Raw genomic sequence first — 57671 nt, 5'->3', positions numbered from 1 at the left:
TAGCTGGGTAAGTTTCTCTTTTATCAGAGAGCATGTGATAGCGATAGGGACAGTGACTATCACCAACCCGGCTCCATCGAAAATTTCTGTCGCTCTGCACCAGTCATCTTTATCCAGCACTTTGACCTGATATCCGGATAACGTCAGCATTTGAGCGAATAAACCACCTAGCTTTCCCTCTCCTCCGACCAAGACCACATGACCAAGATCCGGATTCACTTGTTTAAAGCCAACATCCTTCTCATTGAGGTAGGACTCACGCATCAAGCGTCTCAATATATCCTCAATCAGTTGAGGAGAGACATCCATCTTCTGCGCTTCGCCCCGACGCTTAGCCAACATTGACGCTTCACGTTGTGGCGCATAGATAGGAAGACCAGCCCCGTGTTTAACCGCGCCAACCTGAGCGACTAAATCCAATCGTTTCCTTAAGAGGTGGATCAACTGTTGATCGACACCATCTATCAAGCCTCTTAAGTTTTCCAGTTCAGCCGTTGTTTTTTCATTCATCGATCATCTATCCATTACAAAAAAAGTCATGCGATATTGAGAACATATCTACTCAAAGCAGTTATACCCAAGCCACTCAGGCGTTGGCAACCTTAAGCATATCAAATCGAGTTGGTAAAACCGAAGACAATAAGGCCGAACCATCGCGTAATATCTGCTCAGTGGTTTCCCAATCTATGCAGGCATCCGTCACAGATACACCGTAATCGAGCTCGTCCATGGGCTTATTGCTACTCTGATTTCCCTCATTTAGGTGACTCTCTAACATGACGCCTATGATGGATTGATTGCCGTCTGAAATTTGGCCAAACACATCTTCACAGACGCCCTTCTGCTTGCGATGATCCTTTGATGAATTTCCGTGGCTACAATCCACGATTAAACGTGCATTAAGATTTGCACTGTGAAGCTGACGCTCACACTCGGCAACACTTCCAGAATCATAGTTAGGTGTTTTGCCACCGCGTAAGATCACGTGACCGTCAGGATTACCCGCGGTTTGCAACAGGGCAACTTGTCCTTTCTGGTTAATCCCCATGAAACGATGACCACTGGCGGCAGATTCCAAAGCATTAATTGCCACCCCAAGCTTGCCATCTGTGCCATTTTTAAATCCAACCGGCATAGACAAACCCGACGCCATCTCTCTGTGGGTTTGTGATTCAGTGGTACGAGCCCCAATTGCCGACCAGGTAACCAGCTCCGACATGTACTGCGGGCTGATAGGGTCTAAGGCTTCGGTAGCCACCGGCAGGCCAAGCTCGGCTAAGTAGATCATCAACTCTCTGGCCTGACGTAACCCCTTTTCGACGTCGAATGACTCATCCATATCCGGGTCATTAATCATGCCTTTCCAACCAACCGTTGTGCGAGGCTTTTCGAAGTATACGCGCATAAGAATGTAGAACTCATCGCTGAGCTCATCATGAAGCTTCTTGAGTTTAAGTGCGTACTCTTTCGCCGAAGCAATATCATGGATTGAGCAGGGACCGGTGACAATGAGCACGCGGTTATCACGTTTATGGACGATATCGGCAACAGTCTTACGTGCATTTAACACATAATGATAGGCATGTTCAGATAGAGGGAGCTCAAGTTTTAACTCCTGTGGAGTCACTAATACTTTCTCTGAACTGATATGAACATTATTAATTGTATCTTGCTGCATGCTTACCACCTGATGACATATAAAATTTGAGCTTCGCTACATTGCTAACCTGTACTCAACCTTAAACCCGTAAAGGCGTACTGCTACACCATTACACCTTAAAGCTAACTATGCCTGTGGTTTCAGATAAGATCAAGGGCGATCTGCTAACAAGAGGAGAATTCATGGGGTAAAGGGGAAAGTTCCTAGAACCTAGGTTTTAGGTTATACGCGATAGGACTCAAATGAAAATAGCTTCCCGGCTGAAGCCGGTCCTACATAAACTCGCCCCCTTAAAACACAAAAACCCGCCATAAGGCGGGTTATTGTGCGAACACTGCATCTTTTTTTACTGCGTACTACTAAATTACTTAGTAGCTAGCTTCTCACGGATACGTGCAGACTTACCTGAACGCTCACGTAAGTAGTAAAGCTTAGCACGACGAACACGGCCGCGACGCTTAACTTCGATGCTAGAGATGATTGGGCTGTGAATCTGGAACGCACGCTCAACACCTTCACCATTAGAGATCTTACGTACTGTGAATGCAGAGTGAACGCCACGGTTACGCTTAGCGATTACAACGCCTTCGAATGCCTGTAGACGCTCTTTACCGCCTTCTACAACACGTACTTTAACAACTACTGTGTCACCTGCACCAAATTCTGGTACATCTTGCTTCATTTGCTCTTCGTTGAGCATTTTAATGATGTTATTCATGAAATAAACTCCATACTAGAAATAACCGATCGTAACTATCCGCTTGGGTTCGTTTATTCAACAAACTCATTTAACAGCTTCGTTTGTTCGTCAGTCAGAGCTAGATTTTCTAATAAATCTGGTCGTCTTAACAAAGTTCTACCGAGACTCTGTTGTAGACGCCAGCGTCTAATATGTTCGTGGTTGCCACTTAACAACACTGCCGGTACATCTAAGTTATCCAAGGTTTCAGGACGAGTATAGTGGGGACAATCCAATAATCCGTCAGAGAAGGAATCCTGCTCTGCCGAGGCTTTCTTTCCTAGTACACCAGGAACCAGCCGTGATACTGAATCAATCAGAGTCATTGCAGGAAGTTCACCGCCCGAAAGCACGTAATCTCCAATAGACCACTCTTCATCCACTTCAGTTTGAATAATGCGTTCGTCTATACCTTCGTATCGACCGCACACTAAAATCAAACTGTCTGACTTAACTAACTCTTCGACGCCTTGCTGTGTAAGCTTGCGTCCTTGAGGAGATAGATAAATCACCTTCGCACTGTCGCCAGTCGCAGCTTTCGCCGCATGAATAGCATCGCGTAAAGGCTGCACCATCATTAACATGCCAGGGCCACCGCCATAAGGTCGGTCATCCACTGTCTTATGTTTATCATGGGTGAAATCACGAGGATTCCACGTTTGCAACTCCAGCAGGCCATTTTTAACGGCCCGACCCGTTACTCCAAAGTCTGTTACGGCGCGAAACATCTCAGGAAACAGGGTTACTACCCCTAACCGCATATGTTCTACCTCGACTTAAAAGTCCGGATCCCAATCCACTGTGATCTGTTTTTCCGTTAAGTTCACCTCAATGATGAACTGCTCGGTGACAAAGGGGATCATACGTTCCGCTTTGCCGAAGCCATCTTTTGCGTTAGCTTTAACAAGGAGTACATCATTCGATCCTGTTTCCACGATCTCCTGTACTTTCCCCATGTTGTAGCCTTTGGTATTCATCACTTCACAACCGATAAGATCTCGCCAGTAGAATTCATCTTCCGGCAAGGTGTCCATCTGCTCTGGAGTCACCGCTATCTCACAATTAGTGAGCATCTGCGCGTGTTCCCGTGTTTCTACGCCCTCAAGACAAGCGACAACCGCTTTACCTTGAAAACGCCACTGGAGCACTTTAACCTCGCGCCATTCGCCTTGCTCTTTTATCAACCAAGGTGAATAGTCAAAAATACCTTCAACAGAATCGGTATAGGTAGTGATCTTCAACCAACCCTTAATGCCATGACTGGATCCTAATTTCCCCAGCACAACAGGTTCTTGTTTACTACTCATCAATCTATACCTTAACGCTATTAAGCAGCAGCTTTACGAGCGTCTTTGATTAGCTTTGCTACACGATCAGATGTAGCAGCACCAGTAGCAACCCAGTGCTCAACGCGAGCTAGGTCTAAACGTAGAGTTTCTTCCTGGCCACGAGCCATTGGGTTGAAGAAACCAACACGTTCGATGAAACGACCGTCACGAGCGTTACGGCTATCAGCAACTACGATGTTGTAAAATGGACGCTTTTTTGCGCCGCCACGAGCTAAACGAATGGTAACCATGCGTCTTTTATCCTCTAATGATTTGCTTCTTATGAAGCAAAAATAAAAACTGGAACCCCGTGTTCGCGAAGAGTCCCAGATAGAAAGCCGGACGATTTTACCTTACTCGCCAGCGAATGCAACCAAATATACCAATTCTGATTAAAGTCTATCCGATAACATAGAAATGGGCACCAATGGTTTTTAACCTTTTTTGCGGTCACTCAGGTGATATATACGCCTGACACTGACAGCAAATAGAAAGCCCACAGACATCAATATTAGCATCTGTGGGCTCATTAACTTATAAAAAGTGGCGAGTCTAGCGACCCGGCATCTTCATTCCTGGGGGCAACATGCCACCCATGCCACGCATCATCTTCTTCATGCCGCCTTTACCAGACATCTTCTTCATCATCTTCTGCATCTGGCTGAACTGCTTCAATAGACGGTTAACGTCTTGGATCTGAGTGCCGGAACCCTGAGCGATACGGCGCTTACGCGAACCTTTAATCATATCCGGGCGAGCACGCTCACCTTTGGTCATAGAGTTGATGATGGCTTCCATCTGATTCGTCATCTTGCCATTTTGCACTTGAGCTAAGGCTTCGGGAGGCAGTTGTCCAACTCCGGGAAGCTTCTCAATCATACCCATCATGCCGCCCATGTTCTTCATCTGCTGAAGTTGCTCACGGAAATCTTCAAGGTCGAAACTGCCACCTTTCTTCACTTTGGAAGCCAGCTTCATCGCCTTGTCTTTATCGACGCCGCGTTCAACCTCTTCAATCAGTGACAGTACGTCACCCATACCTAAGATACGTGATGCAATACGATCCGGGTGGAATGGCTCCAGAGCGTCGGTTTTCTCGCCCACACCTAAGAACTTAATCGGTTTACCGGTAATATGACGAATAGATAAAGCGGCACCGCCTCGAGCATCACCATCGACCTTGGTCAATACGACACCGGTTAATGGTAGCGCTTCATTAAAGGCTTTAGCCGTATTGGCCGCATCTTGACCCGTCATTGCATCGACGACAAAAAGTGTCTCGACAGGATTGACCGCGGCATGAAGCGCCTTGATCTCATCCATCATGCCTTCATCGACATGCAAACGACCTGCAGTATCGACAATTACCACGTCGATAAACTTCAGCTTGGCATGAGTCATGGCCGCATTGACGATATCGATAGGCTTCTGGCTTACATCTGACGGGAAGAATTCGACTTCCACCTCAGCGGCCAATGTTTCAAGCTGTTTAATCGCCGCCGGACGATAAACGTCGGCACTAACAACCAGTACCGATTTTTTATCTCTTTCACGTAGGAACTTAGATAACTTGGCGACACTGGTTGTTTTACCGGCACCTTGCAGACCAGCCATCATAATGACTGCTGGAGGTTGAGCCGATAGATCTAACCCTTCGTTCGCCTCACCCATCGCGTTTTCTAACTCGCTCTGGACTATCTTAATAAATGCCTGACCCGGACTTAAACTTTTTGAAACCTCCAAGCCAACAGCACGTTCTTTTACACCGTTGACGAAAGCTCGTACAACAGGCAAAGCAACATCAGCCTCAAGTAGCGCCATGCGCACTTCTCGTAAGGTATCCTTAACATTATCTTCAGTTAAGCGCCCACGACCACTGATATTTTTCAGCGTTCGTGACAGTCTGTCCGTTAGGTTCTCAAACATTATCGAGTTCTTTACCGTTTAGAATTTACATTGATGGCGCGTATTATATACCCAAGCCATCTTAAGATGCCAGCGTGGGCCCCCGCCTCCCCCCCTTTGTATAAGCAAAATATTCAAAATAAAACTAAATGGGCAATAGGCCAAGAGGAGCACCGATACCGATAAAACTATGTGAGATGTATATGCAAAGCTATGTGAGCTGTATATGTGCAGTGTAAAAGCCCGTCACGGCGCTTAGAAATGTGTAAAACTTAGGCCTAACGCTCAGAAAGAATTAATTTTTGTGCTCAAACCTACTGCACAATTGGTTGCCGCTCGTGTTATTCTAGGAATAAGATTTACATGTGAACTTTTCCTGTTCGATACATTTGACTGTATCGTCAACAATCGGTGCACTGCAAACACAAACGATAGGTTAATACTCAATGGTCATATTTTCCGCTTCAGCCATGTTATTTTACTGCATTGCCTTAGTGCTAGTGGTTAGCCGCCTCTTTCATGCCGACGGCCCTAACCGACGCATTGTTGCCGCCTTTGCAGCGATCGCCGTAGTACTTCATGCCGCTGCACTCTCTCAGGCAACTTTTACCGGCGACGGTCAAAACTTTAGCCTGACCAATGTAATATCTATGGTGAACTGGATTATCGCTTTCACCTTCACGATACTGTTATTCAGACTAAAAATGATAATAGTCGTGCCCGTGATTTATGCCTGTTCAATTATCTCCGTTGCGCTTCTATGGCTTGTTCCACCTGAATATATAACACATTTCGAACTTCATCCGGATGTGCTGTCTCATGTGGTGTTATCACTCATGGCCTACAGCGCCCTGATGATAGCGGCGCTATACGCGATACAGCTTGCCATTATTCAACATAAGTTAAAGAGTAAGAAACTCATCATGAGTCCCTCTATGCCACCTCTGATGACCGTTGAGAAGCAGCTTTATCATTTGGTCATCGTCGGCGTTATTCTATTAAGTCTCTCGCTAGCGACTGGCTTTATTTTCCTCGATGATATGTTTTCAGAAGGAAAAGGACACAAGGCGATACTCTCTATCATCGCCTGGTTTACCTATATAGCCATGCTTGCACAGCAATATTGGGTGGGCTGCAAAATAAGAACCGCCGTGTTCTATACCCTGTCCGGGGCTACCCTGCTATCGCTCGCCTATTTTGGAGCACGAATAGTCAAAGAACTTATTCTTACCTAATGATGGCGTGAGTTAACTTCAAGCTATAGCCCGAGTATGCCTTATTTGTTCAGATATTCAGTAAGTTGAATTTATCCTAACCAATAAGGCTAACTTGACACTTTCCCCGATTAGCTGTAATTACTAGTTTCTTACGCTTACTTTATGTTTTTATAACATGATTTCACCCAACACTGGAGCTCCTTTTTGGACGCGATATCGACAAGCGCACTTCTGCTTATTCTTGTTATATTATTGATTATTTCAGCCTACTTCTCAGGCTCAGAAACCGCCATGATGTCCCTCAATCGCTATCGTCTAAAGCACCTCGCGTCTAAGGGGCATAAGGGTGCAAATCGTGCAATTAGGATGTTAGAGCGACCGGATAGGTTAATTGGGCTTATCTTAATAGGTAACAACCTGGTCAATATTCTAGCTTCCGCTATAGCGACCATCATTGGAATACGATTGTTTGGTGATGTGGGGGTCGCCATTGCCACTGGAGTGTTAACGTTAGTTGTCTTAGTATTTGCCGAAGTCACCCCTAAAACAGTTGCCGCACTTCATCCTGAACGCATCGCCTTCCCATCAAGCTTAATCCTTAAATGGCTGCTGGTAATCCTCTCGCCATTGGTAAAGGCCGTAAACTTAATTACTTCAGACTTCCTTCATCTGCTCGGGATTCATTCAATAAAAGCCTCAGATGCTCTGAGCCAGGAGGAGCTGAGAACCGTCGTTCATGAAGCTGGCGCATTGATCCCCACACGTCACCAGGAGATGCTGCTATCTATTATGGATCTTGAAAAAGTGACAGTTGAAGACATTATGGTGCCGCGTTCAGACCTATACGCCATCAATATCAACGACGAGTTTAAGAGCATTAATAAGCAGGTTATTCAGAGCCCGCATACTCGCGTCTTGTTATACAGAGACAATATCGACGATGCCGTAGGCTTCGTTCACCTTCGTGATGCACTTAGATTACAATCCAAAGAGCAGTTCAGTAAGTCTTCACTACTGCGCGCCGTAAAAGAGCTCTACTTCATCCCTGAGGGCACACCTCTCAACGTGCAGCTGGGTAACTTCCAGCAGAATAAGGAACGTATAGGGCTAGTGGTCGATGAATATGGTGACATTCAGGGCTTAGTGACCCTCGAAGATATCCTCGAGGAGATTGTCGGAGACTTTACGACCTCCATGGTCACCACGCCCAGCGAAGACATCAATCAGCAGCAAGATGGCAGTTTCTTAATTGAAGCGAGCATTAATATTCGAGAGATGAATAAAGAGATGCAATGGAGTTTTCCTATCGATGGTCCTAAAACACTAAACGGCCTTATCGTGGAGTATCTCGAAGAGATCCCAGCACCAAATACTAGCATGCGTATCGCAGGCTATCCTCTGGAAGTCATAGATGTCGCCGACAATAGGGTCAAAACTGTCAGGGTGATGCCGCAGTATTATAAAGCCCCCAAGAAACATGAAATACTCAAGAAACGCTAAAACGGAAATACAGTTCAGTGTTATCAAAAATAAAAAGGCGCCTCAGGCGCCTTTTTACGTTAAGAAGAGATCTCCCGCCCTTAAATACGCTTACACACTTAAGGATTTAAAAATAATACCTTAAGTAAGTTACAAATCACCCACGTGCCGCGCGGCGCTCAGTTTCAAGCACCCGTCGCTTATCAATCGCCATCGGCGTTATCCGCTTATCTAACTGTTTCTCGAACCCAAGCATAAAATACACTTCGGCCATTAAAAAGAACGGCCCGATAAGCAACTGATTCAAGTCATCCACAAATGCAGGCTTTGCCTTCTCATATTGATGACCAATCAGTTGAAACACCCAACCAATAACAAACACGGCTAGCGCTATCCAAACGGCCCCCAGTAGCTGAGCCACAAGATGTGAGGTATACAATACCGGAATGATAAACAAGGTTAACCCTATGGCCAAACGGGCATGCAGCCTGATGTAATAGATGAGAACGCCAATAGTAAAGGCACCAGCAACATTAATGCTGATGGCGGGCTCATCAAGAGCAAAAAACTTCACAGGAATAAGATTTAGCAGCAAGAACAGAGACCAGATAATCAGCGGAATGCCGACAAAATGAGTCCTGATATTCTTCGGGTTCAAATGAACACTCTTATAGGTCGATAACTGCTCTTCGGCGGATTTCATCGCTTCTCCTCTAGCGTTAAGTGTGACGTCAGTCTCATTTCTCACTAACCTAATGCATTTCTGAATTCATTAATAGAGTAAAGATTCAGGGGGAAAACGTTATGGCATCGCTTTAGTCTGAGTTTTCTGACTAATTTGTTGATAGCTATGCCCTAAACAGACATCAATATTGAGTTCAGATAACAAACTAAAAAGATTAATTTGTTTTAGGCATACAAACTCAACTATATTAAAGAAAACAAAATAAAATCAACATATAAGTAACAGATGAACGATACCTATAAACATAGTGAAGTCACAGAGTCAGACACCACCCTAAATGCTATCCTGGATTTAATCGTCGAGGGAACATGGGACTGGAACGGTGAGACAGGCCATGTAACCCGCAGCCCGGGATGGTATCGCATGCTTGGCTATGAGGTAGGGATATTTCTGGAGAATGTGTTTACCTGGGAAAATATTATTCACCCCGATGACTACAAGAGAGTCATGACCCACTTCGAACAATATATAAACGGGCAGTCTACTCAATACCTTATCGAATACCGCTGCAAAAAGTCTGATGGAAGCTACCTATGGATAATCGACCGGGCTAAGATACAGGCTTATAAAGCCGATGGTACCGTCGCCAGAATGATTGGCGCACACCACAATATTCATAATAAAAAGTTAGCTCAAGATGAAGTTAGTAAACTCAATAAGCTCCTTCAGCAAGGTAATATGTCACTGGACAACCTGATAAAGATAAACGCAAAAGAGTTGGAGAAGAAAAACCAGGAACTCGAAGAGAAGATTAAAGAGGTCGCGCTCCTCTCCAATATTGACCCACTCACCTCTATCGCTAACCGAAGAAGCTTTGAAAAAGAGTTACAAAAAGAGGTATTACGCTCAAGAAGATACAATCATCCCCTCTCCTTAACCATTTTTGATATAGATCTATTCAAAAATGTAAACGACACCTATGGGCACAAGAAAGGCGACGATATCCTGCAAAAATTGTGTAAGCTGGTATCCACTAATATCAGAGAACTCGATTTTTTTGCCCGCTGGGGAGGCGAAGAATTTGTCCTCATATTTCCTGAGTTAACACTCAAGCAAGCACTCGTCGTAACCGAGAAGCTCAGAACAACCATCAGCCAGTATGAGATTGAGCCCGATCTCTATATTACCTGTAGTTTCGGAGTCACCGAGTGCAAAGATGAAGACTCAATAGAGGATATATTTCAGCGCATCGATAACTCACTGTATCAAGCCAAAAGCAATGGCCGCAACCGAATCGAGAGCCTGTAAAGACTTGGGTGAGCATAACGATAAGCCTTCCAAGATTAGATTATCACCCCGTCAACCAAAGCACCGAACTTTAATAACCAAAAGACTAGAACTTAAAATACCGCGCGTTAGATATTGGCTTTGGAGTGTTTAGTATGTGCTCTTACGACTTACCCAAATATGGATTTAGAAACGCGCTAACCAGTCCACTTCACAAGCCAACTTTGACCGTTACACCACGACTTTCGAGTATCTGAATACCTTTACCAATATTTCTAGGATCCCGGTCTTGTATTGAGGCCACCGCATTTTTAATGCCCAATTTCACTAATGTAATTGCACATGCTGGCGTTCTACCAACAAATGAACCATTTTCTAAAGTGACATAAGCCGTAACTTCGGACATAGATCCCGAGTAGGCATTTAGCGCTTCCACTTCAGCGTGATTACCGCCAACCTCTTGAGCTCTCCTTCAGAGACAATCTTATTGCCCTTTACAAACACACATCCAACCGGAGGATTTGGCAGACATTGTGGTGAGCCTGATGCGATATATCTAACGCATGAAGCATATATTTTTCAGACATTTAATGCATACTCCTTTGACTGGCATATAATACCCAGCACAATCGCTGGAGGTCTATTGCTGCTGTTATGTTTTAGTCAGCCCCAACAGTAGCAAGATAAAAGCTATAAAAACAAACTGATAAAAAAAAGACTTAATGCAATATAGCAGTCTCCCTTGTGCCTTTTGTATTACGATTGCCCGAAAACCATTTTGAGAGAAGTAATCATAAAAAAATAAAGCAGGTAGAAACAAAATGAATGCCCAGGGGCTTTGGCTAGCTAACGCCTTAATGATAAACGCACAAAAAATGTAATAAGGCAAACCTACGATGCCAATGAACCATATATCTTTCCATGATAATTTGTTCATACTCTACCTAAAACATACCAGCGTATTAGCGTGAATTCCGATCCCCCGCAGACTGTCAACCAATCTAATCGCAGAGCACAAGTTATTCACAATTATTTTAGTAACTTATCAGCAAGGTTCCTGTGAAGCAAAGACCATTTTGTCTGGAGAAACCGAGAACTTAGATAATCGAGAATTGATTTGGCGCGTTATGTAAATACCACTAATATAAAATCGATTATTTTCAACAATATAGAATTATCTGTTTGGGGAAACTCATTTCGAAGAGATAACTTTCTTGTAAATTAGCTAGTGTCGATGCGGCTGCGAGCTTCCAAAACAGGGATGTTTTGGCAGAGCACACATGGATGTGCTTGCAGCGACTCGCAGAAGTGTCTACACACCCCCTCGCTGGAAGCGATAGATGCCAATGAAGGTACGACCTTCAATTAACTACCAAATAACAGTAAAAGAATTGAAATAGTCTTATTCCTAAGACTCAAGAATGACTGTTGCTGTCGCGTAGTGCTTCTCATCGGCAATCGAGAGGTGCCCGCGAACGCCACTAAGAAGGGCGAGCCTTTCAGCCGCCCCACCGCTGAAATTAACCTGAGGGGCACCATTAGCATCATTACTTATTTCGATATGTTGAAACGAGACGCCGCGGCCAATGCCGGTGCCTAAGGCCTTTGCTGCAGCCTCTTTAGCGGCGAAGCGCTTGGCCAGGTAACGTCCGGGCTTTGATGAGGCGACAAATATCGCCATTTCAGATTCCGTCAGCACGCGCTTGGCCAGGCGGCATTTAGCCAGAGCCTCATGATCGCCAGCTTGCGGTACTTTTTGCTCGATACGTTCTATCTCGACGATATCGGTACCTAGACCAACAATCATATATTTCCTTAAAATTAAGAAGTTCCTAGGTACGAGATCCTAGGGCCTAGGAACTCGCATCTAGAACCTAACAACTTATTCGCCTCTGCGACCTTCGTTCATCAGCTGCTTCATATCTTTAACGGCTGTCGCCAGACCATCGATAGCGGCGCGGGCGATAATTGCATGGCCGATGTTAAGCTCATAAAGCTCTGGGATCGCAGCTATCGGCTTAACGTTATGGTAGTGAAGTCCATGGCCGGCATTGACGATTAACCCCTTAGAGTGAGCGTATTTGGCCATTTCGGTGATACGTGACAGCTCTTTAGCCTCTTCGGCTTCATTTTCGGCATCGGCGTAACAGCCTGTGTGGATTTCAATCAGCGGGGCACCAACAGCAACAGCGGCATCAATTTGAGTTTTATCGGCATCGATAAATAGCGATACCTTAACACCGACATCGCTTAGACGACGAATAGCGGCTTCAATCTTGCCCATCTGACCGGCAACATCTAAGCCGCCTTCGGTGGTGAGTTCTTCACGTTTCTCGGGTACCAGACACACGTAAGTAGGTTTAACTTCACAGGCGATATCGAGCATATCATCTGTTACAGCCATCTCAAAATTCATGCGTGTTTTTAATGTTTTGGCCAACAGGTAGATATCACGGTCTATGATGTGACGTCTGTCTTCACGCAGATGAACCGTGATCCCCTCGGCTCCGGCATGTTCAGCAACCGCAGCGGCATGCACAGGATCCGGATACGACGTTCCACGGGCCTGACGTAAGGTCGCGATGTGATCAATATTAACACCCAGTAAAATACGGCTCATGAAAATTCCTCGAAAAATAGGGGATAGGCGACGTTATTCTATATTTACGTCGTCAGAATATTTGTGAAGCTATTGTACTAATGTCGCGGGGAAAAACCAGTGTAAAAACGAGTTATACCAATTGGTATTATGATGTTGGTCGATATTTAAATAGCGCCCTCGACTTCAAAGGTTTATCACCCAAACAGGGGCCTAACATCAGGCGCATCAGGTGTTTGGCCTGTTTAAAATGTGCAGGCAGCAACTTATGCTCATTCAGTGCCAGCAACATCTCTCCGCTATAGTGGGTGGTCTTAGGGCCCAGAGCACTGACAAAACCTTCATCAGGCAACAAACGATAATAGTAATCGGCTTCGATGGCGTCTTGACTGATGTCGACGGTGAGCGTCGGCATCAAGCCTATCTCTTTGAGCAATTCTAACTCAAAGTACCTCAACTGACTCTGGCAGAAACCGGCAGCCATCGCCATTAAGGTTCTGTGGTAGGTAAAGAAGAGTGCCTCACCACCATGATCGACACTGGTGCAGCGTACGAGTAACTCATTGAGATAGAATCCCGAGAAGCTCACCTCGCCACTTAAAGGAATAGCCGGACTCGCAGCTTCAACTTGGGAGAGGTTCTTAAGGCTGGAGCGGCCAGAAAGTTCAAAAATAAGGGGCTGAAAAGGTTGTAAAATACTCTTGATTGAGCTCTTGCCACTCCCTAAACGAGCGACGCAATCGACTCTCCCCTGACCATCGACCAACATATTCACTAATACACTCGAGTCACGAAAGGGACGAGTGTGCAGCACATAACCGCGTAACATTAACCAAGCCCCAACGGTACTGGGTTTAAGAAGATTTTGGCACAAAAAAAATGCCCATCAACCCGGCAATGAATCATTACCGAGTCAAGAGGCATTATTGTGCGAAGAGAGTTACTCCTCGCCATAGCCTAAGCTGCGAAGTGCACGCTCATCATCGGCCCAACCGGACTTAACCTTAACCCACATCTCGAGGAAGACCTTGTTATCGAACAAGACTTCCATATCGACACGAGCGGCAGAGCTAATCTTCTTGATGCGATCGCCCTTGTTGCCGATCACCATACGTTTCTGTGTTTCACGCTCGACAAGAACTAAGGCATTGATCTGATAGACGCCATTTTCCATCATCTTGAACTGCTCAATCTCAACCGTACAATCGTAAGGTAGCTCATCACCTAAGAAGCGCATCAGCTTTTCGCGAACAATTTCAGATGCCATGAACTTCTGTGACCTATCGGTCACATAGTCTTCCGGGAAGAAATGTGGAGACTCAGGCACTGATTCGACTGACATATCTAAGATACGCTGAACATTGGTGCCCTGAGTAGCTGAAATCGGCAGTATTTCATCAAACTCAAACTTCTTCGACAACTCTTCGAGGTAAGGGAAAAGTGCTTCCTTATCTTTGATGTTATCGACCTTGTTGATCGCCAATACTGTCTTACGGCCATCATCACGGCTTTGCAGTTTACGCAACACCATCTCATCGTCGTCGGTCCAGGTCATGCCGTCGACAACAAAGATCACCAGGCTAACTTCGGCTAATGAACTGGCCGCGGCACGGTTCATCAGGCGGTTGATGGCTCGCTTCTCTTCCATGTGCAAGCCTGGCGTATCGATAAACACCACCTGACGTGCGCCATCGGTATGAATACCCATGATGCGATGACGGGTCGTTTGCGGCTTCTTAGAGGTGATACTGATCTTCTGACCAAGTAACTTGTTGAGTAACGTAGATTTACCCACATTTGGTCGACCAACAATCGCTACCATGCCGCAATACGTCACATCGTATTTTGCATCCGATGAGGGATTGTTCATCTGTGCCAACAGTTCATCTAAGCTAGGTTCGCTCTGCTTACCCGCTTCATTGTTTGCTGGCGCGTTTTTCTTGGTCATCTCTTCATTAACTCCAAAGCGTCGGCAGCCGCTAGCTGCTCCGCTTTTCTACGGGAACTTGCAATACCGATAACCGGCTTGCTTAACTCTTCAACATAACACTCCACCGTAAAGGTTTGCGCGTGCGCCTCACCTTTAATGTCTATTACTTTGTAGACCGGAAGTGGTTTTTTAAAACCTTGCAACAACTCCTGCAACAAGGTTTTTGGATCTTTCTGGTTTACAGGCTGGATAATCGCAAGACGAGACTCATACCAACTCAGCACTAAACAGCGACACTTTTCTACACCTGAATCGATGTAGACGGCGCCTATAATGGCTTCTACGGCATCGGCAATGATTGACTCTCGTCGAAACCCACCGCTTTTCAACTCTCCCGGGCCTAAATTCAGGTAATCGCCTAATTTAAACTCGAAACCGATCTCAGCCAGCATTTTTCCACAGACGAGTGTGGCACGCATACGACTCAGATCGCCCTCAGTGGCCTTAGGGAATTGATGAAACAGTGCATCAGAGATGATAATGGACAGTATAGAGTCTCCAAGGAACTCTAGCCTTTCATTATGTTTACTGGACGCACTACGATGCGTTAATGCATGCTCGAGTAGCGATTGATCGTTGAACTCATAACCTAAAGTTCGACATAATCTAGGCATGTTTTTAATCGGTTCCATCTTAAGTAATTCCACCTACGCGCTCAAAACGTACACCCGTTGGGATCCAGCTTGGTAAGAAGTCGGCTGCAGTTCGTTCAAATTCAAAACTAATCCAGATAGCAACCGCTTTACCGACTAGGTTCTCCTCGGGTACGAATCCCCAGAAACGACTATCGGTACTGTTATCGCGGTTGTCTCCCATCATAAAATATTGGCCTTCAGGAACGATGAACTCTCCGACAGGAAGATTGCCTTCACGGAAGTAATATCCCAAAGGATCGGGGCGACTCGGGTTGATCAGAATATCATGACTCAATTCGCCCAATTGTTCAGTGTAACGCAGTAGTGGCGTACCGTTTTGAGCAAACTCCCCCTGATTAACAGACGCTCGGGATACCTGCTTAAGTTCGGGGCAAGTCTCTACGCCCTCACCGCACGCCGGCTGTATATAGAGCTGCTTATTTCGGTAGACAATTCTATCACCAGGTAGACCAACTACTCGCTTGATGTAATCGATTCTTGGGTCGACCGGATACTTAAATACCGTCACATCACCGCGTTCAGGCTTATTAGTCTCAACCAACTGGTTGCGCCACACAGGGTCTTTAAGCCCGTAGCTAAACTTCTCAACTAAGATAAAATCGCCGACTAAGAGTGTTGGCATCATAGAACCCGATGGGATCTGAAAAGGTTCATAAATAAATGAACGTAAAATTAGTACGAATGCGATCACTGGAAAAATAGAACGAGACGTCTCAACGAGTGCAGGTTCACGAGTGATTTTTTCGGCGACTTCTTCACTGATATCAGCGTCCACCGCTTGCGCCATCGCAAGCTTTGCACGACGCTTAGGTGCAAGTAACAATGCGTCGGCCATCCAAACCAGGCCACTACTCAGAGTCACTAATACCAAGATAAGGGAAAAATAGGCTGCCATAGATAATTAACTCCTGCCTTAAAACAAATAATGCTATCTCTAATAGATACGCGGTCAAATAATCGCGTATCACAGACGAATAGGTCAGTTATACGTTAGTAACGAAAGCGCCGCAAACTGCGGCGCCTTTTTTTGCTCACTATTAACAATTCTTAACGAATTAGCCGCTAATCATTGAGCTTAAGCACGGCGAGGAAGGCTTCTTGTGGGACTTCCACATTACCCACCTGCTTCATGCGCTTCTTGCCCTCTTTTTGCTTGTTCAATAGCTTCTTCTTACGAGAAACATCACCACCATAACACTTAGCCGTTACATCTTTACGCATCGCTTTAATCGAAGAGCGCGCGATAATCTGACTGCCGACAGCGGCTTGAACTGCAATATCAAACATCTGACGTGGAATAAGCTCTTTCATCTTATTCACAAGTGCCAGACCTTTAGAGCGGATCAAGCCTTTGTGAATAATCATTGCCAAAGCATCGACTCTGTCACCATTGATGAGAATATCCAGACGCACCATGTCAGCAGGCTCAAAACGGATAAAGTTATACTCAAGAGACGCATAACCACGACTGGTCGACTTAAGGCGGTCGAAGAAGTCCATGACCACTTCAGCCATCGGTAACTCATAGGTCAGGGCCACTTGGTTACCGTGGTAAACCAAGTTTTTCTGCACACCGCGCTTTTCGACACACAGGGTGATCACGTTACCCAGGTACTCCTTAGGCACCAAAATATTGGTCTCTACTATCGGTTCACGCATCTCTTCGATATTGTTTATCGCAGGAAGATCCGATGGGTTATCGACATAGATGGTTTCACCGCTCGTCTTTACAATCTCATAGACAACCGTAGGCGCCGTAGTGATCAAATCCAGATTATATTCACGCTCTAAACGTTCCTGGATGATCTCCATGTGTAGCAGGCCGAGGAAACCGATACGGAAACCAAAGCCCAACGCAGATGACGTTTCAGGCTCAAAGAACAAAGAGGCATCATTCAAGCTAAGCTTGTTCAATGCATCACGGAAGCTCTCATAATCGTCGGTAGAGATAGGAAATAAACCAGCATAAACCTGCGGCTTAACCTTCTTAAAACCAGCAAGCGGTTTATCTGCACCATGCTTAGCATGAGTCAAGGTATCCCCCACTGGGGCGCCGTGGATCTCTTTAATACCAGCAATAATAAAGCCTACTTCACCGGTTTTCAGCTCAGTGGTATCTGTTTGTTTAGGGGTAAAGATACCCACGCGATCGGCGTTATAGTTTTGCCCTGTGGACATAACCTTAAACTTGTCACCTTTTCTCAGTACGCCATTTTTAATTCGTACCAGTGACACAACACCTTGATAGCTATCGAACCAAGAATCGATGATCAGAGCTTGCAGAGGCCCTTCTGGATCACCTTCTGGCGATGGTATTTGTGCGACGATAACTTCAAGCACGTCTTTAATACCGATGCCTGTTTTTGCCGAACAGCGAACTGCATCGGCAGCTTCGATACCGACGATATCTTCAATCTCATCGGCGACACGTTCTGGATCGGCCTGAGGCAGATCGATTTTATTCAAGACAGGAACAACATCCATATCCATCTCTAGCGCGGTATAACAGTTTGCCAGAGTCTGAGCTTCTACGCCCTGTCCGGCATCGACCACCAAGAGCGCACCTTCACAAGCCGCAAGGGAGCGTGATACTTCATAGGAGAAATCGACATGACCAGGAGTATCAATAAAATTCAGCTGGTATGTTTCACCATCTTGAGCTTTATAATCAAGAGTAACACTCTGCGCTTTAATGGTAATCCCGCGTTCACGCTCAATGTCCATTGAGTCTAATACTTGGGCCGCCATCTCACGATCAGAAAGACCACCGCATTCTTGAATCAAACGATCGGAGAGTGTTGATTTGCCGTGGTCGATATGGGCAATAATCGAAAAGTTTCTAATGTGCTTCATGTTATGGATTGATTACTACTCGAAGTTGAATTTTCAAAAGTGCCGAATTGTACCCGATCGGCGGACTAATACCAATCGAATACCCGGATAAAGCTCATTTTTAAGGCTAAAAAGTGGCTTTACAGAAATTAAATGGAGTGACCTAAGTGAGAGAGAATGATCGGTTGACTTAAGGTCTCCATCTGACGGGCTTTCGTTTTCGCTAATCGCCAGAAAAGAAAAGCACCAACTAACGCAAATGGGATCACAAAGAGATCACTGCTAATTACCCCCATTTGATGGGATATCAGCGAAGCAAGCATTGCACCAATAAAGAGACCAAGCAGAGGCATCAGGTAAACCAGCGCAGCCGCTTTCAAAATAACACTCTCGGGCAAGCCAAGCCTGAGTATCTCTCCAGGCTCATAATGAGTATCGGATGGAATTGAAAACTCTTGTACCTTAGGTGAAAACGCCTTTGAAACGGCGGAGGTGCCACATGACTCAGAATTATCACAGTGGTTACAGGCATTCTTGACCTGGACTTCAACCGTCACCCAGCCCTGATTATCACATCGGATCACCTTGGCCATCTCTTCCATCATAGGATTAAACTCCCGAAGACACCGTTACTCAATCGTTATGCTTTTAGCTACGCGAACCAAGGTCTCTGTAGGAACCTTACCCACAGCAACAACTTCAGCATTACCCACTCTCTCTGTCGCTAATGACAATCCATTTCGTGTCACTAACTCCTCGGGCATCTGAGCGTCACCGGCCCTTGCAACATACACCGAAATATTGGCAATCCCATCGCTTAAAGCAATATATTCCACAGCTTCATGACTGCCCATGAGCCTGTGGCTATCTTTAACCAACACCTCAAAACCAGTGGGTAACCATTTAAACTGCCAGTTATCGCCTGCATCGCGTTCAGATTGAGAGACAACGGCCGGCCACTCCTGTTTATAGGCTTCATGGAGAATAGCTGGAACGTCATCGAGCACTAATAGCTCGACCACAAGTATCTGTTCGAGCAGTTGCTTGTCTTGAGTCAGCATGTCATATCGCAGTGGAAGTGATGTTTCCATATCCAACCATACTTGGTACCCGTAACGATAGTCGTCATTGGGAATAATGCGCACTAACTGACTGGGACGACCGGCTAAGCGAGTTCGTCCACCAAGAACGAACTGATAACCCGGCTCTAACGCGGAAAAGTCACCGGCAAATGCTGGCGGAAAGAGCCCTTGTATGCGTTTTGCAGCGACACTGTATGCGGGTTGGTCATGTTCAATAAAGGTAACAGTCTGGCCAACTCTGACTGCATTTTTTGGCGGGCCATTGAGGTGCTCGAGAAAAGCCACTTCTTGGTTTTCAATTTTACCGTGAATATAAACTAATGGCCTTATATGATCAGCTTGAAGCTGTATCAGGGAGATCTTAAACTCTTGCTCACGCAAGGCTTGACTCATATTTTCCAGCCAAGCCTTAGCCGATATCACTTCCTGTGCCATCACAGGGAAATTCAGAAACAACAAACCCAATAGGATAAGACGCAAGCTAACTCCTTACGAGTAAAAATATAGTATTAATGATTCACAGGTATTGAATCTAATTCACTATGGCTATTGTCGTCTATTTGCACCCCATTATTCAATCTTTGTTGCAGCATGTGATCCTGAATATAAGCATTAATGCGCTGACGCTGCTCCATAACCTGATCGTTGGTGAAACTTTGATTCTGCTGAACCGGGCCAGTTTGCAGGCTCACTGGTGTAACACTGCCAACGAGTGGACGAGTGTTAAGCACTGGTAGAGGGGATGCATCGATTGCATTCTCTTGTTGGCTGTAATTTTGAACACCGACAACCGCCACTAAAGCCACGCTTGCAGCGATAGCATACTGACCAAATTGTTTAAACATAGGGATGACATTACTCAGTCCCGTCGTTTTAACTTTTACCTCATTAGGCGTTTCACGCTTAACGGGTGCAATGATTGTGGGTTCATTTTCGATTGCCGCAGCAATGTTAGCAGAAAGGTCTAAGTGTATAGTCTTAGGTAACTCTCCACGCATCGCGTCGCCTATCATATGATAATCACGCCACTGCTCATGTGAATCCTTATCAGCTGCAAGTTCAGCTAACATCTGCTCATCGATTTCACCATCGACGGCAGCGGATACCCATTCCTGACCTAATTTATCCATTTTTCACCTGTATTCATTTAAAGGATGCTACTGCTCCAGCAAAGGCTGAAGCTTTTTATCAATCGCCTCTCGAGCCCTGAAGATCCGAGATCTTACAGTACCGACGGGGCAATCCATGACGTTTGCTATCTCTTCGTAACTCATACCATCGAGCTCTCGCAACGAAATAGCCATCTTTAATTCTTCTGGCAATGTGTCCAAGGTGTCAAAGACAACCTTCTGGATCTCATCCGACAGCATCAAACGCTCCGGAGATGCAAACTCCTTTAAGGCGTCGCTGCCATCATAATATTCGGCTTCCTCTGCATCGATATCATTTGCAGGTGCGCGTCGCCCCTGTGCAACCAAATGATTCTTCGCTGTGTTAACCGCAATTCGGTATAACCAGGTATAAAAAGCACTTTCACCACGAAAATTGGGCAAGGCTCGGTAAGCTTTTATAAAGGCTTCCTGAGCGACATCAGCAACGTCGGCCTGATTACGCACGTAACGTGCAATCAAACTCATGACCTTGTTTTGATACTTCTGCACCAAAAGGTTAAAAGCGTTTTTATCTCCCTGCTGTACACGTTCAACTAATTGTTGATCACTTATTTGTCCACTCATCCGAGCCGACTACTCCTAAATCTAAAATGCTGATTTCTCAGTCGCTCGAATCATATTCACATATGTAGACTAGCTTACTTCCGAAAAGTTCTAAAAAAATTGCATAGAGATGAATTTAATTTCTATTAACCGGTAATCTATCCAAAATTCTTATCTTGGTTTACCATAGTTAACACTCACTGAACAGACTATGATACCTGATGAAACAAGTAGTTGAACACCAATCTGACGTTTTGGTTATCGGCAGCGGTGCTGCAGGACTCACTTTAGCCTTGCATCTTGCTGAAAAATCACAAGTTACATTACTTTCCAAGGGCCCTCTAAGTGAAGGTTCAACTTATTATGCCCAGGGCGGTATAGCCTCAGTCTTCGATGAAGACGATACCGTAGAGTCCCATGTTGCCGACACCTTGGTTGCCGGAGCCGGACTTTGTGATGAGTCGGTGGTTACCTTCACCGCAGAGAATGCCAAACGTTCTATGGAGTGGCTCATACAGTGTGGTGTGGCGTTCGATAAAGAGGAAACCCTCGACGGGGACTCGACGAATGCGCCCTATCATCTTACCCGCGAGGGGGGTCATAGTCACAGACGAATTCTTCATGCTGCCGATGCAACCGGTAAGGAAGTTCAGGTCACACTACAAGATAGAGCCAGAGCACATCCTAACATCCAGGTGCTCGAACGCTATAATGCCATCGACCTTATCACTTCACGCAAGCTAAACAGACCGGGAAACCGTGTACTTGGGGCTTATATCTGGAACCGGGATGCCGAGCAGGTCGAAACCGTTAAGGCACGTTTTGTTGCCCTCGCCACCGGTGGCAGCTCGAAGGTTTATCAATATACATCGAACCCGGATATCGCATCGGGTGATGGTATTGCAATGGCCTGGCGTTCGGGTTGCCGTGTGGCAAACATGGAATTCAATCAATTCCACCCTACCTGCCTTTATCACGCCGATGCCAGAAACTTTCTTCTTACCGAAGCACTTAGGGGCGAAGGCGCCTACCTGCGCCGCCCGGATGGCAGCCGCTTTATGCCGGACTTCGATGAGCGAGCCGAATTGGCACCGAGAGATATTGTCGCCCGCGCGATAGATTATGAGATGAAACGTCTGGGTTCTGATTGTGTTTATCTGGACATCAGCCATAAGCCTGCTGACTTTGTTATCAAGCACTTCCCCACGATCCATAAACGTTGCCTCGAGTTCGGTATCGATATCACCACTGACCCCATTCCTGTCGTACCGGCCGCCCACTATACTTGTGGCGGGATCATGACAGACCTTCATGGTCAAACCGATCTCAATGGACTCTATGCCATTGGTGAGGTGGCTTATACCGGCTTACATGGCGCAAACCGCCTGGCAAGTAACTCGCTATTGGAATGTTTAGTATTTGCCAGGGCTGCCGGTGAAGATATTGAAAGTCAGCTCCATAAAATTCCCATGCCAGGCAGTTTACCCGCCTGGGATGAAAGTCAGGTATCGAACTCAGATGAAGAGGTCGTCATCGCCCATAACTGGCACGAGCTACGCCTGTTTATGTGGGATTACGTCGGAATTGTACGTTCAGACAAACGTCTCGAACGTGCCTTGAGACGTTGCATCATGCTGCAACAAGAGATCCAGGAATATTACAGTAACTTCTGCGTCAGCAATAACCTGTTGGAGCTAAGAAACTTAGTTCAGGTCGCGGAGCTGATCATTCGCTGTGCGATGGAGAGAAAAGAGAGTCGTGGCTTGCATTACAACATCGACCACCCTCAGCAAGTTGAAAACCCGACACCGACAATTCTACAGCCGGATTAACCCACTTCCCGAAGCGTTATAATCTAAAGCCTGTACAGGCTGTTTTATTAGTATTTTTATCCGTGCTTTTTAGTCAGAAGCAGGCGACACAGGTGTCGGTAACTTGTGTCGTCGAGCATATCTGACCAGACAATGATTAACCGCTTCTCACTAACGGTCCGGATATAAAACAGAGAGACAAATGGGGTAACAATCCTCCTACCTGAAAGCTCGAAGGTTTTTCTTTCACCCCTAATCATCTCATCCAAGCTCCCCTCACCTTTTACATTGAGTGAAAACCGGCAACGCCAATGGTTTAGCGACCAAAACTGATAAGAAAAGAACAGAAGTATTAACGTAAAGAGAAGGTATTTAGCGAAAGAGTAATAAAAATTATCGATATCGGGCCAGGCAAGAAAAGAGCTCAGACACACGCTGCAGAAGACGACCAGCGATAATCGCTGATCGAATGAAGCCTTTAAGCTGAAACTATGGAGCCGCTCTGCCACGGACACGAATTACCATTTCGGCAAGCTCGGGGTCGGGGCACTGCTCGTGACCCATAAACCAGGCGAATAACTCCGGGTCTTCACCCTCTAATAAACGAACAAAGATATTTTTATCCTTGGTGGATAACTGCTCATATTGGGATTCAACAAAAGGTTGAAACAGGACATCAAGTTCAAGCATACCTCTACGGCACGCCCATCTTACTCTGGCAATCTTCATCGGTTCAGACACGCAAATGCTCCCTATTTTTTTCGGCTAGTGTACCGCTTGTAAGTCACAGAGTCGATGTTACAGTAATTTAACTTTTGGATCTCTCCCCTCAAAAAGGTCGGTAAAATCGGTTTCTAACAAGCGTTTAACCGCAGGATGCTGGATCATCCGCTCAGCAAACATCACATGATAAACCTCCTTGATATCACTTGTTTCACCTAACAAGTGCATATCATGGGAGAGAATGTCTTGCTTATATATGGAAGGCGCAACGAATATACCTTGCTTGAAATAGCCGAAGGCTTTCATCATGGCGGCATCATCGAACTCACCTAATATATTAACGTTGAGACCGTTTTCATCGAACCAGTGATGTAGTTGTTGCCCCAGGGAGGTGCGTTTACCCGGAATAAGTAACTTCCCCTCCTCCAGACATTCCGGAAATGGCTTGCTGTACTGTTCGGCGGAAAAGAAAGCGATACCGCACTCGCCTAACTTTTTTGACAGTATCTCCGGGTATTTCAACGACTCACCGGCACAGTCAGATAAGATCATATCCAACTTATGCGCGCGCAACCTCTCCATCAAACTTTCATGGGTTGCCTCGAAGCAGGCAAGATGCATAGAGCCGTCACTGGGTACCACCGAGAGTAACACCCGACTCGCCAGGGCTTTCGATAACGCATCGGCAATACCGACTTCAAAAAGAATATTCTCATCTTTTTGATAGTTGAGAATATCCAGCATCTCATAGCTTAGGCTAAACATCTTATCGGTATAGCGAAATACCAGCTCGCCAAGCTCCGTCGGTTCCAATGTTCGGCCTACACGCTTAAATAAGCTTCCCTTCAGACGAGTTTCTAACACCCTAATCTGTCCGGTCACGGTTTGCGGTGCTAAGCATAAAGCCTCGGCAGCTTTCGCCACCGAGCCCTTTTTATGAACCATCCAAAAGTAATATAGATGGTTATAGTTAAGATGAGACATACAAGTACTCTATTTATGCCACTAAGCTACTTAAGCCTCTGACAGTCCATCAGGCTATACATCGCATTATTGAGCATCTCAACATTCTGTATACTGCCCGCTGTGAACGCCTCTGCAAGCCCGGTGACTAAGACATTTCTGTCGGGGATCCTGCCTTCGCAGTAAGTTCGGTTAGCTTCCTGGAAACGCTTACCACTTCGATATTTAAGGGCTCTGGACTCATAGCTATCGGTCTCGATACGTGCCCCTGTCGCATTGGGCTTATACATCAGTGCGCCATCGACTACACCTTCGAGATAGTGCTGACAGGTATCACTCTTAATATCTGTATTGCAGGCATTCAACTGCTCAGCTTGGGCTGTGGAAATAAAACCTAAACACAGGGTAAGTGTTAATAGTATTAATCTCATGCTATCTCTCCTTTCTTGCTTTCTTTAGCGACATCGACTTCGGGCAATACCTTAGCCAACCAGAAGTAACCAATAATCGCCGATGCGAACGACCCCACTAAAATACCCAATCTTGCAAAATCACCGTATGCTTCTGCATCACCAACAAATGCCAGCGAAGAGATAAACATCGACATGGTGAAACCGATACCACACATCAGGGCAACCGGTGCAATATGTTTCCACCCCATCCCCTCAGGTAATACAGCCATTTTTAGCTTGACACCAATATAGCTGAATACAAGCACGCCTAATGGCTTACCCAACAGCAGGCCTAAGGCGATACCGACAGGTACAGGTGATAGCAGGTCGCCGAAACTCATCGGGCTCAAATCGACCCCGGCATTGGCAAACGCAAATATCGGCAAGATGATGAAGGTACTCCACGGGTGCAAGCTATGCTCCAGACTCTCAGAGGGAGAGCTGCCATCTTTTGCCCTCAATGGAATACAGAAGGCAATAATCACACCCGCTAAGGTAGCGTGAACACCCGATTTCAATACCGCTATCCAGAGGATAAGACCTACTACGCCGTAGGGGCCTAAGGCCGTCACTCCTTTCCGGTTAAGTCCGACCAGCCCTAAAATAGCAATACCAGCCACTATCAGACTCAACATAGAAAGATCTGTGCTGTAGAACATGGCGATGATCACCACAACACCTAAATCATCAATAATTGCCAAGGCTAACAAGAAGACCTTAAGTGATACAGGTACGCGGCTCCCCAAGAGGGCCATGACACCTAAAGCGAACGCGATATCTGTTGCAGCAGGAATAGCCCAGCCAGCTTGAGTCACCGGATCACCATAGTTGAATAACAGATAGATGCCCGCCGGGAATACCATGCCTCCAACCGCTGCAAAAGTCGGTAAAGATGCTTGAGCCGCACTCGATAGTGCCCCCTCAAGTAACTCACGCTTAACCTCTAAGCCAATAAGCATGAAGAACAGAGCCATCAGGCCATCGTTGATCCAATGTATCAGAGTCTTGTCGATGTCTAAGCTACCGACGCGTACCTGCATTTCCGTATCCAGGAAGCCTTGATACATTCCTGATAGTGGCGAATTGGCCATAATCATTGCGAGTGCAACTGCAATCATAAGCAGAATGCCACCCGCCGATTCCTGGCTTAAAAAATTCTTAATAGCCCTTTCCATAACTTGCTCCAATAAATCTTAATGATCCGAGTGTATCGTAATACGATAAACGTGAATATTCGATTGCAACAGCTTAAAACATCGGTATTCCCGAGGTATTAAGTGTAACCAGTGAATGAATAGATATCAATGTTCATTTTGCGAACAATTTTAAATTTGCAGTAGAAACAGGAGGGTGTAGATTCGGTAGGAATATTGGTAAAGTTTTTTATTCATATAAAGCAGGTAACGAATATCGATTATTATAACAATCTGATGTTCGTTACCTCTGATTTTTCAGCTAATTAAACGATAAAGTCATTATCGCCTATTAAACAGAAAACGGATATTTTATCGCTTCATGATGCTGATAACCCGACACTTCAAAGTCGTCCATCGTTACCCAGGTCTCCAGATCTTCCAGCGATTTGATATCGGGGTTGATCGACAAGGAAGCGGGCTCGAAAGGCTCTCTCTTGAGCTGAACATCGCGCATCAGTGCTAATTGATCTTCATAAATATGAGCATTAACGATTTTATGATATGCCATCCCGGGCTTCTTTCCGGTAATTTGAGCAATCAGAGCAAGCAAGGTGTATACCTGAACCTGATTGAAATTCAATCCGAGCGGAACATCACAAGAGCGCTGAAAACTATTGAGATAGAGTGTATCTCCAAGCAGCGAAAAGTTATGGGTATGCATACAGGGACGCAGGCATCCCATATGGAACTCGCCCGGATTATAGAAGCTGAGGATCTCCCCGCGATCGTCGACACCGGCTTTGAGATTATCGACAATCTTCTTCAGTTGATCGACGGTGCCGCCATCAGGTTTACTCCACGCCCTACCCTGCACGCCATAAACCCGCCCCATATCATCGACGCCTTTACGATGTGGGTTATTTAACCACACCTGGTTTTCATTAGCGTTGGCATCCCAGGTCTTAGCGCCCAGAGCACGGAAATCGGCCGCATTATCATAACCGCGAATATAGCCGAGCATCTCAGCGATCGCACTCTTCCAAAAACTTTTTCGGGTTGTGATCAGAGGAAATTCATTATTACCGACGTTATAGGTTAGGTCAGCATTGATGACTGTCAGGCATCGTTTACCCGTTCGCTCATTTTCAATCCAAGTGCCTTCATCAATAATTCTGTTACATAGTTCTAAATACTGTTTCATTACAACTTACCCTCTGACGGCGCTTTTCTAAATATAAGACACAAACCCGCTAATTCTAACTCAATCTCGACCACTTTCTAAGACCTAATCCCCTTGGATCAGGTTATGAAATCACTATGGTGATTCTCTCACCTTAAATGAACTATCCTCATGATGAAATCAAGCTAAGGCTAACTTGATCCCCGTGAAAATAAGCAGTACGGCAAATATCTTTTTCAAGATAGGCGTAGGCCAATGAGTCGCAGCTCTGACACCAACTGGCGCCATAGTGACAGAGGTGATGATGATCCCCAAAAGCGCCGGCAGATAGACGTAGCCTAATGTCCCAGGTGGTAGATCTGTCACATTCCATCCAGCCAACACATACCCAACACTACCAAACAGAGCGATAAACACACCCGATGCGGCCGAAAAACCGATAGCATTACGCATCTGAAGGCCACACCAGCTTAAAAATGGAACCAAGAGTATACCGCCACCGATCCCCATCAAGGCGGCAAATGAAGCAATGGCAGCAGAGGCGATAAACAGTGTTGAAGCGGCGGGCATCGGCTTTTCTTCGCCAGCGACCCGTAGCGGAAACACCATCTGAACCGCCATTAAAATCACGAATATGGCAAAAGTCTGTTGCAAGGTATCGGCGCTAATCGCGTGTGAGATAAACCCGGAGCAAGAAGCGCCTATAATCAACCCGGGCAACATAGGTTTAAACAGGGGCCATGGAATATTGCCACGTCGATGGTGCGCAAAAGCCGAAGAACAAGAGGTTAAAATAATCGCGGAAAGAGATGTAGCAATGGCCACATGGGGTAAAACTCCCAGTTCAAATCCAGCCGACGGCAACAGGTAAAGAAGTACAGGCACGGCGATAATCCCCCCACCTATGCCTAACAGACCTGCCATAAAGCCTACAAACGCCCCTAAACCCAGGCAGCTAATAAAAAACCAAATTAAATTATCCACGAATAGACCTTTTAACCTACATTGGTGTACATAAAGACAAGCTAAAAACTAAACCACAAAAGACCAAGTTAACGTCGAGTTAATAGCTTAATTGACAGGCATCGCTCTAGTTAAGAATTGCTCCTAACTCTCGAGATTCGAAATATTCCCTGACCAACTCCCTAACCTCTTGCCCCGAAGTTAGCGTCAGGGCCATCTGAAGCAATTCACTGAGATCGGAATGAGACACCCTTCTAAGCAAATAATTGATCCTGGCTAAACTCCCCTGATTCATACTCAGCTGATCGTATCCCATAGCAACGAGTAAGATCACACCGATAGGCTCACCAGCCAACTCACCACACACACTAACGGGAAGATTATATTGCCAACAATCAAACCGTGCGCGTTTCAGCGCCCTTAATATTCCTGGATGGTAGCAATCATACAGGGTGCTCACTCGAGGGTTATTTCTATCCACCGCCAGCAGGTATTGAGTCAGGTCATTAGAGCCTACAGAAACAAAATCAACCCGTCTTGCCACCTCGGCAAGTTGATACAGGAGGGCGGGTACTTCCAGCATAATCCCAAGTTTGGGTCTTACGATATTCTTATTAACATCACTTTTAAGTTCATTATAAGCTTGCTCAAGATAGGCTATAGCCTGATCGATCTCCTCTAGGTTGCTGACCATAGGAAGCAAGATATGCAGCTGCTCTTTTTCATCTCCAGCCTGTATCATCGCCCTGAGCTGTACAAGAAACAGCTCCGGATGATCTAGGGAGAGTCTTATGCCGCGCCAGCCCAGAAAAGGGTTTTCCTCGTTAATAGGAAAATATGACAAGGGCTTGTCACCGCCAACGTCTAAGGTGCGCATGACAACGGGTCTGTCATTCGCAGCTTCCAGCACCTGTTGATAAACTTTTACCTGCTCAGACTCGCTGGGAAACCTTTGATGTAACATGAAAGGAATTTCGGTGCGATATAGACCGACGCCATCTGCGCCATTGGCGATTTCCGATGCCAAACTACTTAATAAACCGGCATTGAGATACAGGTGAATTCTTTTACCGTCCAGAGTTTCTGCCGGAAGATCTAACTCTTGAGCATATTTGTTCTGCAGGGCTTTTTCGGCCGAGATCAGGTTTCGGTATTCGGCAATCAGTGGCGGTGTTGGTGAAACCAGCAGTTGTCCACGATTGGCATTAATGATGAGTAACTTCTTATCTATACCGGCAGAAAGCACCCCTTCGACGCCGATAATCGCCGGCACACCCAGTGCCCTGGCCAGAATTGCGGCATGAGAGTTGACGCCACCGAGCTCGGTGACAATACCGACTAACTTGTGCCTCGGAAACTCGGCAAGCATCGTAGCGTCGGCTTCTTTGGTAACAAGAATAACTGGCACATCGGGCTCTAGCTCCATCCTCTGAGGCTCAATCAGCAGCCTCAGCACCCGCAATCCCAGATCGCGAATATCGCCCGCACGCTCCTTTAGATAAAGATCCTGCATCTGGGTAAACTGTTCAATGTATCTTAGTGAGACTCGACTCACCGCCGATACGGCACACCAGCCTTCACGAACCTCTTTAATGTATTCGCCACCAAGACTGGCATTATCGAGTAGCTGTTGCAGTGCAGAAAATATGGAAACGACTTCGTTATCTTGCTCCTGATCGAAACGTTGTGACAATGAAGTCAGAGTATCTTTACAAGCTTCAATCGCCGAATTCAACCTCGACTCTTCATGGCCAACATCAGAAGTTCGATTTTGAGGTTGCTCCAGTGCAATCTGACCACCGAGTACCAATGCGTGCGCGATGGCAACACCATTAGCAGCCGATGTACCGGTAAAGTGAAGAAGGTCGGGAGAACACTTCACTTCGGCTTTAATCTTCAGGTGCCTTATCGCCATAGCGAGCTGCGCCGCTAAAGTCATCAGAAAAGCCTCTTCACCTTCATCAAATTGACGAGTATCGGCTTGCTGAACGACTAAAACCCCCAGAACATTTTTTTGATATATTATCGGTACAGCCAGAAAAGCTCTAAAGCTCTCCTCTTCGGCTTCAACAAATTTTTTAAATCTAGGGTGTTGGTTAGCGTCCGCCAGATTGATAGGTTCTTCGCGTTCGGCCACCAAACCAACCAAACCTTCAGAAAGGGGCATTCTTACCTGGCCAACGGCATCAGTATCTAAACCATCAGTTGCTGATAATATGAGTTCCTGCCCCTCTAATAGGTAGATAGAGCAGCATTGAGTCGCCATCGCTGATTTAGTTTGAGAAACGAGTAACTCGAGCGAAGAATGGAGATCTTGAGCCGCCGCAACGGCCTGAGTAATATCTCTTAGTGTTTTAAGCACCGACTTAAACCTCCATATTATTAATATATACCCATTATAGACTTCGCGGATCTATGACTTCATATTCGATGACTAACGTCGTCTGCCTCTCCTGCTATGGTGATGTTCCCTAGTTTGAAATGGGAGTGCCGTAGGAGCGAACTCTTTCATCACCTTTCTATAAACATCTCTTTTAAATGACACAACCTGTCGCACCGGATACCAATAACTCACCCAACGCCAGTCATCAAACTCAGGATGACCACAAGCATTCAAATCAATCGCACTCTCATTACTCTTAAGCTGTAACAAAAACCATTTTTGCTTCTGCCCAATACACACAGGCTTACTATCTTGCCTTATTAAACGTTTGGGTAATCTGTAACGTAACCAAGAGCGGGTAGAAGTTAATATCTGAACATGTTCAGGCCTTAATCCAACCTCTTCATACAACTCTCTAAACATCGCCTCTTCAGGTGTTTCGCCTTCATCGACCCCACCCTGAGGAAATTGCCAGGAATGTTGACCAAATCTTCTAGCCCACATAACCTGCCCAAAGCGATTACAGATAATGATGCCCACATTCGCGCGAAAGCCGTCACTATCAATCACATGGACTCCGTCAATTAACCATTTTAATCCAACGATTGTTTCACAAAGCACGCCCGGCGGCAAATGCCGAATAACACAAGAACCTTGGATAAAAAACTAAAACATCAACTTTTATCAACAGAACTAAAAACCAAAAATCGATTATATCCACAAAATCTGTGGATATCTCTGTTCGAAACTTATTTATAGTGGTTGATATGATATTAATTCAGCAGTTTTTATCGAGTCATACCTTCTAACCAAAACCAATGTTCCCACTAAAAAACAAGAGCTTAACTTCGCAACTTAATTGTTATGGTAAACAACACTAATCACGTGAACACTTTTTAACCAGCAAGTATTGTTTGGATAACTCAGAAAATTATTTCAGCAGGTTATTCACAGGCAAAGTCTGAATTTACGTAAATCAAGAAATATATTGCGTAATTCTCTGTTTGACATCTCATTATTTTCGAGTTAGCACGGGAATAAGTGCAAGTTATCCAACAAATCTGTGGATAACTATAGTGGAAAAGCAGGGGGTAAAAAAATACAAGGAACAAAAATCGCTGAAACATTGAAACTTGAATTACGGTTTATGTTTTTTATCAATAACTTAAACCAAGCTTTTCGTGACCATTATCAACAAAGGAGAATGAGCGTGTTTTTTGACCACTAATTGATATCTCAAAAATCTCAGGTAAAATTGGTTTGATGAAAACGACACCAAAACCTCCCCATAGTATCGAAGAGCTAATGCTGCGAGCCAATAACATGGCAGGCCTGACATTGGGTCAACTCGCCGACTCACACGGTTTATCTACCCCAGTCAATTTGAAAAGAGATAAAGGTTGGGTTGGCCAACTCATCGAACATGAACTCGGCGCCATTGCCGGCTCAAGGCCTGAACAGGACTTCCTGCATCTGGGCATCGAGCTTAAAACGATCCCTGTCGATAGTAAGGGAAAGCCAATGGAAACGACCTACGTGACCGTCGCTCCCTTAGTCGACATTCAAGGCTTAACCTGGGAAAACAGCGTGGTGTGCCATAAACTCCAAACTGTTCTTTGGGTGCCGGTACAAGGTGAAAGGCAGATACCTGTGGCTGACAGGCAAATTGGAACACCGATACTCTGGACACCGAACTCAGATGAGATCGCACTTTTAAAGCAGGACTGGGAAGAGATAATGGAATTTATCTCGCTGGGGCAAGTTCAACAGCTGACCGCAAGACATGGAGAAGTGCTTCAACTTAGACCTAAGGGAGCAAACAGTCGCTCCGTCACACAAAGTATTGCTAAGGATGGCTCTACGACTATGACCAATCCAAGGGGGTTCTATCTGAAAACCCAGTTTACACAGGCTATTCTCGCGCGTTTTTTTGGTTAACCCCCTTCGATATTAGTTGATAGTGTCACCTGAAAAATGCTCGGCGATAACAACCCTGCTCACTGAATAAGACTAATTTATATGTTTTTGACTTACCTCTAAGTAGATAGAAAACTAATAATCACTTCATCTAGCCATCTACATGGCTCACATTTTGTAAATTAAGCTTGTTTATGTATATAACTCACTCTCATTTGACAAAGATCACAAATACTAGTGGAAATCATAGGGGGATTTTCTATAAACTACCGCATCCTGAATAAAGAACGAAGCATTAGGATACCCCTGATACAGTGAAAGCACGTATACAAGCAAAAAAACTAATTTTTGCGATTTTCGCTTGGGGAATTGCCATGGCGGCGTTTGTGTTTTTTCGATATGCACAAGCACCCGAACTTCCACAATGGGCAACCGGCAGTGTAGATCTCGCCACACTAGCTATCTATATGGGATTCATCTTCGGTAGTTTACATTGGATGTCTAACCTGATTGCCGACTTTAGCGCGATAAACCGACTTCCCTATATATTCTCTGTTATCTTCAAAGGCCTATTCCTTCTGCTTGGGGCGACCACTCTTGCTTATATAACCCAATTCCTGAATATGTGGGCTATAGAAAATCACATGGCCACCTTGAGGCAGATGTTAACGGCTCATATACTTTACAGTCCGTCATTTCAGGCACTAATTATATACTTAGTTGTAGTTAGAGTGGGTTTAGCCTTCATCGAACAGATGGCGCTGTTAGTAGGACCTCGTGTATTACTCAATATTGGCCTTGGAAAATACCATAAACCGAGATACGAACAGAGGTTATTCCTCTATCTGGATATGGTTGCCTCAACGACCCATGCAGAATCATTAGGCGACTATCGATTCAGCCGTTTAATACAAGATAGTTTCAGCCTTCTTGCCGATACTGTAACTAATAATGAAGCCGAAATTTATCGTTATATGGGCGATGCAGTCTTAATACATTGGCCGCTCGAAGACGGGATCCTTAAAGATAGAAGTTTCAATATCTACTATGAATTCAGTCAGCAACTCAATTGGCAACGTCAGTATTTCGAAGAGCAATATGGTTTTGTTCCTAAGTTCAAAGCCGCTGCTCATTGTGGTCAAGTCGTCGCCGCCGTAGTCGGAGTTCAGAAACAGGAGATTAGTTTCTTCAGTGACGTACTCAACACATTGGCGAGATTACAAGATCAATGCAACCCTCTCGGGCAGAGAATGCTTATCTCTGGCGCACTGGAATCCAGAATTGAGAAAGATAACAGCCTGTATGTTCTAAACAACTTAGGCCCGATTAAGTTGAAGGGGAAACAACATTCGACTGAAGTCTATGGTGTTTCTCCTAAACGCGGATAAAGCCCTTAGCAAGCGATTGGCATAACGGCTTCCAATCGCTTCTGTTTAAGAGAGAATAAAAAAGCTGTCAGTGATCCAATAATTACTGACAGCAACTTTCTTAGGCTACTCTTCCCTTCCTTCCAACAGATTTTGAATCGCTAAACCTAACGTTCTGAAGGTTAAAATACGGCTGGAGGTCTGTCGCCAAACCAGACCAATATCTCTATATGGGGCATCACCCGGAGGTTGCATGACACTTAACTCTGTGTCATTTAATATGCCGGCATCGATGGCCATCTGTGGCAGAAAAGTAGTACCCAACTTGCTATTTACCATCTGCACTAAAGTATGCAGGCTTGTCGCGGCAAATGGATTAACCTTGGCACTATCACCCAGCTGGCAGGCTGTTATTGCATGACCGGTAATACAATGTTCGGCTTGAAGGAGAAAGATACTCTCGTCAGGGAAAGAGTTGAAGTCTAAAGGCTCATGAAGCTCATCCGCTAACTCTTCATGTACCACAAGTTTAAACGGATCGATGCCGACCTTCATGCTGTGATAACCACTCGTGTCGACGGGAAGAGCCAGAAGCAGTAGATCCAACTCCCCTTTACCTAGGGCATCGAGCAGGCGTTCGGTCGTGTCCTCCTTCAAAAAAAGAGTCAGATCCGGATAACTCTTTTGGCAATGTTTGACAACCCGACTCAATAGAAATGGCGCAATAGTAGGAATACAACCCAGACGGATATCCCCGGTCATCGGCTCTCCCTGGTGCTTCACTAACTCGACGAGATCATCGACATCGGTGAGTAACTTTCTCGACCTTTGAACAACTTCTTCACCAATCGCCGTAAAAATGAAGGACTTATGGTCTCGTTCAATTAACTGGTGCCCTAGCTGCTCTTCCAGATTTTGAATGCCACTAGAGAGTGTCGATTGACTCACATGGCATATTTTTGCAGCCCGATTAAAGTTCTGCTCGTGATGTAAGTTAACCAAATAAAAGAGGTTTTTTAAACTAGGCAAGTGTTTCATAAAATCGATTACCAACAGTAATTGTCATCAAAATATTCTATTCAACTCTACCACAAAATGAGGAGGTTAGGATTCGATTAAGAGTTGATAATGTGATATTTGCCTAAATAAAACAATAAACGACGACTCAATGATGGTGAGGATAAAATTCAACACAGAAGACGGTGCACTGGTATTGGAATGAATGGGGGGCAATAAAAAGCGCTAATGAAACTCGGTTTCATTAGCGCTTTATCACTTCTCTTTACTTCTCATTCTCTAGTAAAAAATCTAGCAAGAAATATAGAAGAGAATATGGGATCAGGCTTTAAACTTTAGATTCAAGATATTGCTTAAGTTCGGCCAAATCTTGATTCGCGTTATCAACAATAGCTTGTAACCAAGTATCGTGCTCGCTTGCCCAGGCAGCATCTTCACCGTGCTGAAGAAGTTGAGCAAATTGTTGAATTCGCTTCAGACCAACAGAACCTGCGGCACCTTTAAACTTATGAGCCTCGGAGCATAAAGTATCTTTGTCTTGAGCTTCCTTAGCATTAACTAAGTTTCCTACATATTCCGGCATTAGCTGCTCAAATAAGACGACACTCTTTAGCAAAGTGCCCGCACCAATAGCACTGCAGTACTGCTCTAGTGTATTAAGATCCAATATTGATTCAATCTCAGCTGTGGCCATATTAAGGCACCTCTCAAAAATTTTGACTGTTTAAAGACTAATTTACCACATAATACCCGCTATAATTGCTGGCGCAACTAATTGAGCAATATGTCAGTGAAAACCATCATTTTTTAACCATCTTTTAACTAATGTTTAATCAAATCTGCTATTTAATTAGCCTAATTGAATACCTTATTCAACTTTTAGCTTAGAAATCAAATAGCTTCCTTGCTCACCCTTGGCTTTCAGATCATTCACAATGGCTACAAGGCCATTCCAGCGAAAGGCACACCAATCGGGAGCAAGTAACATAGGCTTCTTTGCATAGGCTGTTACCCTATGAAAAATAATATCTTTTGGAGTGTGACGGATCATCTCACCAACGCTGTAAGCATACTCTTCCACCGTTAGCAGTTTCATCCTGTCGTTGCGCCATGCTTTTGCCATGGTACTGCCTTCGACAATATGCAGCGGATGCAGCTTTAACCCATCTACGCCTGCCGCCAAAACGGCGTTTAAACTATTCAGGTAATCCTGATGCTCTTCGTCGGGTAGGCCAAGAATAAGATGAGTACAGACCTTAATACCACGTGCGCGAGCTCGCGTGACGGTATCAATATAATCAGCCATGAGATGGCCTCTATTGATACGTTTAAGTGTTTTGTCTTTTGCCGATTGCAGGCCAAGCTCCAACCACACCTCTATGCCTCTGTCTTGATATGATGCCAGTAACTCAATCACATCATCGGAAACACAGTCCGGCCTGGTGCCTACACAAAGTCCTACGATGTCAGGATCTTTAATCGCTTCATCGTATTTAGTTTTCAATACTCGGTATTCATCGTAGGTACTGGTATACGCTTGAAAATAAGCGATATATTTAGAAGATCTTCCTGCAACCCTTTCTCGGCCTTGATCAAGCTGCTCTTGAATTGATAGCTCAGTGCCATGTTCGTGGTTAAAAGAGGCAACATTACAATAGGTACAGCCCCCCTTGCCCAAGGTGCCATCTCTGTTTGGACAGGTAAACTTGGCATCTATGGTTAACTTTCTTAGTCTTTCACCAAATTGATTCTTACAAAAAACACCAAATGTATATACGTACTGATCCAAACCCACAAAGCACTCACTCACACCATTTAATTACACTATTCTAATCTATTTACCATTCGGAAACCTCGAGTCATATCAAAGATTGTGGATTATCTCACCTATACCCGAATAGGAAGAAATAACGTGATCCAGTACTAACTTATAATAAAAACCAAACAAAACTCACTTACAACGCATAACTACTCACACTCTAAATCACAAAAACATTCACTGTACGTGCAAAAAAAATCACTTTCCTAAAAATAAATTAAACATCAAACTTGTTACAACTTCGTAAACTGGCGCGTACCAACTTTCTAAAATTCTTTTTATTCATAACGTTATACAACCAATTTAACAGTTTACGTAAACGTCAACCGCTAAATCTTACGTATTAAACGGCATAAACCACTCAAATTTTATGCAATCTTTTGGTTTGACCTTTTCCCATTCTGGCGGTAATTTGGATCGTTCGGGTGAATATCTATACTAATTAACCCCGAGTAGTATTTAGTTAAAGTTTTAGGGAGTTTTTGTATGAGCTTATATCACCCCAGTTTCGAGCGGGATAATTGCGGTTTTGGTCTGATAGCCCAAATGGACGGTGAACCAAGCCATCGAATAGTAAGAACAGCAATACATGGCCTGGATCGCATGAAGCATCGTGGTGGCATCGCCGCCGATGGGCGTACGGGTGACGGCTGCGGTCTGCTTATGCAACTTCCGATAAAATTCTTCGAAGCCATTGCAGCCGAAAACGATTGGCACCTGAGCCGTAAATTTGCTGTCGGTATGTTTTTCCTCAGCCAGGATGAGCAACTCGCCAATGAAGCTAAACTCTTATTAGAACGAGAATTAGAAAAAGAGACCCTAAGCGTTGCAGGATGGAGAAAGGTACCCGTTAATCCCGATGTACTTGGACCGATAGGAAAGAAGAGTCAGCCACAGATTTTTCAGGTACTCATTAATGCTCCCATTGGCTGGCGAGAGAAAGATCTCGAACGTCGCCTCTATATGGCCAGACGCCGTTTAGAGCAACAACTGCCCCATGATAAAGATTTTTATGTTGCCAGCTTATCTGGACAGGTCATTGTCTATAAAGGCTTAATGATGCCTGTCGACCTCCCCGAATTCTATCTGGATCTTGCCGATATCAGGCTCCAGAGCTCTATCTGTCTTTTCCATCAAAGATTTTCTACCAATACATCACCTAAGTGGCCACTGGCACAACCCTTCAGATATCTGGCCCATAATGGTGAGATAAACACAATTACAGGTAACAGACAGTGGGCACGTGCTCGTGCATATAAGTTTAACGCCCCTCTACTGCCCGATCTGCAGCAAGCCGCTCCTTTCGTAAACGAAACTGGCTCCGACTCCTCATCACTCGATAACATGCTTGAGATGCTGTTGGCCGGCGGCATGGATCTATATCGAGCCATGCGCCTGTTAATACCACCAGCATGGCAGAGTAATCCGGAGATGGATGAAGAGCTCAAAGCCTTCTACGATTTCAACTCCATGCATATGGAGCCTTGGGACGGACCCGCCGGCATCGTGATGACAAACGGCAGGCATGCGGCCTGCGCTGTCGATCGAAATGGTTTGCGCCCATCGCGCTATGTGATCACCAAAGACAGAATACTCACCCTGGCCTCCGAAGTGGGGATCTGGGATTATGCCCCCGATGAAGTCGTTGAGAAGGGTCGTGTTGGCCCCGGTGAGCTTCTGGTACTCGACACCCTGAACGGTCAGCTCTACTCTTCGTTTGAGATTGATAACGATCTCAAGCGCCGTCACCCATACAAAGAGTGGATGGCCAAAAATAGCCGGACGTTAACCCCGGCCGAAGAGATGCCTAATGAGGAGCAGGGAGTATGTGAATTCACCGACGCTCAACTGCTGCAATATCAGAAGCATTTCGGTTACTCACGTGAAGAGCTCGAGCAAGTTATCTGGGTTCTCGCTCAAAAAGGTGAAGAGGCGACAGGCTCCATGGGTGACGACACCCCTATGGCCGTGCTGTCTAAGAAGTCCCGTACCATCTATGACTATTTCAGACAGAAATTTGCCCAGGTCACTAATCCGCCTATCGATCCACTCAGAGAGAAACATGTAATGTCTCTCTCGACCTGTGTCGGGCGCGAGCAGAATCTATTCAATGAGACTACGGGTCATGCATATCGGGTTATGTTTAACTCGCCGGTATTGCTTTTTAGCGACTTCAACCAGTTAATGGCACTGGACTCGACCTACTATCGAGCAAATACAGTAGATCTTAACTACGACTTAGACGAAGGGCTTGAAAATGCGGTTAAACGCATCTGTGATGAAGCGGAAAGACTAGCCCGCACAGGCACGACTCTACTGATATTATCAGACAGAGCCACGGCAGATTCTAAGCAAGTAGTCCCTGCGGCCATGGCCGTTGGTGCGGTTCAACATGTTCTGGTCAATAAGAGCCTGCGCTGCGACACCAACATCATAGTAGAAACGGCTTCGGCTCGTGACCCTCATCATTTTGCTGTGTTATTAGGCTTCGGCGCCACGGCGGTCTACCCCTATTTGGCCTATGAGTCCATCTCGGCTCTCGCTAAACTCAATAATGTCTCACAAACGAGTCATCTATTGCTCAACTTCCGCCATGGTATCGACAAGGGCCTGAGAAAGATCATGTCTAAGATGGGGATCAGCACTGTCGGCTCCTATCGATGCTGTCAACAATTTGAGGCTATCGGTCTGGCGTCGAATGTGGTCGATTTGTGCTTCAATGGCGTAGTAAGCCGTATCGAAGGTGCGAGCTTTGAACTACTCGAACAAGATCAGGTACTGCTTCATAAGCACGCATTCAGGGCGCATCAACCATTGAGCCAGGGTGGTTTACTGAAATATGTTGAGGGTGGTGAATACCACTGCTTTAATCCTGATGTCGTCAACACCCTGCAAGCTTGTCTGAAAGAGAGAGATTATCCGGCCTATAAACGATTTACCGAGCTGGTCGATAACAGACCCGTTGCGACACTACGAGATCTCATCGAGATAAATGGGAAATTGGACGCGGTTGAGCTTGATACCGTCGAGTCAGCCGATACGCTCTATCCCAGATTCGATAGCGCAGCCATGAGTATTGGTGCACTGAGCCCCGAAGCCCATGAAGCCCTGGCTGTAGCCATGAACCGCCTGGGAGGCCGCTCCAATTCAGGCGAAGGCGGAGAAGACCCGGCCCGTTTCAACTCAGAACGAAACTCAGCAATTAAACAAATCGCATCAGGCAGATTCGGCGTTACCGCTCACTATCTGATGAACGCCGAAGTTCTGCAGATTAAGGTGGCACAAGGCGCTAAGCCTGGAGAGGGCGGACAACTTCCCGGACATAAGGTCAGCGTTGAAATTGCAGCGCTGCGTAATGCCCGTCCCGGAGTCACGCTGATTTCGCCGCCTCCACATCATGATATCTATTCGATTGAAGATCTGGCGCAGCTTATCTTCGATCTCAAACAGATTAACCCCAAGGCACTCATCTCGGTCAAACTGGTATCTGAACCGGGGGTCGGCACCATAGCAACCGGTGTAGCCAAGGCTTATGCCGATATGATTACCATCTCAGGTTATGATGGTGGTACAGGTGCCAGCCCGATTACATCGGTTAAATATGCCGGTAGCCCGTGGGAGCTGGGCCTTGCAGAGGTTCATCAATCTCTGGTTAAAAATGGCCTTCGCCATAAGATCCGACTTCAGGTCGATGGCGGATTAAAAACCGGTCAAGACGTGATCAAGGCTGCGCTGTTAGGAGCGGAAAGCTTTGGTTTCGGTACGGTTCCGATGATAGCGCTGGGTTGTAAGTACCTGCGAATTTGTCACCTGAACAACTGTGCAACCGGTGTGGCAACTCAAAATGAAAAGCTTAGAAATGAGCACTATCATGGTCTGCCCGAGCGCGTCATGACCTACTTCGAGTTCGTTGCCGAAGAGATCAGAGAGTGGATGGCCGCACTGGGTGTGACACAATTTGAAGATCTCGTGGGTCGAAGCGAATGGTTAGCGGCACTCGATGGCGATACCCTTAAACAACAGGGACTGGATCTCAGCCCGATCTTATACACTCCGAAAATCCGAGAGGGTTCGGCTCGTACCTGGCAGGAGATAAACCCGCCATCGGATCCTGGCAAATTAAACATCAAGATCCTTGAAAAAACCAGAGAGGCTGTAGAACAGGGGCTCTCTATTGATGCAAGGTTTGATATCAACAACACTGACCGCTCGGTTGGCGCAGCACTTTCAGGCTTTATCGCGAAAACAGTGGGCAAGGAGGGTGCTAAGGCTCCCATCAAGCTGAAGTTTAATGGGAGCGCCGGACAAAGCTTCGGTGTATGGAACAGCCCCGGCCTCGAGCTTACCCTCTGTGGTGATGGCAACGACTATGTCGGTAAAGGCATGTCTGGCGGTAAGATCACCATCCATCCTCCATTGGGCAGCACCTTCCAGAGCGAACGCTCCTCCATTATCGGCAATACCTGCCTCTACGGAGCATCGGGCGGTAAGATGTTCGCAGCCGGCATCGCCGGTGAACGCTTCGGAGTAAGAAACTCGGGAGCAACAGCAGTTGTTGAAGGACTCGGCGACAACGGTTGTGAATATATGACCGGTGGTATTGTCCTCGTTCTGGGTAAAACCGGCGTTAACTTTGGTGCAGGTATGACTGGTGGTTTTGCCTATGTGTTTGACCGATTCGGACGATTCAATCGCCGGGTCAATACTGAACTGGTGGATACTCAGAAGTTAGAGTCCCCCATACATCAGCAGCACCTGAAAGCCTTGATCGAGGAGCATGTTGCCGAAACCGGCAGTGAACACGCCAAGATGCTGTTAACCGATTTTGAATATTGGCTCGACTGCTTCGTATTGGTCAAACCTAAAAGCGTTCCAGTCTCAGATCTACTAAGGCTCGAGCAATCACAACCTGAACTCAAAGTGATAGCGGGGTAAGTACTGATGAGTAATGATTTTCAATTTATAGAAGTCGGTCGTAAAGATCCTGTTAAGCACCCTGCGAAGAAGCGTGCCACGCAGTTTATTGAAATATACCAGCCCTTTGCTCAGACTCAAGTGAATGAACAAGCGGACCGTTGTTTAGATTGTGGTAACCCGTACTGTGAGTGGAAGTGTCCACTACATAACTACATACCAAACTGGTTAAAACTCGCCCAACAGGGTCGCATCTTAGAGGCTGCGGACCTGGTACATGAAACTAACACCCTGCCGGAGATCTGTGGCCGCGTGTGTCCTCAGGACCGCCTCTGCGAAGGCGCCTGTACCCTGAACGATGAATTTGGTGCTGTCACCATAGGTAACGTCGAGAAATATATTACCGATACCGCCATCGCCCAGGGGTGGAAACCAGACCTAAGCCAAGTTACACCGAGAAAAGAGCGTGTCGCTATTGTTGGAGCCGGCCCCGCGGGACTTGGCTGCGCCGACATATTAGCGCGCAACGGTGTCAGCGCAGTCGTGTTCGATAAAAATCCGCAGATAGGTGGACTGCTTACCTATGGCATTCCCTCATTTAAGCTCGACAAGTCGGTGATGGCGACCCGTCGGAGCGTCCTCGAAGGGATGGGAATAGAGTTCAAATTAGGTAGCGCGATAGGTAAAGATCTCCCATTCGATGACTTACTTAATGAGTACGATGCCGTCTTCCTCGGCATGGGGACTTATACCGCAATGAAGGCCCGATTACCCGGCGAAGACGCTCAAGGTGTCTATCAGGCCCTGCCCTACCTCATCGGTAATACTCACCACATCATGGGGACTACAGATGAAGAGTCCCCCTATCTCAACCTTAAAGGTAAGAAGGTCGTGGTCCTCGGGGGTGGTGACACCGCCATGGATTGTGTTCGCACCGCCATACGTCAAGGTGCTAAAGAGGTCACTTGTGCCTACCGCCGCGACGAAGAGAACATGCCCGGTTCACGCCGTGAAGTACAAAATGCGAAAGAGGAAGGTGTTCAGTTTCTATTTAACAGACAGCCTGTCGCAATTAAGACTCAAGACGGTCAAGTTAGTGGCATACAGTGCGTAGAAACACAGATGGGCGCCGCCGACGATAGCGGACGTCGCCGTGCTGAGGTTATCGAGGGCAGCGAAGCCCTGCTCGATGCCGACGCCATCATAATCGCATTCGGCTTCCAACCCAGCCCGGCAGATTGGCTTAAAGACCATAATGTCGACCTGGATGAGTGGGGACGCGTTATTGCACCTAAAGCGAGTGATAACCCATTTCAAACCACCAATCCAAAGGTTTTTGCCGGCGGCGACATGGTAAGAGGTTCAGATCTCGTGGTTACCGCCATCGCCGAAGGACGCGATGCCGCACTGGGCATACTCAACTATTTCGAAGATTAGTTTCGAAGCTAAATTTAGAAGATTAATTTCGAGAATAGTTCTACAACCCTTTTACTTGTGATTTTAGCGCATCGAACGATGCGCCTTTTTTTTGCCTGTAAATATTGATAATACCAATCGGTATAAGCCCACTGAATGCAAACTGCTAAACAGAAGAAAGGAATTGCATGATAAAACGAACCAAGTGGTGCGTTTTACATGCTAAGCTTTCATCTTAATCACAGCCACAGCGAAACTCTACACGTATATTCGATCCTATGAACAAACTAAGCCGAAATGAAAGACTGACAGTTATCTTAAAGCTGCTCAGCGAACATAAAACCTTATCAAATGCGCAATTAGCCAAGTTGCTTCAGGTGACGCCAAAGACCATTCGTTGTGATCTGGTGCATCTGGAACAGGAAAAGCAAGTGATAAGGACTCATGGCGGTGTACAAGGTTCTGCTGAATTCGATGCCGATAAATATTGTCTGGATAGCTTACTGTCTCAGTTAACTGCCAGCAGCTCTTTATCAAATCTTATGACCCAGAGCCTCATAAACGATGGGGTCAGCAAGATGAAAAATAAGATTTTTATACTCGGTTCCTTTAACGTCGACATCGTCGCCAAATTGGAGCGTTTCCCGCAGCCCGGCGAGACACTGCATTCGCTGAGTAATAATATCGGCGCGGGCGGCAAGGGAGCAAACCAGGCCTATGCAGCGGCTAAGTCCGGGGCTAACGTCACCTTCATGACTAAGATAGGCAAAGATCAATTCAGCCACTTTGCCAAAGAACACCTCGCCGGCACAGGAATAGATAATACGATTATCGTGGAATCTGAGACCTCGCCGACGGGGAATGCACTTATCTATGTCTGTGAACAGACAGGCGAAAATATGATAGCCGTGCATTCGGGTGCCAACACCGAAATCACTCAAGATGAGATCTTACAAGCCGAGCAACATATTGTCGGCGCAAATCTATTTCTGACACAACTCGAGAACAATATCGACGCCATCAAGCAATCCATGATGATAGCCCGTAACCATGGGGTGAAAGTGGTGCTCAATCCAGCGCCTTATCATGATGAGACACCAGAGCTGTTAGAGTTTGTGGATGTTATCACGCCAAACGAGACCGAAGCCTCGTTAATGACTGGGATCGAGGTCACCGATCTAAGCAGCGCCAAACAGGCAGCCGAGAAGATCAACCAGATGGGCGTTAATACCGTGGTCATCACCCGTGGCTCCCAAGGCGTTCTTCTGTATGAAAATGAGCGCTTCATCGAGATTGCAGCTATAAAATGTGCCGTCACCGATACCACAGGTGCTGGTGATGCCTTTAACGGCGCTCTGGTCGCCCGACTCGTCAAGGGGGAAACCCTCCACGACGCCGGTAAATACGCCAACGCATACGCATCGCTGGCCGTCGAACGTGAAGGTGCGGCCAATATGCCCGATGCGGCACTGGTTGCCTCACGACTGTAGGCCGGTCTACATAGTATTACAGGCAGTGTTATGGCACTCAGCTATAACACTGCCGCACTCTCACCAAAGATTTGGTTACTTGTCCGATAACAAGTTTCAAATATCTTTTTAGATTGGGTTCATTGGGCAGGTTTTGCTATTTGGTTATTTTGTTCGTAACCAAAGCTTCATTGGTGTTTATTGCTTGCAGCAGGCTTTAGTGCAAGTAATCTCTCGGTACGCTGTGAATATATCCCTATACGCTCTGCGGTTTCATCCATGAAACCGAAGCCCTCGAGCTCACTTGCACCAGAGTTATCTCTCTCTTCGATTGAGCATTATCACATTGAGCATTATCAGATTACTAACTCGTTTTTGGACAAAAACGTGTTTCAAGTTGGCCTAGTGAATGTCCGGAAATGGCACAGAATTACCGCCTTTAGCAACTAAATCTCTACTACGTTCTCCTCTGATAGTGATAAAATCTCCGCATCAGAATTACCGAGAAACTCTATGTTTATCCATAATGTTAACGGCATCGACTGGCTGGTGATTACAGCTTTTGAAGAACTGAAAACTATATTTATCGAAGAAGCCGGTGCGATTCCCTTTTGCTTCTCTACCGCCAGCGAATTGAACCTGATTGATCAAGCCAAGCGTACTTATGGATATTTGCCTACTCTAAGCGGCGTAATCACCGATACCGGCACTTTTCAAAGCCAGGATAACGAAGAAGATTTGAACCCACAGCTTGCCTGTCTAGTTGAGGGGCGTGGTCGGGTGTTTATCTATCACGGCGGCTTTGTGGCTTTTGTGGATGACGAGCAAACCTTTATTACCCGAATGGACTGAAAATTATTCAGTAAGTTAAAATCGGCGAATTGGCACCCCTAGCCGTTCATCCGCAAGCGTTTCGTTTATTAACAGGGTGCGAATTGAATGGAGCCGGATCCTAGCTTCAATAAGAAAAGCAATGCTGCGGTTAACTGGAGAGCTGTATCCCTAGCAAGGAATGGGGCAGAAGTTAGTTACGAAGCCTAGCAATAAAGCCTTAATCGAAGAGAGAAAATCATCCAGTGTAGATGCAGCTGCGAGCTTCGATGACAAGGATGTCATCGCAGAGCACACAGGGATGTGCTTGCTGCGACTCGCAGAAGTATCTGCACATGCCCCGCCGGGCAGGCGTTAGATAAACATGAAGGTACGACCTTCAAGCACACACTCCAAAAACAATGAACCAAAAGAGAAAATGTAACCAGCCTTCATTCGAAGGCTGGCAATAAAAAGGCGTAGTGGAAAACACTACGCCTCAGACAATTTAAGATACTGATTACATCGATTCGATATCGATGTAATTCATGCCGTTAACTCATTTTGCGGCCATAATCTATGATGCTCTGACGATATATCTCAAGCAGCTCGGCATCCTTCACGGCAACTCCCACACGCTGTGGCGTATGCTTCTCCCATTCGTCATGAAGATACGTACGACCATCAAACTTCTGAATTGTCATCCCTTCTGCAGGCCCATCGGTCACCACGCGTACAGGCCCTTCCCTGAGAGTAAACAGTTCAGGCTCTATCACATAAGCAATGGCCGATGGGTCGTGCACATGGCAGGCATCCAGACCAACCTTCTCCTTATAAAATTTAAGATAGAAACGGCTGACATCCCAGATAAATTGGCCGACTTCACCGGCATCAACTCGAAGCTTATCCAGATAATCTCCGGTAAAGAAGCTCTGCTCGGTGACATCCAATCCAATGATAACCACAGGCCAGGAAGCACTGAAAACGATGTCGGCCGCATGGGGATCATCATGAATATTGGCCTCGGCATAGGGAGTCACATTACCGCGGTGATCGTTCACCCCGAATGCACCGCCCATAATGACCACTTCCTTGACCAGATTGACAATTTCCGGCTCGGCCTGCAGAGCTAACGCCAGGTTAGTCAAAGGACCGATAGCCACCAGAGTTATCTCTTTGGGCTCGGCTTTGACGGCATCGATAATATATTGATACGCAGGCCTGGCATCTGCCTCACCTTCGACCTCGGCGGGGACCTCAACATCACCGAAACCACTCTCTCCATGCACCACAACGGTTGGGCCAACCGGCGGCCTGACGATAGGTTTACTCGCTCCCTGAGCGACATCGGCCTGTAGCTGATATTTCTGTTTCAGATAAAGTGCATTATGGGTGGCGCCCTCTATGGTCACATTACCGTAAATAGTGGTGATCGCCTTTAGCTCGATCTCAGGGTGTGCCTCTGCGAACAGGATCGCCATTACATCATCAATACCCGGATCTGTGTCTAATATGATTTTTTTTGTCATTGAATTTATCGTCCTGTTATCTGGTATGCGATATCTGCTAGTTTCACTCTTTTCTCCCGGCGTAGGGCTCAAGGGAATCAGATAATGAAATAATTGAAAGTTTAACAGCTTAACTAATATACGAGAAGACTCGAGCGGTGAGTGTGATAGGTGCTCAAACTTGTACAAAAAAAAGAACAAATCAGTTCGTTTAAACAGAGCCTCCAGGTATAGAGTTCCTCGATGCCTGAAGAGATAAAGGGCTCCCAACACATAAGAGATCTCCTGAAGTGAAATGAGATTTCAGGATCACAGATATAAGAAAGATCTCCACATTCCGATTCGCTCCAAATTAAAGATTACAGTTGAAACTAATTTTTGATGAAAATTTATTTAGCTCAAATTCACCTCGCTTGAGCAATATTAAGCCATGCTTTTTGTTCATTAAAAAACAGTTACTTGCAACACAAAACATCCCAACACAAATCATCAAAATAAATCTGTGATGCAAGTCGCAATCCTGAATAAAGGTTGATAGTTACAACTCTAACCATTAGAGTTGTTGTTAATTGAACGTTCAATTAACAAATGAACTAACAAAAACAGTAACAATAATAGCACTCAGGATTTAACCCTTTATGCCGCGCCCGCCAATGAAAGCCGTCAGACAACAACAGCTAATCGATGCAACCTTGGTCTCTGTTGAACGTCATGGTCTACACAATACAACGATCAACACCATCAGTGGCTTGGCAGGATTATCATCAGGGCTAATCAGCCATTACTTCGGCGGTAAACAAGGCTTAATTGAAGCGACACAAAAATACCTGCTAGACCAACTCAAACAAGCGTTATTGAGTCGTACAGTGGGCAAAACCATGCTCCCGCTTGAGAGATTACATGCCATTGTTGATGCCAACTTTACCGAGCTGCAGCGCTCAAGACCGGCAACAAAAACCTGGCTGAGCTTCTGGTCACAAGCCATGCATGAGCAAGGACTTGCCAGATTACAGCATATCAATAGTCAACGATTGTATAGCAACCTTTTGTTCTCTTTTAAAAAATTACTTCCCCAAGCCCAAGCCATCACCGCAGCTAAGCAGACTGCTGCGATGATCGATGGCTTTTGGCTACGCAGTGCATTAAGCCCTGCACCAGAAAAAGAGTTCGAACAGGCCCAAATTTTATGTAAAGCCTTCATCGAGGCAGTGATCATGCAGTACGGAGAAAATCGATGTCGTTAGTTGTTTATCAAAATTATGTCCATGGACAGTCTCTCTCCAACGACACAGGTGAAACCTTTGAAGTCATTAACCCCGCTACCGGAAAAGTCAGCTATTTAGTCGAGAGCGCCGATGCGAGCATTCAGAAAGCGGCCATAGCAAGTGCCAAGAGAGGTTTTGCCGTCTGGTCAAAAATGACCGCGATGGAACGCAGTCGCATCCTATTAAAAGCCGTCGCACTCCTCCGTGAGCAAAATGACGAGCTCGCCGCTATCGAGGTGCAAGATACAGGCAAACCTTGGCAGGAAGCCTCCGTGGTCGATGTCGTTACCGGCGCAGACTCCATTGAGTTTTTCGCAGGCCTTGCCCCGAGTATCGAAGGCAACCAGCAACAAGTTGGCGATGATTTCTATTACACCCGCCGCGAGCCGCTGGGTATTTGCGCTGGCATCGGTGCATGGAACTACCCGCTACAGATCGCCTGTTGGAAATCTGCACCTGCATTAGCCTGCGGTAACGTGATGATCTTTAAACCATCGGAAGAGACGCCACTCGGCGCCATAAAACTGGCCGAAATATTGACTCAAGCAGGTGTGCCCGATGGCGTCTTTAATGTCGTCCAGGGAGATGGCCGTGTTGGCGCCTGGCTGACCACCCATGATGATATCGCTAAAGTCTCATTCACCGGTGAAGTGGGTACGGGCAAGAAAGTGATGGCCGCCGCTGCGGGCTCACTGAAAGAGGTCACCATGGAGCTCGGCGGTAAGTCACCGCTGATCATCTTCAACGATGCCGATATCGACAATGCGGTTTCTGCGGCCATGCTGGCTAACTTCTACACCCAGGGCGAAGTCTGCACCAACGGTACCCGCGTATTCGTACAACAAGATATCTATCCGCAGTTTATTGAAAAACTGCTGCAGCGCACCCGAGACAACATAGTCTGCGGCGATCCTATGGCTCCGGAGACTAACTTCGGTGCTCTAATCTCAAAGGCACACCGAGACAAAGTCCTGAGTTACATCGAGATAGGTAAAAAAGAGGGCGCGGAGCTGCTCGCTGGCGGTCATGCACTTTCGCCTGATAATGCCCCCAATGGCTTCTTCGTCGCACCGACCATCTTTGGTAACTGCACCGATAAGATGACATTGAGCCAAGAGGAGATCTTTGGCCCTGTGATGTCACTATTGACCTTCACCGACGAAGAGGAAGTGATCCGCCGCGCCAACGATACTCGTTTAGGCTTAGCCGCAGGCGTATTTACCCAAGACATTACTCGCGCCCATCGCGTAATTCATCAAATGCAAGCAGGGATATGCTGGATCAATGCCTATGGTGCCTCCCCTGCAGAGATGCCGGTTGGTGGCTACAAGATGTCAGGCATTGGCCGTGAGAATGGTAGTGAGACCCTAAAAGCATACACCCAAATCAAAGCCGTATACGTTGGTATGCAGCCTCTTGAAAGTCCGTTTTAAGGAGCTGACATGACACAATCAACAACAGAAAAGTACGACTATATTATCGTTGGTGCAGGTAGTGCAGGCTGCGTGTTAGCCAACCGTTTATCGGCTGACGCAAATAACAGCGTATTACTGATTGAAACCGGCGGCAGCGACAGGAGCATCTTTATTCAGATGCCAACGGCCCTGTCTATTCCCATGAATACCCCAAAATATGCGTGGCAGTTTGAGACCGAAGCCGAGCCTCACTTGGACAATCGCCGCATGCACTGCCCTCGTGGCAAGGTGCTGGGTGGCTCCTCATCGATCAATGGCATGGTCTATGTCCGCGGGCATGCCCGAGATTTTGACGAGTGGCAACAAGAAGGTGCTAAAGATTGGGATTATGCCCATTGCCTACCCTACTTCAAAAAAGCGGAAAGCTGGGCGTTTGGTGAAGATGATTATCGCGGTGTTGATGGCCCACTAGCCGTCAACAACGGCAACGAAATGAAAAACCCGTTATACCAAGCCTTTGTCGATGCGGGTGTCGATGCCGGGTATATGGCGACCAGTGATTATAACGGCGCGCAGCAAGAGGGCTTTGGCCCTATGCACATGACCATTAAAAATGGCGTGCGTTGGTCAACATCTAACGCCTATCTAAGACCGGCCATGAAGCGTGAAAACCTCACCGTCATCACCCATGCCCAGGTACATAAGGTGTTGTTTGAAGGCAAACAAACCGTAGGTGTTCGTTTCGAACGCAAGGGCAAGATGACAGATGTGCATTGCAGCAAGGAAGTGGTGTTATCGGCAGGCTCTATCGGCTCGCCGCATATACTGCAACTTTCGGGTATTGGCGCCGCAGAGACACTTGCCAAGGCTGGCATCGAACAGGTACATGAGTTGCCGGGTGTGGGTGAGAACCTGCAGGACCATCTCGAGTTCTACTTTCAATTTAAGTGCCTTAAGCCCATTTCGCTCAATGGCAAGATCGACCCGTTAAACAAACTCTTTATCGGCACTCGCTGGATCTTGAACAGAACAGGCCTGGGGGCGACAAACCATTTCGAATCTTGTGGGTTTATTCGCTCTAAAGCGGGACTGGAGTGGCCGGATCTGCAATATCATTTCTTGCCTGCCGCCATGCGCTACGACGGAAAAGAGGCCTTCGCGGGTCACGGCTTCCAGGTCCATATAGGACACAACAAACCAAAGAGTCGCGGCGCGGTGAAAGTGGTATCGAGCGATGCCCGTGTTGCCCCGAGTATTCAGTTTAACTATCTATCCCATAAGGATGATATAGAAGGCTTTCGCGCCTGCGTTCGGTTAACCCGGGAGATCATCAATCAGCCGGCATTGGATGAATACCGAGGCGAGGAGATACAGCCCGGGACTTCGGTTCAAACCGATGAAGAGATCGATACCTTCGTCAGAAGCTCGGTCGAGAGCGCCTATCACCCCTCTTGTTCGTGCAAGATGGGAGAAGATGCGATGGCGGTGGTGGACTCAGAAACTAAGGTGCATGGTATTCAAGGACTTAGAGTGGTTGATTCCTCTATTTTCCCCACCATACCTAACGGCAACCTTAACTCGCCGACCATAATGGTGGCGGAGCGCGCAGCCGATATCATCTTGGGCATGACGCCATTGCCGGCCAGCAGTGCGACAGTGACCTTTGCTCAGCAATGGCAGCAAAAACAGCGGTTACGCGCACCAAAAAGACAACTCGCCTGATCTGTTTTTAATAGACAGATCGGCTACCCAGGTTTAAGGCCAGCCTAAGCCAATAAGGCTAAATGGCCCTAATCGCCACGTTTAATTTATCAAACCTTAACTGTCGTTAAAGCGGCAATTAAGGCTTGAGGGATTTTTGCAGCCAAAATTTGCTGCTCGCGGGCATAAAAAGAACGAAAATAAGGAACTAAACCTATGTTTTACGGAAAGATTAAGTCGGGAGTTCAATAATGACTACTTGGCTTACTATAGGGATATTATTTACCTTCGCCGCCATCGCCTTTGTGATTTATCGCTGGGGTAATGTGAAATGTGTCGGCGTCACACCGGTTCGTACCTTCACCTTCATCGCCATTTTATTTACCTCGGGATTAGACGTGGGATTAATCATGTTCCCGCTGACCGAATTTGGTGGCTATGCAGATATAGCAGCGAGCCCCGAATACGGCTTCAGCAACCCGTTGGCTATCGAATTTGGCTTCTGGGCATTTCTGATCTGGGCGTTTTACTTCTTAACCTGCTTCTATTTCTGTGTAGTCGAGCCACGAGTTAAGTTCTTCGAGATCCCATTGATCAAGTTCATCAACAACCTGGTCATTATCGGCACCTGCGCCTTTACCGCTTACCTCTTGCTGACCAACCTGCCCTGGTATCTGCCGGAAATGGGCGACGGCGAGACGATTGTCAGCAGTTTCTACCTGATAGTGTTTGTCGCTATTGCTGCCGCCGTCTACTCCAGCACCAGTATTCGCTACGTTCGCATCCTGAGCCTGGCCAGTACCTGGCTGTTCATCGGCTTAATTGGATTGATGTGGGCAGGCGCATTTTTGTCCGACGGGTCGGGGATCGGGGAGTTTGTGACCACCTTTGCGCTGATTGGTGACTACTTCGGCAATATCCACCACTTCGTACTACCCATGAATGATTACCACGAGTTCTACCTGTTCTGGTGGTTTGCCTGGAGCATCATGATTGGGCAGTTTACCTCACGCTTTGTGGGTGGCATGAAGACCTATCAGGTGCTGATCGCCATGATGGTATTCCCGTCACTGCCAATCGCCGTTTGGTTTACCGTGCTCTACTACTACAGCGCCAACGAAATCGCCACAACAGGTTTTTATAACTTGGCTATGGTGCTGGTGGGCCTCACCTTCGTGATCAATTCACTGGACTCGTTAATCCGACTCTATACCGACAACCTCAACCTCACGGTGGAGCGTTTCGGCAAGACCCGTTACATCATTGGCAACATCGTTCTGATGAGCGGATTGACCCTGCTGTTTAAACTGGATTTTTTACAAATTCAGTGGGTAGGTGCCTTAGCTATCGGTCTGATCTTAGCCTGCTTCGGTTATATCCTGGCAACTAAGTACAAGAAAGTGGCCGCGATTGAGCGTTCACCGACAGAAAATAAAATTGATTTTAGCAAAATTGAATTAGCTAACTAAAAAGAAGAAAGGGAAATGATGAAAACAACGATTAAAAATCTTGCGCTACTTGGCCTAATCGCTTTACCGACAACGGCAATTGCCGGGGTTAGTTCAACCGTCACCGCAGTCTCTGATTATACCTTCAACGGTGTAAGCCAGACAGACAATAGTCCGGCAATACAGGCCAGTCTCGATTATGCTTCAGATGCTGGCTGGTATGTGGGAAGTTGGGCATCAAACGTCGATTTCGGTTCGGGTGATGATACCTGGCTGGAGCTGGATTTTTACGCCGGTCACTTCCTCCAACTCTCGGAGCGAGTGTCACTGGATGCCGGTATCGCTTATTACACCTACCATGGCGACTCCTTCTCGGATGAGTACCAATATCCGGAGCTGTATACCAAGTTTGGCTATGCATCGTCTGTTGGGCAGAGTGAACTGAACTTCTGGTACACCTGGGATTACTTTGGCGTCGATACGGGCCATTACATCATGATGGCTGCACACACCTTTAGTGTCGCCGAAGGTCATGATATTCGTGTCAGTTTCGACCGCTCGACATCGCTCGATGAAGACAAGTGGGCATGGGATGGCGATAAGGCCTATAACCATTACCGCGCCGAGTATATGACAAGCTGGAAAGGCTTCGATTTTAATCTCGCCGTGGAAGATACCAGCATGGATACCGATGCCAGCGATACCCGAGCGGTATTGTCTGTGGCGCGCACCTTTGCTTTTTAAGCAGATCTAACCAAGCCTTAGTAAGGCGTTAAGTAATACGGTATAGCGCTTAGGCGTTATACCGTTTTTATTTAATAGATGCGTCCGAGATAGTTATGGAGAAGTGATAAGCCCAAGTCATTACAAGAGCACTTTATTCGGAATCGCTCCCACGTCTTAGCATCCCTTTATCGAACATCCTGTAACAAGCAGCCTTATCCTGCTTGGCCGCATACATGGCAATATCGGCAAATTGTACTATCTCTTTCCTATCCACAGAGTCCTCAGGAGAGACCGAAACACCGACACTGATTGATATATCTACCTCCTTCCCCTCTATACTCGCCGGATGCTTAAACTCACTAACAATGTTATTGACCACATTATGTACATCGGTAATATTTTTGATATCTTTTACGATAGCCAAAAACTCATCGCCTCCCACCCGAAATACCGTATCGCTATCGCGTACAGCATACTTAATACGATAAGCAGTTTCTTTAATCACTAAATCACCAACATGGTGTCCATGCTGGTCATTGATCTGCTTAAATCGATCGAGATCGATGAACAGGACGGCAATCATACCTCCGGACTCCTGTAATTCATCGATCGCAGTCTCTATCTCCTGGGGCATAGTTAGTCGGTTCTTTAGTCCGGTTAACTCGTCATGGTGAGCCTTGAAACCGAGATCTTCCTCTCTTTGATAGACCTTTTCGCTCATTACGAAGAAGGTTGAGAGTAAATGCCCCATCTCATCGTTTTTAACTACGTCGCTCACTTCCAGTTTATGCCCCTTCTCTAATTTCTTTACGCTGGAAAGTAGCAGTTCCAGAGGAGTGAAGAAACTGCGCCGCAAGAAGGAAACCGTCATGATGAACAGACCAATAAACAGGACAATCTCAACGACGATAAGAGTGGTTATCTGTGCCCTGTTCTCTCTGAAATCTCCTTTTCTCTGCTCTAATAAAACCGTTTCTGCATTGATAAACGAACTGAAGAGGGCTCTGATATCGTCCATATATTGCTTACCCCGGTTATCACTCACGATCTCAATGGCTGCCTCATTATTAACGCCCTGAACCAACTCAATCGTCTCCTCCATCTCCTGAAACTTAAGCTGCATTTTCTTTTCGATTGAATTCAAAATATCCTGCTGACCGGGGTTATCTGAGGTGAGCGCTTTTAACTTAACAAAGCTCTGCTGAGCGCTAAGAACGCCATTATGGTAAGGCTCTAAGTAAGCAGAGTTAGTTGTCAGCAAATATCCTCGTTGGCCGGTTTCAGCATCTTTCATCGCACCAGATAATATATGTGTTTCATTGAGTACTTCGTGTGTATGGATCACCCACTTCAGTTTCTCCTCGCCATAACTCTCTAGCTGGAAAGTAAATACAGAGTTGAAGACTGCAGCTAAAAAAAGTAAGCCCAGTAATAGTGATAGCTTTAAGCGAATACTCAACGTGACTCTCCCTTCATTTCCAAAACCTTAATTCCAATAAATTAAAACGGATAACGATTCGTGGTCTCTATTTAACGACAACAACATGAGGAAATTATAACCCAGCATCTCAGATAGTGTTGAAATATCACGCTATATTCAAGAGTAACAGTATGAACTGATTTAAAACGAAACCTGAAATGTGAGCCGGTTCACTATATATAAGATTAAGCTTGTGGAGTTAGTGCCTCCTGAGCAGCTGATTTTTCACTAAACCCGATACCCATGTTATATTAGCGCCCATATTCAGTCAGGTAGTCAAAAAGGTTATTAAATGAAAATCGGTATTATTGGCGCTATGGAGCCAGAAGTTGCGCATTTAGTTGAGTCAATGGAAAACCCAAGCTCTACAACAATTGCGGGTATCGAGTTTGTTGCGGGCCAGCTTGCAGGCAAAGACGTGGTTGTCACTCGTTCCGGTATCGGCAAAGTCACTGCCAGTATCGCAACCACATTGCTTATCGAAAAGTACGCGCCTGACGCAATTATTAACACTGGCTCGGCAGGCGGTTTTGCCGATGAGCTTGCTATCGGTGATATCGTTATCTCATCTGAAGTGCGTCACCACGATGTAGACGTCACAGCATTTGGTTATGAGATTGGCCAGATGGCGCAACAACCCGCCGCCTTTATCCCGGATACTGCACTCGTCACAGCTGCGCAAAAAGCCGTCGCGAGCCTGGGCGAAGTTAAAGCCATCGAAGGGTTGATCTGTACCGGTGACAGCTTTATCTGTGACCCTGTCCGTACTAAGACCATGTTAGAGCACTTCCCAACCATGGCTGCATGCGAAATGGAAGGCGCGGCGATAGCTCAAGTATGTCATCAGTTCGATGTGCCCTTTGTCGTTATTCGCTCACTCTCTGATAATGCTAACAATGACTCACCTGTCGATTTCGACGAGTACCTAGTTAAGGCGGGCCATCACTCTGCGTTAATGGTGATTGCACTGCTAGAGCAGTTATAATTTTTTAGTGCCATTTAGGTAAAGATCATGGTTCCAGAGTTTGCTACACAACTGCTCAATGACAGTCCTTTTTATCAAGGGGCCATGATCCTTATTATCAGCCTGCTGCTATCGAAAATTGCACCTCTACCCCGTGACTATCAACCTATCGTCTGGTTTGGGCTGTTAGCAAAAGAACTCGCAGCCAAGGTTAATCACACAAGTCGAGCACCATCTCAGCAACTCATCGCCGGTACATTAGCCTGCATCTTATTGGTCTTACCCTTTTCGGCAATTATGACCTTTCTTATGCAACTCGCCGCTTTTCCCTGGTTTTTTGAATTTATCGTCTTGTACATCTGTCTGAACGATGAGAACTTTAAGCAGACGGCCGTAGAGGTGAAACAGGCGTTATACCATGAGGAAAAAAACAGAGCCAGATCCATCCTCTCTCCCTGGCTCTACCGTGATACTAAGGAGCTTAGTGAAGTGGGTATTGCCAAGGCGACCATAGAGAAACTCGTCACCACACCGGTATATGGTACGGTGTCGACGATCATCTTCTTCGGTATCGGTGGCGCTCCTCTGGTACTCATCACCCGAATGCTCAAACAGCTGGAACTTTGCTGGCCTCCCATTAACCCCAAATTTGCCCACTTCGGTAAACCTGTTTACCTCTTGAGTACCCTGCTATTTATCGTTCCCAGCTGGTTATGGAATATCAGCATCGCGATTCAGGGCGGTCCTAAAAGCATCCTAAGCCTGTTTAAACCATTGCCCAACACCCAGCCCTTTCATAACTGTATCAATACCTGTGACATTGCTGCGAGAGTGCTGAACATAGAGCTGGGGGGACCGATGAAGTTCAACGGGATGAAGATCGATACTACAAAGCTAAGCTATGGACCAAAACCCGATGCACAGTCGATAACATCGGCCATCAGACTGGCCAATACCACTTACGGTATCTGGATCTTCTTCGTTGTATCCATGCCTCTTATCTGGGCAGGTTTACGCTATCTCCACACTTAGTATGACGGTCAAATATACCATTACTTCTTATTTACAAATTAATCTGTTTGGTATTCACAAAATCCATTGGTATTATTCACCTTATTAACCCCCTATTTCCGCTATAGGCAGTCGACTTTGTTTGAACATATTCATGTATCCTTAACCACTCCGGCGCTCCTGTTTCCGGCTATCTCACTGCTGTTGCTGGCGTATACCAACCGTTTTTTTGCATTAGCAGCCCTGATCAGAAGCCTGAGCAACAACGGTAAACCTGTTCATAGTGAGCAGCTAAAAAACCTACGTCAAAGGATCAGCATCATCAGGCGCATGCAGGAATCCGGTGTCATGAGCTTCGCGTTATGTGTCGTGTGCATGATCTTCATCTATGTCGGACTCAACAAGATAGGCTCGCTTATTTTCGGTTGTAGCCTGTTACTGCTGCTCTACTCTCTGCTTTTGTCAGTTAAAGAGATCCGCATCTCTGTCGACGCCCTAAACCATCACCTTAAAGAGATGGATCAATGAGCGAGTGGATCTACTTTTTCGATCTGTGTGGTACCGCCGTTTTTGCGCTCTCCGGTGCACTCGCTGCGGGCCGCCATCGGATGGACCCCTTCGGCGTAATAGTATTAGCCT

At 46.2% G+C, this 57671-nt stretch carries 54 protein-coding genes (2 of these 54 only partly in view); 20 read left to right on the top strand and 34 right to left on the bottom strand.

Translation table 11 applies throughout. The features are described 5' to 3' along the window. From tyrA to ffh, 7 genes are all read right to left on the bottom strand, one after another. A protein-coding gene (tyrA, locus tag SSED_RS05975) for a bifunctional chorismate mutase/prephenate dehydrogenase (protein WP_012141511.1) crosses the window boundary here: on the bottom strand, window positions 1–510 show its 5' portion. The gene continues 630 nt to the left of window position 1, outside the view; 510 of the gene's 1140 nt are visible here — the first part of the coding sequence; its start codon is at window positions 508–510; its stop codon lies beyond the left edge, outside the window. 76 nt (window positions 511–586) lie between these two features. Next, window positions 587–1678, bottom strand: a complete 1092-nt coding sequence (locus SSED_RS05970; RefSeq protein WP_012141510.1) for a 3-deoxy-7-phosphoheptulonate synthase — start codon at window positions 1676–1678, stop codon at window positions 587–589. A gap of 346 nt (window positions 1679–2024) precedes the next feature. Further along, window positions 2025–2378 carry a 50S ribosomal protein L19 gene (gene rplS, locus SSED_RS05965; RefSeq protein WP_012141509.1) on the bottom strand — a complete coding sequence of 118 codons (354 nt, stop codon included), beginning with the start codon at window positions 2376–2378 and terminating at the stop codon, window positions 2025–2027. A gap of 53 nt (window positions 2379–2431) precedes the next feature. Further along, window positions 2432–3160: a tRNA (guanosine(37)-N1)-methyltransferase TrmD gene (gene trmD / locus SSED_RS05960; RefSeq protein ID WP_012141508.1), complete on the bottom strand. Its 729-nt coding sequence runs from the start codon at window positions 3158–3160 to the stop codon at window positions 2432–2434. Between the two features lie 15 nt (window positions 3161–3175). Then, window positions 3176–3706 (bottom strand): ribosome maturation factor RimM, encoded by a 531-nt coding sequence (rimM, locus tag SSED_RS05955; RefSeq protein ID WP_012141507.1) that lies wholly within the window; start codon window positions 3704–3706, stop codon window positions 3176–3178. Between the two features lie 20 nt (window positions 3707–3726). Then, window positions 3727–3978: a 30S ribosomal protein S16 gene (rpsP, locus tag SSED_RS05950; protein ID WP_012141506.1), complete on the bottom strand. Its 252-nt coding sequence runs from the start codon at window positions 3976–3978 to the stop codon at window positions 3727–3729. 301 nt (window positions 3979–4279) lie between these two features. Continuing rightward, window positions 4280–5653: a signal recognition particle protein gene (gene ffh / locus SSED_RS05945; RefSeq protein ID WP_012141505.1), complete on the bottom strand. Its 1374-nt coding sequence runs from the start codon at window positions 5651–5653 to the stop codon at window positions 4280–4282. A 425-nt stretch (window positions 5654–6078) separates the two neighbouring features. Here ffh and SSED_RS05940 point away from each other — a divergent pair, with 425 nt between their 5' ends. Together SSED_RS05940 and SSED_RS05935 are read left to right on the top strand one after the other, a co-directional pair. Continuing rightward, the gene (locus SSED_RS05940; protein ID WP_012141504.1) at window positions 6079–6867 is read left to right on the top strand and encodes a cytochrome C assembly family protein; all 789 of its coding nucleotides are present in this window, start codon (window positions 6079–6081) and stop codon (window positions 6865–6867) included. Between the two features lie 186 nt (window positions 6868–7053). Then, window positions 7054–8349 (top strand): HlyC/CorC family transporter, encoded by a 1296-nt coding sequence (locus SSED_RS05935; protein WP_012141503.1) that lies wholly within the window; start codon window positions 7054–7056, stop codon window positions 8347–8349. Between the two features lie 136 nt (window positions 8350–8485). Here the strand turns inward: SSED_RS05935 and SSED_RS05930 are convergent, their stop codons facing one another. Next, window positions 8486–9031, bottom strand: coding sequence for an Mpo1 family 2-hydroxy fatty acid dioxygenase (locus SSED_RS05930; RefSeq protein ID WP_012141502.1), 546 nt, complete (start codon window positions 9029–9031; stop codon window positions 8486–8488). Window positions 9032–9298: 267 nt separating this feature from the next. Here SSED_RS05930 and SSED_RS05925 point away from each other — a divergent pair, with 267 nt between their 5' ends. Further along, on the top strand, window positions 9299–10321 hold the full coding sequence (locus tag SSED_RS05925) for a sensor domain-containing diguanylate cyclase (RefSeq protein WP_012141501.1): 1023 nt from the start codon (window positions 9299–9301) through the stop codon (window positions 10319–10321). Between the two features lie 190 nt (window positions 10322–10511). Here the strand turns inward: SSED_RS05925 and SSED_RS24945 are convergent, their stop codons facing one another. The 12 genes from SSED_RS24945 to rpoE all read right to left on the bottom strand — a co-directional run bounded on the left by SSED_RS24945 (window position 10512) and on the right by rpoE (window position 21195). Further along, the gene (locus tag SSED_RS24945; RefSeq protein ID WP_223295950.1) at window positions 10512–10706 is read right to left on the bottom strand and encodes a hypothetical protein; all 195 of its coding nucleotides are present in this window, start codon (window positions 10704–10706) and stop codon (window positions 10512–10514) included. A 1002-nt stretch (window positions 10707–11708) separates the two neighbouring features. Next, window positions 11709–12107, bottom strand: coding sequence for a holo-ACP synthase (gene acpS, locus SSED_RS05910; protein ID WP_012141499.1), 399 nt, complete (start codon window positions 12105–12107; stop codon window positions 11709–11711). A 75-nt stretch (window positions 12108–12182) separates the two neighbouring features. Then, complete coding sequence (pdxJ, locus tag SSED_RS05905; RefSeq protein ID WP_012141498.1) at window positions 12183–12920, bottom strand: pyridoxine 5'-phosphate synthase; 738 nt, start codon at window positions 12918–12920, stop codon at window positions 12183–12185. A gap of 127 nt (window positions 12921–13047) precedes the next feature. Next, window positions 13048–13728, bottom strand: a complete 681-nt coding sequence (recO, locus tag SSED_RS05900) for a DNA repair protein RecO (RefSeq protein ID WP_012141497.1) — start codon at window positions 13726–13728, stop codon at window positions 13048–13050. Window positions 13729–13839: 111 nt separating this feature from the next. After that, window positions 13840–14847: a GTPase Era gene (gene era, locus SSED_RS05895; RefSeq protein ID WP_012141496.1), complete on the bottom strand. Its 1008-nt coding sequence runs from the start codon at window positions 14845–14847 to the stop codon at window positions 13840–13842. Then, window positions 14844–15521 carry a ribonuclease III gene (gene rnc / locus SSED_RS05890; RefSeq protein WP_012141495.1) on the bottom strand — a complete coding sequence of 226 codons (678 nt, stop codon included), beginning with the start codon at window positions 15519–15521 and terminating at the stop codon, window positions 14844–14846. The genes era and rnc overlap by 4 nt, the downstream gene beginning before the upstream one ends. A gap of 1 nt (window position 15522) precedes the next feature. After that, the gene (gene lepB / locus SSED_RS05885) at window positions 15523–16440 is read right to left on the bottom strand and encodes a signal peptidase I (RefSeq protein ID WP_012141494.1); all 918 of its coding nucleotides are present in this window, start codon (window positions 16438–16440) and stop codon (window positions 15523–15525) included. Between the two features lie 167 nt (window positions 16441–16607). After that, on the bottom strand, window positions 16608–18398 hold the full coding sequence (gene lepA / locus SSED_RS05880) for a translation elongation factor 4 (RefSeq protein WP_012141493.1): 1791 nt from the start codon (window positions 18396–18398) through the stop codon (window positions 16608–16610). A 128-nt stretch (window positions 18399–18526) separates the two neighbouring features. Beyond that, complete coding sequence (locus tag SSED_RS05875) at window positions 18527–18982, bottom strand: SoxR reducing system RseC family protein (RefSeq protein ID WP_012141492.1); 456 nt, start codon at window positions 18980–18982, stop codon at window positions 18527–18529. Window positions 18983–19006: 24 nt separating this feature from the next. Next, complete coding sequence (locus tag SSED_RS05870) at window positions 19007–19939, bottom strand: MucB/RseB C-terminal domain-containing protein (RefSeq protein ID WP_012141491.1); 933 nt, start codon at window positions 19937–19939, stop codon at window positions 19007–19009. 29 nt (window positions 19940–19968) lie between these two features. Beyond that, entirely contained in the window at window positions 19969–20589 is a 621-nt protein-coding gene (locus SSED_RS05865) for a sigma-E factor negative regulatory protein (protein ID WP_012141490.1), read from the bottom strand. Window positions 20590–20616: 27 nt separating this feature from the next. Beyond that, on the bottom strand, window positions 20617–21195 hold the full coding sequence (gene rpoE / locus SSED_RS05860; protein ID WP_012141489.1) for an RNA polymerase sigma factor RpoE: 579 nt from the start codon (window positions 21193–21195) through the stop codon (window positions 20617–20619). A gap of 200 nt (window positions 21196–21395) precedes the next feature. Between rpoE and nadB the strand changes: the two genes are divergently transcribed. Continuing rightward, on the top strand, window positions 21396–23006 hold the full coding sequence (gene nadB / locus SSED_RS05855; RefSeq protein WP_012141488.1) for an L-aspartate oxidase: 1611 nt from the start codon (window positions 21396–21398) through the stop codon (window positions 23004–23006). A gap of 56 nt (window positions 23007–23062) precedes the next feature. On the opposite strand, the gene SSED_RS24940 is transcribed toward nadB, so the two are convergent. From SSED_RS24940 to rppH, 9 genes are all read right to left on the bottom strand, one after another. Next, the gene (locus SSED_RS24940; protein WP_012141487.1) at window positions 23063–23494 is read right to left on the bottom strand and encodes a protein YgfX; all 432 of its coding nucleotides are present in this window, start codon (window positions 23492–23494) and stop codon (window positions 23063–23065) included. Continuing rightward, a complete protein-coding gene (locus tag SSED_RS05850) occupies window positions 23475–23714 on the bottom strand; it encodes an FAD assembly factor SdhE (protein ID WP_041421999.1) in 240 nt (79 codons plus the stop codon). Before SSED_RS05850 ends, SSED_RS24940 begins: the two co-directional genes overlap by 20 nt. 69 nt (window positions 23715–23783) lie before the next feature. After that, window positions 23784–24692, bottom strand: a complete 909-nt coding sequence (gene nhaR, locus SSED_RS05845) for a transcriptional activator NhaR (RefSeq protein ID WP_012141485.1) — start codon at window positions 24690–24692, stop codon at window positions 23784–23786. 26 nt (window positions 24693–24718) lie between these two features. Continuing rightward, a complete protein-coding gene (locus tag SSED_RS05840) occupies window positions 24719–25102 on the bottom strand; it encodes a hypothetical protein (protein WP_012141484.1) in 384 nt (127 codons plus the stop codon). Further along, complete coding sequence (gene nhaA / locus SSED_RS05835; RefSeq protein WP_012141483.1) at window positions 25099–26298, bottom strand: Na+/H+ antiporter NhaA; 1200 nt, start codon at window positions 26296–26298, stop codon at window positions 25099–25101. The genes SSED_RS05840 and nhaA overlap by 4 nt, the downstream gene beginning before the upstream one ends. A 310-nt stretch (window positions 26299–26608) precedes the next feature. Further along, window positions 26609–27460 carry a thymidylate synthase gene (locus SSED_RS05830; RefSeq protein ID WP_012141482.1) on the bottom strand — a complete coding sequence of 284 codons (852 nt, stop codon included), beginning with the start codon at window positions 27458–27460 and terminating at the stop codon, window positions 26609–26611. 159 nt (window positions 27461–27619) lie between these two features. Further along, window positions 27620–28363 (bottom strand): sulfite exporter TauE/SafE family protein, encoded by a 744-nt coding sequence (locus SSED_RS05825; protein WP_398355941.1) that lies wholly within the window; start codon window positions 28361–28363, stop codon window positions 27620–27622. A gap of 166 nt (window positions 28364–28529) precedes the next feature. Further along, window positions 28530–30764 carry a phosphoenolpyruvate--protein phosphotransferase gene (ptsP, locus tag SSED_RS05820; protein WP_012141480.1) on the bottom strand — a complete coding sequence of 745 codons (2235 nt, stop codon included), beginning with the start codon at window positions 30762–30764 and terminating at the stop codon, window positions 28530–28532. A 72-nt stretch (window positions 30765–30836) separates the two neighbouring features. Further along, window positions 30837–31355, bottom strand: coding sequence for an RNA pyrophosphohydrolase (gene rppH, locus SSED_RS05815; RefSeq protein ID WP_012141479.1), 519 nt, complete (start codon window positions 31353–31355; stop codon window positions 30837–30839). A 693-nt stretch (window positions 31356–32048) separates the two neighbouring features. Between rppH and mutH the strand changes: the two genes are divergently transcribed. Then, entirely contained in the window at window positions 32049–32723 is a 675-nt protein-coding gene (mutH, locus tag SSED_RS05810) for a DNA mismatch repair endonuclease MutH (RefSeq protein ID WP_012141478.1), read from the top strand. A gap of 293 nt (window positions 32724–33016) precedes the next feature. Continuing rightward, a complete protein-coding gene (locus SSED_RS05805) occupies window positions 33017–34090 on the top strand; it encodes an adenylate/guanylate cyclase domain-containing protein (protein WP_012141477.1) in 1074 nt (357 codons plus the stop codon). A 105-nt stretch (window positions 34091–34195) separates the two neighbouring features. Here SSED_RS05805 and oxyR read toward each other — a convergent pair whose 3' ends face one another. From oxyR to mnmL, 3 genes are all read right to left on the bottom strand, one after another. Continuing rightward, window positions 34196–35107, bottom strand: a complete 912-nt coding sequence (gene oxyR / locus SSED_RS05800; protein WP_012141476.1) for a hydrogen peroxide-inducible genes transcriptional activator OxyR — start codon at window positions 35105–35107, stop codon at window positions 34196–34198. Between the two features lie 307 nt (window positions 35108–35414). After that, entirely contained in the window at window positions 35415–35780 is a 366-nt protein-coding gene (locus SSED_RS05795; protein ID WP_012141475.1) for an Hpt domain-containing protein, read from the bottom strand. Window positions 35781–35954: 174 nt separating this feature from the next. Beyond that, window positions 35955–36881 carry a tRNA modification radical SAM protein MnmL/YtqA gene (gene mnmL, locus SSED_RS05790; RefSeq protein WP_012141474.1) on the bottom strand — a complete coding sequence of 309 codons (927 nt, stop codon included), beginning with the start codon at window positions 36879–36881 and terminating at the stop codon, window positions 35955–35957. A gap of 510 nt (window positions 36882–37391) precedes the next feature. On the opposite strand from mnmL, the gene gltB reads away from it, so the two are divergent. The 5 genes from gltB to SSED_RS24815 all read left to right on the top strand — a co-directional run bounded on the left by gltB (window position 37392) and on the right by SSED_RS24815 (window position 45893). After that, window positions 37392–41840 (top strand): glutamate synthase large subunit, encoded by a 4449-nt coding sequence (gene gltB, locus SSED_RS05785; RefSeq protein ID WP_012141473.1) that lies wholly within the window; start codon window positions 37392–37394, stop codon window positions 41838–41840. A 6-nt stretch (window positions 41841–41846) separates the two neighbouring features. Continuing rightward, window positions 41847–43256, top strand: coding sequence for a glutamate synthase small subunit GltD family protein (locus SSED_RS05780; RefSeq protein WP_012141472.1), 1410 nt, complete (start codon window positions 41847–41849; stop codon window positions 43254–43256). A 257-nt stretch (window positions 43257–43513) separates the two neighbouring features. After that, a complete protein-coding gene (rbsK, locus tag SSED_RS05775) occupies window positions 43514–44725 on the top strand; it encodes a ribokinase (RefSeq protein ID WP_012141471.1) in 1212 nt (403 codons plus the stop codon). Between the two features lie 492 nt (window positions 44726–45217). After that, the gene (locus tag SSED_RS05770) at window positions 45218–45556 is read left to right on the top strand and encodes a hypothetical protein (RefSeq protein WP_012141470.1); all 339 of its coding nucleotides are present in this window, start codon (window positions 45218–45220) and stop codon (window positions 45554–45556) included. Window positions 45557–45716: 160 nt separating this feature from the next. Continuing rightward, the gene (locus tag SSED_RS24815; RefSeq protein ID WP_190273195.1) at window positions 45717–45893 is read left to right on the top strand and encodes a hypothetical protein; all 177 of its coding nucleotides are present in this window, start codon (window positions 45717–45719) and stop codon (window positions 45891–45893) included. A gap of 175 nt (window positions 45894–46068) precedes the next feature. On the opposite strand, the gene SSED_RS05765 is transcribed toward SSED_RS24815, so the two are convergent. Next, a complete protein-coding gene (locus SSED_RS05765; RefSeq protein ID WP_012141469.1) occupies window positions 46069–47043 on the bottom strand; it encodes a nucleoside hydrolase in 975 nt (324 codons plus the stop codon). 617 nt (window positions 47044–47660) lie between these two features. Here SSED_RS05765 and betI point away from each other — a divergent pair. The 5 genes from betI to SSED_RS05740 all read left to right on the top strand — a co-directional run bounded on the left by betI (window position 47661) and on the right by SSED_RS05740 (window position 53595). Continuing rightward, window positions 47661–48266, top strand: coding sequence for a transcriptional regulator BetI (betI, locus tag SSED_RS05760; RefSeq protein ID WP_012141468.1), 606 nt, complete (start codon window positions 47661–47663; stop codon window positions 48264–48266). Further along, the gene (betB, locus tag SSED_RS05755) at window positions 48257–49720 is read left to right on the top strand and encodes a betaine-aldehyde dehydrogenase (protein ID WP_012141467.1); all 1464 of its coding nucleotides are present in this window, start codon (window positions 48257–48259) and stop codon (window positions 49718–49720) included. The genes betI and betB overlap by 10 nt, the downstream gene beginning before the upstream one ends. Before the next feature lie 9 nt (window positions 49721–49729). Further along, entirely contained in the window at window positions 49730–51424 is a 1695-nt protein-coding gene (betA, locus tag SSED_RS05750) for a choline dehydrogenase (RefSeq protein WP_012141466.1), read from the top strand. A gap of 230 nt (window positions 51425–51654) precedes the next feature. Then, window positions 51655–52872: a choline transporter gene (locus SSED_RS05745; protein WP_012141465.1), complete on the top strand. Its 1218-nt coding sequence runs from the start codon at window positions 51655–51657 to the stop codon at window positions 52870–52872. 18 nt (window positions 52873–52890) lie between these two features. After that, a complete protein-coding gene (locus tag SSED_RS05740; RefSeq protein ID WP_012141464.1) occupies window positions 52891–53595 on the top strand; it encodes a TorF family putative porin in 705 nt (234 codons plus the stop codon). A gap of 133 nt (window positions 53596–53728) precedes the next feature. On the opposite strand, the gene SSED_RS05735 is transcribed toward SSED_RS05740, so the two are convergent. Beyond that, window positions 53729–55036 carry a diguanylate cyclase domain-containing protein gene (locus SSED_RS05735; RefSeq protein WP_012141463.1) on the bottom strand — a complete coding sequence of 436 codons (1308 nt, stop codon included), beginning with the start codon at window positions 55034–55036 and terminating at the stop codon, window positions 53729–53731. Between the two features lie 313 nt (window positions 55037–55349). On the opposite strand from SSED_RS05735, the gene SSED_RS05730 reads away from it, so the two are divergent. From SSED_RS05730 to SSED_RS05715, 4 genes are all read left to right on the top strand, one after another. Further along, a complete protein-coding gene (locus SSED_RS05730; RefSeq protein ID WP_012141462.1) occupies window positions 55350–56042 on the top strand; it encodes a 5'-methylthioadenosine/adenosylhomocysteine nucleosidase in 693 nt (230 codons plus the stop codon). A gap of 27 nt (window positions 56043–56069) precedes the next feature. Then, on the top strand, window positions 56070–57053 hold the full coding sequence (locus SSED_RS05725) for a cobalamin biosynthesis protein CobD/CbiB (RefSeq protein WP_012141461.1): 984 nt from the start codon (window positions 56070–56072) through the stop codon (window positions 57051–57053). Window positions 57054–57182: 129 nt separating this feature from the next. Next, a complete protein-coding gene (locus SSED_RS05720) occupies window positions 57183–57560 on the top strand; it encodes a DUF2721 domain-containing protein (protein WP_041421997.1) in 378 nt (125 codons plus the stop codon). Further along, a protein-coding gene (locus SSED_RS05715; protein ID WP_012141459.1) for a trimeric intracellular cation channel family protein crosses the window boundary here: on the top strand, window positions 57557–57671 show its 5' portion. 512 nt of this gene lie beyond the right edge of the window; only the first 115 of its 627 coding nucleotides appear in the window; its start codon is at window positions 57557–57559; the stop codon falls past the right edge of the window. The genes SSED_RS05720 and SSED_RS05715 overlap by 4 nt, the downstream gene beginning before the upstream one ends.

Source organism: Shewanella sediminis HAW-EB3, from assembly GCF_000018025.1.
Lineage (GTDB): Bacteria > Pseudomonadota > Gammaproteobacteria > Enterobacterales > Shewanellaceae > Shewanella > Shewanella sediminis.
The sequence above is the reverse complement of the archived record's forward strand: the minus strand, read 5'-3'. Positions and strand labels throughout refer to the sequence as shown.

Bases quoted from the DNA above. Each gene is read 5' to 3' on its own strand.
- SSED_RS05970 (WP_012141510.1), bottom strand. From the start codon at position 1,678: ATGCAGCAAGATACAATTAATAATGTTCATATCAGTTCAGAGAAAGTA.
- rplS (WP_012141509.1), bottom strand. From the start codon at position 2,378: ATGAATAACATCATTAAAATGCTCAACGAAGAGCAAATGAAGCAAGAT.
- trmD (WP_012141508.1), bottom strand. From the start codon at position 3,160: ATGCGGTTAGGGGTAGTAACCCTGTTTCCTGAGATGTTTCGCGCCGTA.
- rimM (WP_012141507.1), bottom strand. From the start codon at position 3,706: ATGAGTAGTAAACAAGAACCTGTTGTGCTGGGGAAATTAGGATCCAGT.
- rpsP (WP_012141506.1), bottom strand. From the start codon at position 3,978: ATGGTTACCATTCGTTTAGCTCGTGGCGGCGCAAAAAAGCGTCCATTT.
- ffh (WP_012141505.1), bottom strand. From the start codon at position 5,653: ATGTTTGAGAACCTAACGGACAGACTGTCACGAACGCTGAAAAATATC.
- SSED_RS05940 (WP_012141504.1), top strand. From the start codon at position 6,079: ATGGTCATATTTTCCGCTTCAGCCATGTTATTTTACTGCATTGCCTTA.
- SSED_RS05930 (WP_012141502.1), bottom strand. From the start codon at position 9,031: ATGAAATCCGCCGAAGAGCAGTTATCGACCTATAAGAGTGTTCATTTG.
- SSED_RS05925 (WP_012141501.1), top strand. From the start codon at position 9,299: ATGAACGATACCTATAAACATAGTGAAGTCACAGAGTCAGACACCACC.
- SSED_RS24945 (WP_223295950.1), bottom strand. From the start codon at position 10,706: ATGTCCGAAGTTACGGCTTATGTCACTTTAGAAAATGGTTCATTTGTT.
- acpS (WP_012141499.1), bottom strand. From the start codon at position 12,107: ATGATTGTTGGTCTAGGTACCGATATCGTCGAGATAGAACGTATCGAG.
- pdxJ (WP_012141498.1), bottom strand. From the start codon at position 12,920: ATGAGCCGTATTTTACTGGGTGTTAATATTGATCACATCGCGACCTTA.
- recO (WP_012141497.1), bottom strand. From the start codon at position 13,728: ATGTTACGCGGTTATGTGCTGCACACTCGTCCCTTTCGTGACTCGAGT.
- era (WP_012141496.1), bottom strand. From the start codon at position 14,847: ATGACCAAGAAAAACGCGCCAGCAAACAATGAAGCGGGTAAGCAGAGC.
- rnc (WP_012141495.1), bottom strand. From the start codon at position 15,521: ATGGAACCGATTAAAAACATGCCTAGATTATGTCGAACTTTAGGTTAT.
- lepB (WP_012141494.1), bottom strand. From the start codon at position 16,440: ATGGCAGCCTATTTTTCCCTTATCTTGGTATTAGTGACTCTGAGTAGT.
- lepA (WP_012141493.1), bottom strand. From the start codon at position 18,398: ATGAAGCACATTAGAAACTTTTCGATTATTGCCCATATCGACCACGGC.
- SSED_RS05875 (WP_012141492.1), bottom strand. From the start codon at position 18,982: ATGATGGAAGAGATGGCCAAGGTGATCCGATGTGATAATCAGGGCTGG.
- SSED_RS05865 (WP_012141490.1), bottom strand. From the start codon at position 20,589: ATGGATAAATTAGGTCAGGAATGGGTATCCGCTGCCGTCGATGGTGAA.
- rpoE (WP_012141489.1), bottom strand. From the start codon at position 21,195: ATGAGTGGACAAATAAGTGATCAACAATTAGTTGAACGTGTACAGCAG.
- nadB (WP_012141488.1), top strand. From the start codon at position 21,396: ATGAAACAAGTAGTTGAACACCAATCTGACGTTTTGGTTATCGGCAGC.
- SSED_RS05850 (WP_041421999.1), bottom strand. From the start codon at position 23,714: ATGAAGATTGCCAGAGTAAGATGGGCGTGCCGTAGAGGTATGCTTGAA.
- nhaR (WP_012141485.1), bottom strand. From the start codon at position 24,692: ATGTCTCATCTTAACTATAACCATCTATATTACTTTTGGATGGTTCAT.
- SSED_RS05840 (WP_012141484.1), bottom strand. From the start codon at position 25,102: ATGAGATTAATACTATTAACACTTACCCTGTGTTTAGGTTTTATTTCC.
- nhaA (WP_012141483.1), bottom strand. From the start codon at position 26,298: ATGGAAAGGGCTATTAAGAATTTTTTAAGCCAGGAATCGGCGGGTGGC.
- SSED_RS05830 (WP_012141482.1), bottom strand. From the start codon at position 27,460: ATGAAACAGTATTTAGAACTATGTAACAGAATTATTGATGAAGGCACT.
- SSED_RS05825 (WP_398355941.1), bottom strand. From the start codon at position 28,363: ATGGCAGGTCTGTTAGGCATAGGTGGGGGGATTATCGCCGTGCCTGTA.
- mutH (WP_012141478.1), top strand. From the start codon at position 32,049: ATGAAAACGACACCAAAACCTCCCCATAGTATCGAAGAGCTAATGCTG.
- oxyR (WP_012141476.1), bottom strand. From the start codon at position 35,107: ATGAAACACTTGCCTAGTTTAAAAAACCTCTTTTATTTGGTTAACTTA.
- SSED_RS05795 (WP_012141475.1), bottom strand. From the start codon at position 35,780: ATGGCCACAGCTGAGATTGAATCAATATTGGATCTTAATACACTAGAG.
- gltB (WP_012141473.1), top strand. From the start codon at position 37,392: ATGAGCTTATATCACCCCAGTTTCGAGCGGGATAATTGCGGTTTTGGT.
- SSED_RS05780 (WP_012141472.1), top strand. From the start codon at position 41,847: ATGAGTAATGATTTTCAATTTATAGAAGTCGGTCGTAAAGATCCTGTT.
- rbsK (WP_012141471.1), top strand. From the start codon at position 43,514: ATGAACAAACTAAGCCGAAATGAAAGACTGACAGTTATCTTAAAGCTG.
- SSED_RS05770 (WP_012141470.1), top strand. From the start codon at position 45,218: ATGTTTATCCATAATGTTAACGGCATCGACTGGCTGGTGATTACAGCT.
- SSED_RS24815 (WP_190273195.1), top strand. From the start codon at position 45,717: ATGGGGCAGAAGTTAGTTACGAAGCCTAGCAATAAAGCCTTAATCGAA.
- SSED_RS05765 (WP_012141469.1), bottom strand. From the start codon at position 47,043: ATGACAAAAAAAATCATATTAGACACAGATCCGGGTATTGATGATGTA.
- betI (WP_012141468.1), top strand. From the start codon at position 47,661: ATGCCGCGCCCGCCAATGAAAGCCGTCAGACAACAACAGCTAATCGAT.
- betB (WP_012141467.1), top strand. From the start codon at position 48,257: ATGTCGTTAGTTGTTTATCAAAATTATGTCCATGGACAGTCTCTCTCC.
- betA (WP_012141466.1), top strand. From the start codon at position 49,730: ATGACACAATCAACAACAGAAAAGTACGACTATATTATCGTTGGTGCA.
- SSED_RS05745 (WP_012141465.1), top strand. From the start codon at position 51,655: ATGACTACTTGGCTTACTATAGGGATATTATTTACCTTCGCCGCCATC.
- SSED_RS05740 (WP_012141464.1), top strand. From the start codon at position 52,891: ATGAAAACAACGATTAAAAATCTTGCGCTACTTGGCCTAATCGCTTTA.
- SSED_RS05730 (WP_012141462.1), top strand. From the start codon at position 55,350: ATGAAAATCGGTATTATTGGCGCTATGGAGCCAGAAGTTGCGCATTTA.
- SSED_RS05725 (WP_012141461.1), top strand. From the start codon at position 56,070: ATGGTTCCAGAGTTTGCTACACAACTGCTCAATGACAGTCCTTTTTAT.